This window comes from Alloprevotella rava (genome assembly GCF_014195585.1).
GTDB lineage: Bacteria > Bacteroidota > Bacteroidia > Bacteroidales > Bacteroidaceae > Alloprevotella > Alloprevotella rava.
Genome location: NZ_JACICA010000015.1, coordinates 1 through 42,403, shown reverse-complemented (window position 1 = coordinate 42,403; position 42,403 = coordinate 1). Strand labels below are relative to the sequence as shown.

Here is a 42,403-nt window from a genome sequence, read left to right as displayed (position 1 = left end):
TCAATAGTAAATATACAAAAAACAATCCTCTTTTTAGGTTTTTATTAAAACTTTTTTTGAGGAAAAAGAAGTACTGCTTATCCCGAATTGGGGTTGAGAGATTGCGAAGGTGCTTGAGAATCAACAAATCATACATTAAACGAATCGGCTTACTCGGACGACCATTGTTCTGACAATATAAAGGAAGGAAAGCCGTATCGAATTTCTCCCAATCTATTTTGTTGCCAATTTGCAGAGAGGATGTGATTGATCCAGTATGTCCGACAAGCTGTTGAATAATGAAGGTGTATTATGGGGCTTTTTGATCATAAAAATCTGCAAGTTTCTTGCCATAAAGATAATAAATCTTGTAGATTTATCAAAAGAACATGCATGTTAATTTACTGAATATCAGATATTAGCAAATTGTTTAAGGAACAATATTTAGTAATAGAAAGCGCAAAAGTAAAACGATAAAAGCAGAAGAGATACAGAAACTGCAATGACAAATAAGGATAAAGAACAAAACGGCATAAAGCTTGCTATACTTATTTAATCACATAAGACGAAAATAATATTATGACATACAAACTTTCACCAGAACTCACCCAGGTGCTCACCTTCTGCCGCAAGGCTATGAAGGAGAAAGCATTGAGCGACATCTCCACCGACTGCCTGCTGCTCGGTTTGCTCCACGATGAGATAAACCAAGCCATGCAAGTGTTGCAGTCGCTATCGTGCCCTATAGAAGAGCTGAAACAGCAAATCACAGCCCGTTTGGACGCGCTGCAAAAGTCCACCCTCCCACCCCCCGACGAGCTCATTCTGAGCCTTGAGAGTCGCCGTTTGTTGCGGCTAACGCTCCTCGAAGCGCGTCGCTATGGTGAAGAGATGGCCAACGAACTACACCTGCTCCTTGCCATCCTTCACGACTCGAGCAACGCAGCGCGCAGTCTTCTTAATACATACAACATAACCTATTCCATCGTGACAGAAAACCTCCCCCAATCTCCCCAGATAGAAGGCTCGTTCGGATTCTCCGACGACGAACCACCCCGTCCGCCCATGGACGGCGAAGAGCGTTCGCATAAGTTTGCCAATGCAACGCAAACGCCCAGCGATGGCAGTAACTCGCCTACCCCGATTATCGATAATTTCGGAACCGACCTCACGGAGAAAGCCGCTCAGTGCGCGTTAGATCCCGTTGTGGGCCGCGAGAAGGAAATCTTGCGTGTGGCACAGATTCTGTCGCGTAGAAAGAAGAACAACCCCATTATCATCGGCGAACCCGGTGTGGGCAAGAGTGCCATCGTGGAAGGCCTGTCGCAACTCATCGCCTCCCACAAAGTGCCTCGCCTGCTTCAGGACAAACGCATCATAGCCCTCGATATGGCCTCGATTGTGGCCGGCACACAATTCCGCGGACAGTTTGAAGAACGCCTCCGTCGCTTGATAAAAGAGCTCAACGCCCATCCCAAAATAGTGCTCTTTATCGACGAGATCCACACCATTATCGGTGCTGGTTCAGCCCCAGGCAGTTTGGACGCCGCCAACATCCTAAAACCCACCTTAGCGCGCGGAGAAGTGCAATGTATCGGCGCCACCACCACCAATGAGTATCGCAAAATCATCGAGAAGGACGGAGCTCTAGCCCGTCGCTTCCAATCAGTACTCCTCGAACCCACCTCCGCCGAAGAGACCCTGCAAATCCTCAACAACATAAAAGACCGCTACGAGGAGCACCACAATGTGACCTACACCACGGAGGCCCTAACAGCGTGTGTGCACCTAACGGAACGCTACATCACCGACCGCTCACTCCCCGACAAAGCCATTGATGCCCTTGACGAGGCCGGAAGTCGGAAACACCTACTTGAACTCAATGTGCCGGCAGACATCGTTGCTATGGAGCAGAAAATAGCCGAATTGAAGCAACAGAAAGATAAAGCCGCTAAGGCGCAGGACTACGAACGTGCTGCCCGCTATCGCGATGAGTCCGTACAACTCCAAACACAGCTGAACAAACGCAATCGCCAGTGGCTTGCAGAGCAAAAAACATATCGTCAGACCATCACAGAGGACGATATTGCCAACGTGGTGAGCGACATTAGCGGAGTGCCCGTACAGCGCGTGGCACAAAGCGAAGCAACGCGCCTGAAAGGTATGAAAGACGAACTGAACAGTCGCGTAGTGGCACAGGACACCGCCATAGAGAAGCTCGTGCGCGCCATCACGCGCAACCGCATGGGCTTGAGGGGGCACGACCGCCCCGTGGGAACATTCCTCTTTGTGGGCCCTACAGGCGTTGGTAAGACCTATCTGGTGAAATGCTTAGCCGAACAGATGTTTGGCCGCAAGGATTCGCTCATTCGCATTGATATGAGTGAATATGGCGAGAAATATTCCACCAGCCGACTCGTTGGCGCTCCTCCGGGATATGTGGGCTACGAAGAAGGCGGACAACTGACAGAGAAAGTGCGCCGCCACCCATATTCGGTGATTCTTCTTGATGAAATCGAAAAAGCACACTCCGACGTCTTCAACACACTTCTGCAAGTGATGGACGAAGGGCGCATGACCGACGGCAACGGTGTAACGGTGGACTTTCGCAATACGATCATCATCATGACCTCTAACACTGGCACGCGCCAAATCCGCGAATTTGGACAAGGCATCGGCTTCCATGCGGGCGAAGTGGGCAAAAACAATCACCAATATGCAGAAACAATTGTAAAGAAAGCCCTGCAACGCCAATTTTTACCAGAATTCCTCAATCGTCTGGACGACATCATTATGTTTAAGCAGTTAGAAAAGACTGATGCACAGAAGATTGCCAAGATAGAATTAGACCTCTTAAACAAGCGAATAGCCCCCATGAACCTTCATCTCGATCTGTCCACAGCCGCAATGGACTACGTGGTGGAGAAAGGCTTTGATGCACAATATGGAGTCCGCTCACTGAAACGCGCCATACGAACAAATGTGGAAGATCGCCTATGTGATTTGCTCCTCGAAAGCACCGAGAATCAGGCCGCTCGCACCATTCGCTTCGATGTGGGAGAAGGCGAGCTGAAAGTTACTATCACCGAAGATTTAGCCCACGAGGAAACGCCTCATCAGGCACGCGAAAAAGCGACCGACGAGGAAGATGTGAAAAAATAAGTAGCAGCGACACCTTAGAAATAGCAGGAAAAGTGAGGAAAAATGAGTAAAAAGTTGTAACTTTGCTCACATCTATAAACAAACACCTAATAGCGAAAATGGAACATACATCTCAACTTCTTACAGAAGCAGCTGACAACATCCGCGTGCTTGTTGCAGCCATGGTAGAGAAAGCAAAATCAGGACACCCTGGAGGTGCCATGGGTGGTGCTGACTTCATCAATGTTCTGTATTCAGAATTCCTCAAGTTCGACCCCGATTGCCCCTCTTGGGAATGTCGCGATCGTTTCTTCCTTGACCCTGGCCACATGTCGCCGATGCTCTATGCTCAGCTGATGCTTTGCGGCCGCTTCACGATGGACGAGCTCAAGCAATTCCGCCAGTGGGACTCTCCCACAGCAGGTCACCCCGAACGCTGTGTAGAACGCGGCATCGAAAACACCAGCGGCCCATTGGGACAAGGTCACACTTATGCCGTGGGTGCAGCCATTGCAGCTAAAGCCCTCTATGCGCGCACAGGCAACCCAGGTTTCAAGCGTGAAAAGATCTATGCTTTCATCTCCGACGGCGGTATCCAAGAGGAAATCTCACAGGGTGCAGGACGCATTGCAGGTCACTTGGGCTTGGATAACCTCATCATGTTCTACGACTCCAACGACATTCAGCTATCCACTCCTACGAGCGATGTCATTAGCGAAGACACAGCTTTGAAATATCAAGCGTGGAACTGGAACGTTATTGAGATTGACGGCAACGCCCCCGTACAGATTCGCGAAGCCCTGACCCAAGCCAACAAAGAAAACCAACGCCCCACCCTCATCATTGGTCATACGGTGATGGGAAAAGGTGCGAGAAAAGCCGATGGCAGTAGCTACGAAAAATGCTGCCAAACTCATGGTGCTCCCCTTGGTGGCGACAACTATCTACAGACACTCAAGAATCTATCTGCTGATGTTGAAACCCCCTTCCAGGTGAGACCAGCAGTGGAAAAAATGTATGCCGAACGCCTCGAAGAACTGCGCAAAGAGGTACGCAACCTGCGCGCAGAAGAACAGGCATGGGCAACAGAGAATCCAGCTAAAGCACAGTTGCAAGCCGACTGGTTTGCCAACCGCCTTCCTCAGTTGCCATGGGACGAAATAGAGCACAAAGCCAACTCGGCAACGCGCAATGGTTCGAAGACCATCCTCGCAATGCTCTCCGAACACGTCCCCAATATGATCGTTAGTTCTGCCGACTTGTGCAATTCCGACAAAACTGACGGCTTCTTGGCACACACCACGGAAATCTCCCGCACCAACTTTGCTGGAGGCTTCTTCCAAGCAGGCGTTAGCGAATTGTCGATGGCTTGTATCTGCATCGGTATGATGCTCCATGGCGGTATCATCACAGCAATGGGCACATTCTTCGTTTTCTCCGACTATATGAAGCCCGCCATACGCATGGCTGCCTTAATGGAAATCCCAGTGAAGTTCATTTGGTCGCACGATGCCTTCCGCGTGGGCGAAGATGGTCCCACTCACGAACCTGTGGAGCAGGAAGCACAGATCCGCCTGATGGAGAAACTGAACAACCATCACGGCAAAGACAGCGTGCGCGTTCTGCGCCCTTGCGATAATCAAGAAAACACGCAGTGCTGGAAGATGGCAATGGAAAATACAGACACGCCTACGGCTCTCATCTTTAGTCGCCAAGATGTGCGCGACCTTCCAGCAGGAACCGACTACACACAAGCTCAGAAAGGCGCCTTTGAAGCCATCAAAGAAGCCAATCCCGACGTTGTCCTTGTGGCTAGCGGTTCAGAAGTTGGCACCTTGTGTGACACTCAGCAGCTGCTCCAAAAAGAGGGCATCAAAGCCCGCGTAGTGAGCTGCCCCAGTGAAGGCCTCTTCCGTCAGCAATCTAAAGAATATCAAGAAGAACTGCTCCCCAAGAATGTGAAGACATTTGCTTTGACAGCAGGCTTGCCCGTCACAATGGAAGGTCTTGTAGGCCCAGAAGGTCGCATTCACGGACTGAGCAGCTTTGGCTTTAGTGCTCCGTACAAAGTGCTCGATGAGAAATTAGGTTTTACGCCCGAACATATTTATAAAGAAATCGTCGACTTCTTGAAACAATAAGTTAGTAGATCCATAAACACAACACAGCACATGGGACATACCTCCGACGAGGTTGTATAAAACCCATGTGCTGTGTTATTATATAAGGTTGGAGAAAATATAGTCGGAGATAAAAATCCCAGAACGCGTGAGGCGTAAATGATTATTGACACATTCCAAATTACCCTTATCTATAAACGGCTTAGCCCGTAGCAGAAGCTGCTGACGCTTATCAGAAGGCACCTCCTGCAGGTTGAGCCCTTGCATCATCCGCATACGCGTGAAGACAAGTTCCTCAAAGCGCTCCTCCTCCGTTAAGTTTTCAACCGAATGAGGGGGAAGTCCAGGTGCAGCAATATAAGCCCGCAAATCGGCGTTATTGCTGCGACGTGTACGCCCATCAAAACCATGTGCCCCTGGTCCACTGCCAATGTACGGCAAGCCTTGCCAATACCTAGAATTGTGTTGGGAATGAAAGCCCGCACGCGCAAAATTAGAAATCTCGTAGTGCTCAAAACCTTCACGTTCGGTCATTTCTATCAAGGTTTGAAACATCGAGAGTTCCATCTCTTCCTCCACCTCTTTTACCTGCCCTTTCTCCCAGAGTTTGAAGAGTGCAGTACCCTCCTCTATCATCAAGCAATAGCTCGAAAGGTGCGTAATGGGGAGCGACAAAGCCAATTGTACATTCCCTCTCCATTCCTCCAGCGTCTCATTAGGAAGCCCATAGATAAGATCAACACTGATATTCTTTATCCCCACGCTATCAATCCGCTCAACGGCCTGAATAGCCTCTTGGGCTGTATGGCGCCTATTTAAGAATTTCAAACGCTCATCATTGAATGTCTGAATCCCCAAACTAATGCGATTCACGCCCAAACGGGCAAGCTCTACGATAAACTCCTGCGTGACATCATCGGGATTAGTCTCCATCGTTATTTCAGCATCAGGCACGAGAGAGAAGTTATGATGGATCGTTTCAAAAATCTGCGATAATTGCAGGAACGTTAACTGCGAGGGAGTGCCACCACCCAAGTAGATAGTAGAAAGCTCCTCACCACGATAGAGTTTCAATTCCCGACAAAGCGCATCCGTGTACTGCTGGCGCAAATCCCTTCCTAAAGTAGTGGAATAGAAGTCACAATAAATGCAACGCTTACTGCAAAAAGGAACGTGTATATATAGTCCTGACATGGATAAAATTTTCGTCTAAATTACTGCTTTTTTTAGGTAAAAAGAAAAAAACAGCTAAATTCGCATAAAAGACTTGTGTTATGTATCTAACAGTGAATAATGCCTCTGCTGGCTCTGGAAAGACATTTACATTGGCAGCAGAATATGTAGCCGACTTGGTAGCTGAACTTCATGCAACTATTGGAGCCTACCATATCCCTTCTTACGCTATCAATGCCCATCGTCGCATCTTGGCTATAACCTTTACAAACAAAGCAACAGCAGAAATGAAAGAACGCATACTGCAATATCTGTATGCGCTCTCTCAACAGCAGGATGATGCCTTCCTCGAAAAAGTAAAGGAAAAACTTACTTCGTTCTCTGTTAGCGTATCAGACCAACAAATTGCAGCCTTTACACGAAAAGCACTTATAGACATCTTACACGACTATAACCAGTTCCATGTAATTACTATTGACTCCTTCTTCCAAAAACTGCTTTCTTCGTTAGCTCGAGAACTCAACCTACCAGCTAATTTGAAGGTGGATATCAACAACAACGAGGCAATAGAAGAAGCTGTAGACTTACTACTGCGCGATCCTGAGCCTTCAGAACTTGGCTGGCTAAAAAATTATATCAACCAGCGTAATGCAGACGCACAGAACTGGAACATAGCAGAAGAAATAAAGAAGTTTTCCTATAAAAACCTCTTATTGGAGGACTATCAGCTACTCCCCGACACAGAGAAGGCTTTTATTGCTGACAATGCAAAGATGAATGATTTCATCAAGAGTCTGCGAAAAATCCTTAGAGACATAGGCGAGCAGTTCAATAATACTCTGCAGCAAATTAAAGATGAATTTGAAGCCTCTCTTGAAGAACATAGCAACTCACGTAGCATAAAGCCATATTTTAAGAATATGCCTAAAGCACCGAAAGAGGGCATGGAAAAAATTCTAAATGGCGATGCAAGACTTTTATTGAAGAAAGCTCAAGACAATGCTGAACTATGCTCATTAGAAACAAACTTTATTGAGCAACTAAATGAATTAGAAAAAGCTCGAAAGGAATATGAGGAGCTATCTAGTACAATTGCTCTTATGTTGAAAAACCTAAGTCCTCTACGCCTATTAAATGCCATAGAGAAAAAGCTTGATATTGTCAATCAAGAGCACAATCGTTTCTTGCTAACAAAGACGAAACTCCTATTCCATACCTTTATTGACGACCAAGATGCTCCTTTTATCTTTGAGAAAACAGGAAACTTATATAAGCACATCTTGATCGATGAATTCCAAGATACCGCTAAAACGCAATGGAACAATATTTGCCATTTGCTTCTTAATTCCATGTCAGAAGGAAATACCAACTTAATTGTAGGAGATATTAAGCAAAGCATATACCGTTGGAATGGCGGAGATTGGAGACTACTTATGAATATGAGTAAAGACCCCAAACTAGCTTTACTAGGAGAGATAAAAACAGAAACGCTGAATGACAATTACAGAAGTAAGAGTAATATCGTACACTTCAACAATAAATTCTTTATTGAAGCAGCAAAGCAGCTCGATGAAGAGTCTAACACCACCCTCCTAAGAGAAATTTACACAAAAGAGACTACTCACCAAATACCGAAAAAAGGAAAAGGTGGATATGTATATGCGTGTATTTCAGAAGAAAAAGAAACTCCAGCATTCTCTGATGAAGAATTCTCTCTTTCGGCTCAAATGCACAAACTCCACCAAGCAGGCGTTGCTTGGAAGGACATGTGCATTCTCATTAGAAAGAGAAACGATGCAGCAAAGATTATAGAAAACATCACTGATATCGAGTTTGTTTCTGACGAAGCCTTTGCACTCGGTAGCTCCTTAGGCGTACAGCTCATCATTCATCTTCTGCGTATCTTGGACAATGAGGAAGATACAGCCGCTATATACTTTGTTATAAAGGCCTATGAGGAGTATATTCTTCAGGCTGAACCATCGCACAGCAACAAGCTAGAAGACCTCCCCAAAGACTTCTCTTCTGACATTGACTACTTAAGAAAGATGCCTCTCTATGAGCTTATACTTCGCCTCATAGAGATATTCCAACTTGATAAACTTAAAGAGGGGTCCACCTACCTCCTTTCATTCCTTGATCAAACATTAGATTATATCAGCACTAATCCCCATACCATCAACAGCTTCTTACGAAAATGGGAGAATGCACTTCAGAGTAAATCCATCCCTTCATCTAAAGTGGATGCAGTTAGAATTCTGACAATTCATAAATCGAAGGGGCTTGAATTCCATTCTGTCTTTATTCCAGATTGCACTTGGGAATTAGGTACAACAAACAGCGACCACCGCTCCTTTCTTTGGTGGGATAATCCCTTTATCAGAAAAGAGAATATGCCACATATCCCCATTACTCCAAGCTCTCAAGCTAAAAATTCAAAATTCAAAACACAATACGAAGAAGAAATGAACCAACGCCACGTTGATAATCTCAATTTGGCCTATGTTGCTTTCACTAGACCGAGGTACAATCTTTTTCTATGGGCTAATACAAAAGGCAAAAAAACAAACGATGATATGGGACTCTTGCTAGCTTCCACACTCAAAGCCTTATATGACACAGATTCAATAGAGCTTCAAAATGAAGAAGCCCCCTTAACGCACGAGCAAATAGAGTCCCTATCTATCTATGAAATAGGAACCCCCGAAGTTCCCAAAATGAAGGCAACACAAAAAGTAGAGAAGAGCGACAACCCTTTTGTTTATACGCCCGAAGAGAAAAGCATTTTCTTTAAGACCTTCCCTGCCCGCCTATCCTTCCGTCAATCAAATGACTCTCTAGAGTTTATGACTGAACTACAGGGAGAAGACACCTCCAAATTTAAGATAATGGATCGTGGAAAGATTTTCCATAGAATCATGCAAAATATAAAAGTTGCCGAAGATATGCCAAAGTCTATCAAGCACTTATCCCAACTCGGCATTATTTCTGAAGGTGAAATAGAAAAGCTTCAAAACCAATTCACGGAGTATTTGTCCGCGCATCCAGAATGGTTCGATGGATCGTGGAACGTATTTACAGAAACAACACTTCTTAAGAGTGGCAATGCTGAACATCGCGCAGACAGAATCATGACAAGGGGCAATGAAACTATTATTATAGACTTCAAGTTCGCTCAAAAGGAAGAAAAAAAACACATCCTACAGGTGCAAGGATACATGAAACTACTAAAGGAAATTCGTCCACAAGTAAAAGGCTATCTTTGGTATGTAGACAAAGGTTTGACTATTCCCGTAGAATTGTAGCTCCCACACTTCTCTCATTCTATTAAAACAAAATCTAATGAAATACTTCCTTGAACTAGTTGCTCAAGATATAATATCTAAAGCACAGTATTCTAATGATTTATCACAACTTGTTTTAGTCTTCCCAAACAAGCGTGCTAGCTTATTTTTTAATCGCCACCTAGAAAGTCTACTCAAAGGGAATGCTATTTGGGCGCCACAATATATGACTATCAGTGAGCTTTTCAAATCGTTTTCCCATAAAACTCTAGCCGACGATATTGAAGTTGTTTGTCGCCTATACAATATATATGTGAGCCAAACACATTCAAAAGAAAGCCTAGATCATTTTTATAGTTGGGGGGAACGCCTCTTGGCCGACTTTGATGACATTGACAAGAACCTCTCGCTAGAGCATGACGTACAGAAAGTTTTTTGCAATATCAGCGATCTAAAAAAGCTAGAGGACGATGGCTATATCACGCCTGAGCAACGCGCTGAATTATATGCTTTCTTTCATAAGCACATTAAAGGAGACTCAGGTATTCACGACAATTTTTTTGAACTTTGGGACCATTTATATGATATCTATAAAGCACTCAACGATGAACTTTCGGCTAAAGGTGAAGCCTATGAAGGAGCACTCTATCGGGACGTAGTGAAAAACCTTAAGCAGGGTACGCTCATATGCCCTAAAGAAGTGAAACAATATGTTTTTGTAGGTCTCAATGTCCTCGATTATGTAGAACACGAATTACTGACATGGCTTAATCAACAACAAAAAGCACGCTTCTATTGGGACTATGATAATTTCTACGTATCCGAACACAATGAATACGAAGCAGGTATTTTCATTAGAGAAGATCTTCGTGAATTCCCCAATGAGTTACCAGCAGAACATTTCAACAACCTATCCCAACCGAAGGAAGAATTTGAAATCGTACAAGCACCAGGCGAAAATGTGCAAGCCTTTTCTCTTGCCGATTGGCTACAACTCTCACGCGGGCATCTCGACTTACAGAATCAGCCTCGCACAGCTATCATCCTCTGCAATGAAGAATTAACTGAACCTGTCCTTCATGCACTCCCAGCAATTGTTAGTGAGACTAAAGACGGGACAGATACAGCAGAACTAAAGGTGAATATCACCAAAGGTTTCCAACTGACGCATACGCCTGTCTATACCCTCATCGACCAACTCCTAAGTACTGCTGAACATTCACAACGTAAACGTTCGCACGAACACCTGCTTCAGCTCATTCAATTTATTATTGAACGAGCAGCACGTAATTCATTGCAAAACAATAATCAAGAGAACACAGAGGATAGTACCAAGCATCAATTTATCTCACTTCTTTATACAGAAGCCTATTACAAAGTTCACACTACGCTTGAACGCTTCATTGCTTTACTTTGTAATAAGACGCTACAAGTCACAACCTTCACGCTCCACCGCCTCATCAAACAGGTTTTAAGCAAGCTCTCTATTCCTTTCCATGGCGATCCTATTGATGGCATCCAGGTAATGGGACTTTTAGAGTCACGTAATCTCGACTTTGACAACGTCCTTCTACTATCGGCCAATGAAGGAAAAATTCCGAAGCTTGAATCAGAAAACTCCTTCATTCCTTACACTCTGCGCAAAGCATTCAATCTGACTTGCTCGGAGAAGAAAAATGCCGTATATGCATACTATTTCTATCGCCTCCTTCAGAGACCTAGCAAAGTGCGCATACTCTACAATTCTACAACAGACATTGCCACTGCCGAGCCTTCACGTTTTCTCCAACAGATAGTAGTTTCTAAAATCTACGATAATATCCACCACGAAACGTTGGTGGATATTCCCCAAAGAGAGGCATTAAGCGAAGATCCTATTCAAAAGCCCGACAATCTCTTTGATATCCTCAATCCATTGGGAAGAAACGGAGAACGCAGAATGCTCTCCCCTTCTTCCTTGAACGCTTATATCGAATGTCCTCTCAAGTTCTATTACCAAAAGGTAAAAAAACTAAGAATTCCTGCTCCCGACGAGATAAAAGCCAATAGTTTTGGTAATATTTTTCATACTTCTGCCGAGCTGCTCTATAAGGAAATTTGCGGATACAATAAGGAAAAAAACAAATACAATACTCCTATTATTTCAAAGTCGGATTTAGAATCTTGGCTCTCCCCATCAAAGGAGATAAAACTCCGTCAATTCATCTTTCAGGCATATAAAAAAGAAGGATTATTGCCCAATGCGCTCGTAACAGAAATTGTGCTCACCTATTTGCACAATCTCCTCAAGTTTGACAGTAAATTTGAGTTTCTAAAAATCTTGACACTCGAAGAACCCCATGGGACAAAGATCGAGGTGATGGTCAATGGAGTGAAACGCGAGTTTGCTATCGGAGGTTTCGTAGACCGCCTTGATATTGCTACCCTTCCCAAGGAGAATCCCACAGTAAGAATTGTCGATTACAAAACAGGCTCAAAGAAGCAAGTCGCAAAAGATGTGGAGGATCTCTTCAATACAGACGGCAAAGCACACCCCGGATATCTGTTCCAAACATTGCTTTACGCCTTATCGGTGAAGGAGAAAATCACGGAAGTGGATCAGTATTCCGCTGCTCTCTTCTATCCGCACTTCTCCACACAAGAAGATTATGACCCGAGAATAATCATTGGAGAGGGTAATGACAAAAATATTCAAGATCAAGTCTTTAAGGACTTTAAAGAGAATCTAAAACATCTCATTGAAGACCTCTTAGACGCATCTGTTCCATTCATTGCAACCCCCTCTAAAGATAGCTGCAAATACTGCGACTTCTATCGTCTTTGCGGACAATCCATAAAAGAAGACATATGATACTCCCCATTATAAGCCCAGAGATTTCAAGCATTGCAAACAATTATCGCGTTGGAATTATTGAAGCAATTGCAAGCAATCAAGCCACATCCTCCCAGCTCTTAGAGGAAATAAGATCTTGCTCATCTTGGCTTCAAGAGAACTTCACGACAGATTTCATCAAAGAGCGTTCCAGCATTGCTGCAACACGAGCTGCCTATAAAGCAGCAGGAAAAGATCCTAGCAGATATCGTCCATCGTGCGAACAATTGGCCCGAAGAGTGTTACAAGGTAAAGAACTCTATTCCATCAGTATGTTGGTTGACCTTGGCAACCTTATTTCGCTTCAGAGCGGCTACAGTGTCGCAGTACTTGATGCTGCCCACATCAAAGGGAATACTATCACCTTTAGCATTGGTCGTGAGGGCGAAGACTATGAGGGCATTGGCCGGGGACCGCTCAACATTGCCCACTTGCCTGTTTGGCGAGATGAAATAGGAAGCTTTGCTACACCAACGAGTGATAGTGTGCGAACGCAGTGTGAGCCAACAACAGAGAAGATTCTCATCATCATCAATGGTTTTGATGGAGATGTAAAACATCTTACAGAAACGATGGTCTACACAGAAAAACTGCTCTTACGCTTCTGTGAAGCTGAAGAAATACATTCGGCTATATATCCCTAAAACAGCGCAAGCAACAATTCAAAACATATTGTTCAACCTAACAACGTCTCAATTCAGAATGATACCCAATCTAAAAGAAGTTGTATTTCATGATACTCCCTTTGCAGAGCTCATGCACAAACGTATCTACAACGTCCTTCTGATAGCAACAAAATATGATGCTTTTATGCTGGAAGATGATGGACGCGTGGACGAACAAATATTCAATGAGTACAACTCTTTGGGCTTACGCTACCCACCTCGCTTCACACAAGTAACGTCTGAAGAGGAAGCTCTCATAGAGTTAGCCGATCGACATTTCGAACTCGTCATTGTCATGCCGAATATGGACAACCGGGATACTTTCGCCTCGGCAAAAGACATTAAGCGGCAGTATCCCGATATTACCATTGCTGTGCTAACTCCTTTCTCAAAAGAGGTGACACGGAGAATGGCCAAAGAAGACCTCTCAACGGTCGACTATGTCTTCTCGTGGCTGGGAAATGCGGATCTCCTTCTTGCCATTATCAAACTCATAGAGGATAAATGGAACGCAGAACATGATACGCGTGAGGCTTCCGTGCAGAACATTCTTCTTGTAGAAGACAGTGTGCGATTCTATTCGTCAGCTCTCCCACTGCTCTATCATTTTGTGCTCGAGCAGAGTTTGGAATTCTCTAAAGAAGCTCTTAACGACCAGCTAAAGACCATGAGAATGCGCGGTAGACCTAAGATTCTATTAGCGCGCTCATACGAAGAGGCAAAAGAACTTTTGGAAAAATTCAACGACAACATTCTCGGAGTTATCTCTGACATGAGCTTTATGCGCAATGGGAAGAAAGATCCTATTGCAGGAGCACACCTTGGTGAATACATAAAGAATCAAGATCGCCACATACCATTGATATTAGAATCGAGTGAGGATAGCAACATACAATATGCTCACAAACTCGGGGCTTCCTTTATCAGTAAAAACTCTAAAAGCTACCCTCAAGACCTCCGCTCTGAGATAACAAAACATTTTGGCTTTGGTGATTTTATTATTATAGACCCAGACACGCAGCAGCCCATACATCGCATCAAATCACTCCATGATTTGCAACTTTATATCTGGAAAATTCCTGAGAAATCTCTACGCTACCATCTAAGCCACAACCATTTTAGCCGCTTCTTCTTTAGCCGTGCTATGTTCCCGCCAGCAGTGGTACTAAAACACATAGATGTGGAGGAATACACACATATGGATGAAGCCCGCCAGCTTATCTTCGATTTGATTGTAGAATACCGACACATGAAGAACGAAGGAGTGGTTGCTATTTTCCAAAAAGATCGCTTCGACGAATATGCTTCCTTTGCACGTATTGGTCATGGCTCATTGGGCGGTAAAGGACGCGGTCTAGCATTTATGTCGGCAATGGTGCATCGCTATCCTCGATTGTCCACACAAACATTTACCGTAAACATTCCTAAGACCGTTGTTGTTTGTACGGACATTTTCGATGCGTTTATGGAAGAAAACAAACTCTACTCTCTTGCACTAAGCAATGCCAACGATGAGGAAATACTAGCTGCTTTTGAGCAGGCTACACTACCCAACCAAGTATTGGAGGACTTGCTCTCTTTACTAGATGTTGTACATGGCCCCATAGCTGTTAGATCTTCTTCGTTATTGGAAGACTCCCACTACCAGCCCTTTGCTGGCATCTACTCCACATACATGATACCGCATACCGAGAATAGAAAAGAAATGATGCGGCTCTTGAGAGGAGCTATTAAGGCTGTGTATGCAAGTGTTTTCTATCGTGCTAGTAAAAGCTACCTCACAGCTACTCAGAATCTCATAGACCAAGAAAAGATGGCCATTGTCATCCAAGAAGTAGTTGGTACAAAGAACAATAAGCTCTTCTACCCTACAATGAGTGGTGTGGCTCGCTCTCTCAACTTCTATCCTCTCGGACGTGAGCAAGCAGAAGATGGCATTGCAAACATTGCCTTTGGCTTAGGGAAGTATATTGTCGATGGTGGGCAAACACTTCGCTTTTCCCCCAAACACACAAACCATATACTTCAACTATCTACACCTGAATTGGCACTAAAAGAAACGCAAACTCATTTCTTTGCGCTCGACTTGGAGAATCTAGCTCCAGAATTCAGTACCAGTGAAGCTTTCAATCTGCTCAACCTCAATGTTACTGACGCACAAGATAATGTGAGCCTGCAACAAGTAGCGTCAACTTATAATTTCAATGACCACCGAATTATTCCTGGAGCTCAAAAAACAGGACGTCGTCTCATAACCTTCGACAGATTACTCCACTATTCTCCTTTTCCTATTGCCAAGACCATAGAAAGCCTGCTCAACATTGGGCGCAACGAGATGGGCCGACACGTAGAAATAGAATTTGCTCTTGATGTCTCTAATTACGAAATGGCACATTTCTATCTTCTCCAAATTCGCCCCATTGTAGATAATCGAGAAGACGTTGGAGAAGACATAGTCATAAAGGACGACGAAGCCCTATTGTTGTATTCTGAGAATGTCCTAGGAAATGGTATTGTTTCAGACGTACAAGACATCGTTTATGTTCCATCAGCCAATTTTGATGCAGCAAAAAACAAAGAAACAGCACAACAAATTGCAGAAATCAACGAACGCTTAGCTGCTGATGCTAAAGAATACGTTCTCATTGGTCCGGGACGCTGGGGATCTTCTGACCCTTGGTTGGGTATTCCCGTACAATTTTCACAAATCAGTGCATCCAGAGTCATTGTTGAGTGCGGCCTTCCCACCTATCGAGTCGATCCCTCCCAAGGCACACACTTCTTCCAAAATCTCACGAGCCTAGGTATTGGATATTTCACCATCACTCCTTCCATTGGAGACGGCTCTTTTGATGAAGCATGGCTCAACCAACATCCCGCCCAACTTGAAACATCTTTAGTACGCCATGTCCATTTGTCTGCACCTTTAACAATCAAAATGGACGGCCGCCACAGCAAAGGAGTTATTTTGAAAGGAGAAGATTAAATTAGTATCTTCCCGAACACCTCAAAATAGATTCTCAAAATTCAATAATTAGATTATTATATTAAAGTTTACTTCTATCACGCCTACTTAGTTGCGTTTTTGTCAACCAATCAACTTGTGGATTTCTTAAAATTATTCATAAATTACTATTTTCTCTGCAGTTTTTTAGCAGTCAAAAACTTCTTTCTGTATTTTTGCGATACATAGAAGTTCAGATACTACATGAAGAAGTCTACCATTTGGGCTATTGCCTCTGTTATGGGAATTTCATTCCTTTCCCTTCTTTATCTTCAAACACGGTATATGCAGGAGGTTATAGACATACGCCGCGAACAAATTGAGGCTGTTGTCACTCGCTCTATGGCACAAGCAGCACGTGATATCGAAATCGATGAGACGCAGGAAAGACTCCGAAAACAAAGTGAAGTTCCCAAAGATTCTGCCCACACACAATCGCTTGATGATGTAGAGAAGAAATTTGCTAATTTCCACACGTCCTCAGGTATTCCAAAGGCTTTTCTTCCAGAAAATTTCAACGATAGCTCAACCAACGAATTTAAAGTAAAAATTCGCGAAGCATACTTGTATAAAAAAGGCTTGCTTGACGAGGTGGCCTATGCTGCATTATATAAATCTAGCGACCAACCTCTAGCCAGACGTGTAGTAAATATTGATTCAAAGTTAAAACAAGCTTTTATCAATAATGGCCTTCGACTAAGTGACGATTTCACATACCATTATGTGATTCTTAATGCCAACGGGGACACGATTGTGCAATGCTCCGACTATGACCCGCAAGGCTCTGATAACAGTTTTCGGCAAGAGCTCTTTGAACACGACCCACGGCCAAAGATGGGAGTTCTATATGTGCACTTCCCCAATATGCAGAAATACATATTTCTGAGTGTGCGCTTCATCATTCCAGCCATTCTCTTCACGTTAGTATTGCTATGTATGTTTGTATTTACAATCTACACCATCTTCCGACAGAAGAAGCTGACAGAAATTAAGAATGATTTCATAAACAATATGACGCATGAATTCAAGACGCCTATTTCAACTATCTCCCTTGCTGCACAAATGCTCCAAGACCCATCAGTCACAAAGGGCGAAGATATGTTAAAGCATCTCTCAGGCATTATCAATGATGAAACAAAGCGTCTGCGCTTTCAAGTCGAGAAGGTTCTTCAAATGTCAATGTTCGACGAAAAAGGAGGTACATTCAAGCGAAAGGAAGTTGACCTCAATAACCTCTTGAAGGATGTAACAGATACATTCCGACTGAAAGTAGAAACTAATGGAGGTAATCTCAGTGCCCATTTAGATGCAGCAGATACCATTGCTTTTGTAGACCAGATGCACATGACAAATGTTATCTTTAATTTGCTTGACAACGCAATCAAATACAAATCTGCAGACAGAAAGATTGAATTAACGATACAATCGTATAATAAAGGAGACAAGATTTATATAAGTATTCAAGACAATGGAATCGGGGTAAAAAAAGAAGATTTAAAGAAAATTTTTGAGAAGTTCTATCGTTCACATACAGGCAATCGACACGATGTTAAAGGATTTGGCCTAGGACTGGCTTATGTAAAAAAAGTGATAGACTATCATAAAGGGAATATCCACGCAGAAAGTGACTACGGGAGAGGAACCAAATTTATAATAAGCCTCCCTATCATCAAGAAATCATAAATCAATAAAATATAAACCCGCCGGCCTAATTTAGGCAAGCACAAAAAATAAAAAATTATGGACGAGAAAAACAGAATCAGAATTCTCCTCTGCGAAGACGAAGAAAATCTTGGACCGCTGCTCCGCGAGTATCTACAAGCTAAAGGCTTTGACACAGAACTAGCAGTGGACGGAGAAGAAGGCTACAAGACCTTTATGGCTGAAAAATTCGATCTGTGCATTTTAGATGTTATGATGCCTAAAAAAGATGGGTTTACACTTGCTAAAGAAATTAGATCCGTCAACGAATTTATTCCTATCATTTTTTTAACGGCTAAAACGCTGAAAGAAGACATCCAAACAGGTTTTAAGATTGGTGCTGACGACTATGTCACCAAGCCTTTCTCTATGGAAGAACTTCGCCTCAGAATTGAAGCCGTAATGCGCCGCGTCAGCAACAAACAGAACCGTGCACTCTCTTTCTATAAGATTGGTTCATATGAATTTGACACGAAGAAGCAAACACTCTCACGTGGTGGTAAAATTCAAGATCTGACAACAAAAGAAAGTGAACTTCTCAACCTCTTGTGCGCACATGCTAATGACGTCCTCCTGCGCGATGATGCATTGAAAGCAATCTGGTTAGATAACAACTATTTCAATGCTCGCTCTATGGACGTGTATATCACACGTCTCCGCAAGCATTTACAAGAAGATGAGAACGTGCGTATCATCAATGTTCACGGCAAAGGTTATCGCTTGATTATGCCCGATGGAGAATAATTCCTAAGACAAAATCAATAAGTATTGGATTTAACGATTTGTTTTGGAATTATATTCCATATAATAGAAAAAATCGTTAAATCCATCTTTTTTAAATGATTTCAAACTACCTTTGTACACAAAACAACTGAATATGAGACAAAGAATATATGGCATTTTGCTTGTAATTATAGCAATGATCAACGTCTTCCAATCTTGTAGCGACAATGACTCGTATGCAGAAAAACGAGAAAAAGAGAAAAAGCAAATCCAAGCCTTCCTAAAAACAGGGGCCTTGGTAGTGGACAAAGATTCGGGCGACTCGTTAATATATGTTCCGCCCATTAAGACAATCACAGAAAGCCAATTCTACGCCAACGATTCAACAACCAATGTTTCTAAGAACGAGTATGTGCTTTTCGCAAATACAGGCGTATATATGCAAATCGAACGTAAAGGAACAGGAAAGAAACTTGAATCGGGAGAGACCGCAACGGTCATCTGTCGTTATACAGAATTCAATATTGCCACAGATAGTATTCAGACTTCCAATAATGTTCTTACTTACGAAGGTCATCCAGATATCATGATAGCACAGAACACTTACGGAACACTGACTGGTACTTTTGCAAGTGGTGTTATGAAAACATTCTATGGTAGTTCTGTGCCTTCTAGTTGGCTTGTCCCTTTACAATTCATCAATCTAGGACGTCAGGCTTCTGATACATCAGAAATTGCTAAAGTACGATTGATTGTTCCGAGTACGCAAGGACAATCTAATGCAGCACTTTACACCAATATTTATCCATGCTATTACGAAATTACTTATCAGCGTGGCCGATAAATTGCACTAAAACAAATTAAAAGGATTGCAAAATCATGAAATCACGCATTTCTGATTTTGCAATCCTTTTCTTTAAAGAACAACACTAAGTTTTGTGGTAGAAAAGAAATAGATGCGATGCGAAAAATAGAATTACTTGCCCCTGCTAAAAATGCAGAAATCGGAATTGAAGCCATACGGCACGGAGCAGATGCCGTTTATATAGGGCCGCCAGCTTTTGGTGCTCGCGCTGCCGCAGGAAATAGCATTGAAGACATAAAGCGTTTATGTGACTTTGCGCACCTATTTGGCGCAGCTGTTTACATAACTTTCAACACGATCTTATACGACAACGAATTAGTTGAAGCTGAAAGAATGATTCAACAGCTTTACGAAGTGGGAGTTGATGCCCTGATCGTACAAGATCTCTCACTGCTAAAGATGGCTCTCCCCCCCATTGCTCTACATTCCTCAACACAAATGGATATGACAAATGTAGAGAAAGCCCTATTCATAGAAAAGATGGGATTCTCTCAGATTGTTTTAGCACGCGAGTCGTCAATAGATGAAATCAGAAAGTTTTATGACGCAGTAAATATTCCGCTTGAGGGCTTTATTCATGGAGCATTATGCGTAAGCTATTCAGGACGCTGCTACGTGTCTGAAGCATGCTTTGGAAGAAGTGCAAATCGCGGACGTTGTGCACAATTCTGCAGATTGTCCTTCGATCTCATTGATGCCACAGGTCGTATTATTGAAAAAGATAAGCACCTTTTGTCCTTACAAGATATGAACAGAAGTGCATCTATCGAAGAAATGATGGATGCAGGTATATCTTCTTTCAAAATCGAAGGACGCCTTAAAGATCTTAACTATGTAAAAAATGTGACTGCATTCTATCGTCAGGCAATTGACAAGGTAATTGATAAACGCCAAAATGATTATTGTCGCACTTCTTGCGGTGTTTCCACCTACAACTTTACGCCCAATTTGAGTAAAAGCTTCAATCGAGGATTTACAGAATACTTTCTTCATGGACGCTCTAAAGTACACAATTTTTCAACTCCTAAAGCGCGAGGAGAATTTGTGGGCACTGTCGAAAGATCCAATAGAGATGCTTTCTATCTAGAAGAAGATGTAAACATTGCAGCGGGTGATGGACTTTGCTTCTTGAATAGTTTTGGAAAACTAGAAGGCTTCCGTGTCAATAAAATTGTGAATGGTGCAATTTTCCCTGGTCGCTCTGTACGCATCCCTCGAGGAGCTAAAATTTTCAGAAATCTCGATATAAAATTTGATGCTATGCTGCAGAAGAACTCTGCAGAACGCAAAATTCAAATAGAGATCACATTCAACGAAACCTCAGAAGGATTTTCCATAACTATTGCAGATGAGCAAGGACACAAGATAGCGAAAGATTTTGCCCTAGAAAAGACAATTGCAAATACTCCGCAACGCGAAAATATCATCAAGCAATTATCTAAATGGGGCAACACTATTTTCTCAGTTAAAACATTCCGCTTTAATACGGAAGAATACTTCATCCCCTCCTCTATTCTCTCAACTTGGCGACGTGAAATGGAACAGTTGCTAATTGAAGAACACCAAATAAAGTATCAACGGCCGCAGCGAAGACAAACAGCAAAAGATTCCACCTATTACACACAAGAGTTGGACTACACAGCCAACGTGTCCAACCACCTTGCTAAAGAATTCTATGCAGAACATGGTGTCAATCATATCGCTCCTGCTTTTGAACTCAAACCTCCACAATCGCCCACATTAATGACCTGTCGACATTGTATCCGATATGCGCTAGGACATTGCCCTCAGCGGTATAGTTCGCCCCTTTCGTGGAAAGAACCATTATATTTACAATCATCTGACGGTAAACGTTTTCGCTTAAAGTTCGATTGTGCAAAATGTGAAATGCAAGTCCTTCAATCATAAGAATATAAGTCTGTATAAATATCCTTATTGCATTGCAAAATACAATAAGGATGCCAGCTGATATCCTTATTGCGCCAGCCGACGCGCTTATTCTATTTTTGAAGCACCTACTAAATAGGTTTCACTGATTAGGAACCTATCTACTGCCCAACCGAGTAGCAATATATAAGTACACTGCTTTTAATACAGCAGTTAGTACATTAAATCTTGATAGATATTTGGGTGGTTATATAAAATACTGTTACTTTGTTGCAGTAAAAATATAACCCTAAAATGTAAAGCCATCATCGGTATAATATATACTTATTTTTAGATTTAGATAGATCGGATGCGACAGATTTTTCTCCCTTTTTTCTTTCTCCTAGTAGCATCAATATTGTCCAGCTGTTACTATTCTCATCCAAATAAGTTGGATCATTGGGTCTCCACAGGTGCCCAATATGTAGATTCTGTAAACTTCATGATAGCTCATCACTATTGGGAGGGATACAACTTAGAGACAACAGACTCTTTTCAACTTACTCAGACACTACCAGAAAGTTTCGAAGCGCAAGAGATTTCTCATCTCATGATAAAAGCAAAGGAACATCTCGTTGTTGCAGACATTCGATATGTTCCAACAGATTCTGTTGATTCCGTGTGGGTGAAAGTGGCAAGTGAACAATTTACACAAGGATGGGTACGCGAAAAAACCTTATTAAGCAAAGCCACTCCTAGCGATCCCATTTCTAAATTTATTAACAACTTCAGCAATAGCCGAACGCTTATCTTTATAAGCCTCTTAGGATTATTCATCTTGCTTGTTGTAATCCAAATGATATGGAAAAACAAAAGGCCACAAAGCTTTTCTAGACTTTTCTATCATTCAACAGGATTGTTAGCTCCTGGAGGATGGAACGGAGCTTTTAGAAGCATATATCCTACGCTGCTCTGCTTAACAATCTCTGGATCTGCGACACTATACGGAAGTATTCAAAAATTTGTTCCAATTACATGGGTAGAATTTTATTTCCACCCCACAGTCAATCCGTTCTCACCAGAACTCCCGCTCGTCTTGGCCCTTTTCATCGCCAGCGTTTGGTTGTTCCTTATTATATGGTGCACAGTAGTTATAGATTTGCTGCATCATGAATTGTTTCAACAAGTGGTAGTTCATTCTATGGGACTTGCTTGTATCTGTATAATCCTGTATCTGGTATTTACCCTTTCAGTTCAAATTTATATTGGTTTTCCTCTACTCTTAGTCTATTGGATATATGCCATTTGGCGGTATCGCAAGCAACACTATGTAAAGCTACATTGTGGCAACTGCAGGGCAGAAATCTCTCAACTCGGAACCTGTCCATATTGCGGCGCAATCAACAAATAGTTGTACACTCTCAATAACATCATCAAGTAATGACAAATATATTTATATGAGGAATTGGCAGAATATATTTTATTTTCTTGTTTCAATCTGAAAGAATACATAACTTTGACCTCAGAATTTTGAATATATATGTTCATGACTCAGAAAAGCAGTTTAGTATCCATTGCTCATCTCGCAAAGTCTGATTTGACTTACTTATTAGAGATGGGAAAGGAATTTGAGAAACATCCTAATCGCAAAATTCTGGATGGAAGAATAGTTGCTACTTTATTTTTCGAACCTAGCACACGCACTAGGCTCTCTTTTGAGACTGCGGCCAACCGACTTGGTGCAAAGGTAATAGGATTCTCAGATCCAAAAGTTTCGAGTTCTACAAAAGGAGAAACATTAAAGGACACAATTATGATGGTGGCCAACTACTCCGATACGATTGTGATGCGCCATCACCTAGAAGGCGCGGCACTAAGAGCTAGCGAAGTTTCTCCTGTTCCTATTGTAAATGCAGGTGATGGGAGTCATCAACATCCCTCTCAAACATTGCTTGACCTTTATTCCATTCAACAAACACAAGGTTCTCTGGAAAATCTCAATATATTCTTGGTGGGCGACCTAAAATATGGACGTACAGTTCACTCCCTAATTATGGCTATGCGCCATTTCAATCCCACTTTTCATTTCATTGCTCCGAAAAGTTTAGAGATGCCAGCTGAATACAAATACTTCTGTCAAAAGTATGGCATACGGTTTACTGAAACTGAAGAATTTAATGAAGATATCATCTCAAAGGCCGACATCCTTTATATGACAAGAGTCCAAAAGGAACGCTTTACAGATCTCATGGAGTATGAGAGAGTCAAAGACACTTACATACTACAACGTCGGATGCTTTGCAAAGCAAAAGATAATATGAAAATTCTTCATCCACTCCCTCGTGTGAATGAAATCTCACAGGACATTGATGACGATCCACATGCATACTATTTCCAACAAGCCAAAAATGGGCTTTATATGCGTGAAGCAATACTCTGCCATGTGCAAGGAATAACATTAAACGATATTAAGTCTGACAAAACGATTCTTGATATTTAACTATGAAAAAGGAACTACAGGTTGCAGCGTTAGATAATGGGACTGTTATTGACCATATTCCTAACAACAAACTTTTTGAAGTTGTCCGCATACTACATCTAGAGAAATGTCCAGAATCTAGCATTATTGTTGGTTTTAATCTTGATAGTAAAAAGATGGGACATAAGAGTCTTATCAAAGTAAGAAACCACTTCTTTACTGATGCTGAGCTAAACCAACTCAGTATCGTTTCTCCCAATTTTACACTTTGCATTATCAAAAACTACGAAGTTGTGGAGAAAAAGACGATAGAATTGCCAGAGGTTGTAAAGAACATCGTAAAATGTCCTAACCCCAAATGCATCACGAATAATGAACCGATGCCAACACTATTTACAACATCAGATCAGAGCAAAGGCATTCTGCAATGCCACTATTGTGAGAAGGAAATCAATGTAGAAGATGTAAAGTTTACGTAAGGAGAATACATATAATAAAAGACCATCAAAATAAGACCTAACTTTTAATAACTAAAAACATGCTTAGAGACAACGAAATCTTTAACTTAATTGAAGAAGAGCACCTACGTCAGATGAGAGGAATTGAGCTGATTGCCTCTGAAAATTTTGTCAGTGACGAAGTAATGAGAGCTATGGGCTCTTGTCTCACAAACAAGTACGCTGAAGGTTATCCTGGGCACCGCTACTACGGAGGTTGCCAAATTGTTGACAAGACGGAAACGATAGCCATTGAACGTCTAAAAAAACTCTTCGGAGCTGAATACGCCAATGTTCAGCCCCATTCAGGAGCACAAGCTAACGCTGCAGTTTTGCTCACAGTTCTCAAACCAGGAGATACATTCCTCGGATTGAATCTCGACCACGGCGGCCATCTTTCCCATGGGTCTGCAGTAAATACCTCTGGTATTCTTTATCATCCAGTGGGTTATAATCTCTGCAAAGAAACAGGCCGCGTTGACTACGACGAAATGGAGAAATTGGCACACCAGCATAAACCTAAACTTATCATTGGTGGTGGCTCTGCTTATAGCCGCGAATGGGACTATGCTCGTATGCGCAAAATTGCAGACGAAGTAGGAGCACTTCTTATGATAGATATGGCACATCCTGCAGGCCTTATCGCGGCAGGGGTTCTCGACAATCCCGTGAAATATGCTCATATCGTAACTTCCACTACCCACAAGACGTTGCGTGGACCGCGTGGAGGTATCATCCTTATGGGAAAAGATTTTGAAAATCCTTGGGGACTTACAACAAAGAAAGGAGAAGTTCGCATGATGTCAAGTCTGCTTAATTCTGCAGTATTCCCTGGCCAACAAGGCGGCCCACTAGAACACGTCATTGCTGCTAAGGCTGTGGCTTTCGGAGAAGCTCTACAACCCGAATTTAAGGCGTATCAAACTCAAGTAAAACTAAATGCAGCAGCATTGGCAAAAGAGCTATCAAAGAGAGGCTTTGAGATTGTCAGTGGTGGTACAGACAATCATTCCATGCTGGTTGACCTTCGTAGCAAATATCCAGATCTCACTGGTAAGGTAGCTGAGAATGCACTTGTTGCATCCGATATCACCGTCAATAAGAATATGGTTCCGTTTGATACTCGTTCTGCATTCCAAACTTCTGGTATCCGTTTAGGAACTCCAGCTATAACTACGCGTGGAGCAAAAGAAGACTTTATGGCAGAAATTGCTGAAATGATTGAAACAGTACTCAACGCACCAGAAGATCAAGAGGTAATTGCAAAAGTACGGGCAAGAGTCAATGCTACAATGGCTCACTACCCCATCTTTGCTTGGTAAATAGTATGATTTCATAAGAAAGTGACGAGTTCGCGGTATTCACGGACTCGTCACTTCAACTAATCAGGATTTTTTGTAATGAATCACAAGAAACTGTATATTCTTTTAAGTTCTCTCATTGGTCTTTCCCTCTTAGTGTTTTGGATGTTTTTTGCCAATTACACTTTGAAGAAAGACACCTATTTATATATTGATAGGGACGATACGCTTGACTCTATCTACACAAAATTGGATAAAGAAGCAGCCCTGGGGCATTATGCAGCATTCCGCTTCCTTGCCTCTCTTTCTAACTACCCCCAACACGTACATCGTGGTCGCTATAAATTGAGCAATGTCTCGCCGCTTAATTTGCTTCGCAATATGCGGAATGGAAAACAATGGCCAGTAACGCTCACTATTCCCATTCTCCGCACTACAGACGATTTGGCTGAATTCTTAGGTAAAAACTTCGAGCCCTCTGCCGAAGAATTCAAAGCAGCTTTTGAGAGTAAAGAAGTGTGTGAAGAATTTGGAGAAACACCTGCCACTATCATTTGCTTGTTCTTACCAAACACGTATGAGATTTATTGGAATACGACTCCGAAAAACTTGCTAAGCAGAATGCAAAAAGAGAGTGACGACTTTTGGACTTCTTCACGCAAACAACAAGCCTTCGAAGCAGGTCTGACTCCTCAACAAGTCATCACTATAGCCTCAATCGTTGAACAAGAAACTGCTAACAACGATGAGAAACCTATGATTGCAGGAATGTATATCAATAGATTTCGCCAAGGAATGAAACTTCAAGCAGATCCCACGGTTAAATTTGCAACAAAACAATTCTTGCTTAAACGAATCAGTGGAAGTATTTTGCAAACAGATAGTCCTTATAATACTTATAAGTATGCAGGTCTCCCCCCTGGCCCGATTTGTGTCCCATCACTGGCTAGCATAAAAGCCGTGTTTAATTATGTGCACCACGACTACTTTTATATGTGTGCAAAGGAGGATTTTAGCGGAACTCATAATTTTGCAAAAACTTATGCCGAACATCAAGCAAATGCAAAACGCTATACAGATGCCCTAGATAAACGCAACATTAAGTGATAGATGCTCTAGATTTTTACTATCAATTATTATTGTCTCTCTTGCTTTTAACCCCAATTCGGTTTAAGAAACGCTCTTTCATGAGTTTCTTAAACCGCACACGCATCCTTTCGGCCTTGACCTAAAACCGAAGTATAATTGTTTCACGCAAATTATAGGTTAGAATAACGTGAGCTGTTTTACACTCTGCTTTACATCCCTATCAAACTCCATGTTGATGGAAGGCTTTGTGTCGTAGAAAGTATATGCAGCTATACCTGCCAAAAGGTTAACGATGAAATTAGCGATACTTCTATGGCGTGTGTGAACTATCTGTGCAACGTTCTTCAACATATCATTGATAGTCTCTATGATACTTCTCTTGCGAAGCATGATTTTATCATGCACATCCATTAAGCGGTTCTTCATATTAGTCCGTATTCCTGTTACGATGTGTACACCTCTATCAAAGAGTGAAGCAAAAAGTGATTGAGAAATATAACCTTTATCGGCATATAATTTTCCAAACAGATCCTTCGTCAAATCGTTGAATACTTTTGGGTTACGGTCGTCTACATTGGCTCGGGTTAGAGCAAAATTGAGTAGTTCGCCTCGTTCATTACACAAAAGATGAAGTTTGAATCCATAGTACCATCCCATCGTACTTTTCCCCTTTTGGGCATAACCTTTGAATACGCGATTACGGGATTGTCTCTTGTTGTCGCACACGGGAATACGTGTAGAATCGATAAAGGTTATCCCTGTGCATTCTCCCATTAATCCCAGTTTGAGAAAGAGCAAAAGGGGTATTGCAACACGAGGCATACGCTCAACAAAGAGTGTATAGGAGAGTAGATTGGGAAACTCTTTTTTTAGTTCTCGGCAAACATAAAAGAGATAGAAATGTTTGAAATTCCGAAATGTATTGCTGTGGAACAATATAAGAATTGTGATCATTTCAGCATCACTCATTCGCCCTCTTCTCTTGCGATGTTTTGGACTATTGGCAGAGGGATTTGAGAGCGAAAGAGAGGTTTTGTTCAATTCTAAATGATATTCTTTGCAGAAATCATCTGCAATACAATAGATTTCCGTAACTTTGCTGACAAGTTTCATGAGGATTGTTATTTTGTTATATGATTGATTATCAACAGTAAATATACAAAAAACAATCCTCTTTTTAGGCTTTTATTGAAACTTTTTTGAGGAAAAAGAAGTACTGCTTATCCCGAATTGGGGGTTTTAGCATAACTACAAATACAATAAGCGCTTCGGCTGATAGCCTTATTCTATGAACTGGTATCCTTATTGTATTTGAAAATACAATAAGGATATTAGTTATTGTCAGAAATATCTTTATCGGGACGAACGATAACGGTACCTTTCGTAAATCGATTTGGTTTCCTAGTTATATTATGATAATCAGAAGGAGCCATTATTGGAGAACCAAGGTCTTCTCGCCCACCATATCCTCGCCATCTTGCAATAATATCTTCCACATATTTACTAGTTTGTGAACCAATCATGTAGCCATATTTTACTACATCATCTGTATAATACTTATACGTGGACAATGCTTGCACAAAAAATAAAACATCACTCCACGAATCTGGATTTTTCCCATACTTTCTAGCCAACGCCTGTGCATCCTTAATGTGCCCAGGTCCTGCATTATAGGCGGCAAGAATAAAGCGGATTCGTTCACTTCCATCTCTTATGCCAGAAAATGAACGTTGCAAAACTTTTATATAGCGCGCAGCAGCTTGAATATTTTCTTTGGGAGCATAAACATCTGTTAGTCCAACGCTTGCTGCCGTTGCAGGCATCAACTGCATCAGCCCTTGTGCACCTGCTCCACTTCGAGCATTTGGATCGAAACCACTTTCTTGATAACATTGAGCAGCAATAAGGCGCCAATCCCATCCTGTTGTTCGAGCTGCATCTCGGAAATAATCATCGTAAACAGAAATAATTCCTTTTTCTCGAGAAAGATACGGAGATCTTACGTGTCGATGCACTACGAATCGTTGCTCTATTCGTTGTCGTTCATCTTTCTGTACTTTATCCTCAAGCCCCTTCTGATACCAATGCTTCAAGGCATCAGCCAAGTCTTCATTCTGAGAAGCAACAGCCCAACTTGTACCAGCTTTCACATCAGATACTCCAGCAGCAGTAAGTTTGCTCTGAGTTATCTCTTTCTTTTTCAATGGATATACAGCAATATCTATATCTCCTTTTGATAGCAGTTGGCAAAGCTCCTGCGTGCTTTTTGCTAATTCAACTCTAATATGCAATCCGTTCTCTTGAGCAAAATTTTGCGCTAAGGCAAACTGTAACCCCATTGGAGCTCCGTTATAATCAAAATAAGTATCAGGTCCAGAGATCGTACCAATGATCAGTTCCCCAGACTCTTGTATGCGCTCCCAGTCATAGCCAGTCGCATTTGTTGTATTTGTTTTAGAGAAGAGTGTAGACTTTTCATCCTTTGCCGCTTTCTTACAAGAAGAAAAACAGCAGAAAATCAACAGAAATACTATAAGGTTCCTCCACATTTCTTTAATTTTGCAACAAAATTAGTAATTTTTTATTGTTCATGTATAGACACATCGTTTTGTTCAAGTTCCGTGACGATATAGCCCCCCTAAATCGTGAGAAAGCCTTTCTTTCTTTCAAAGAAGGTATTGAAGCTTTGCCAGCAATTATCCCTACAATAAAAGAAATTGAGGTAGGAGAAAATAAGAATGAGAGCGAAGTGTGGGATATCTGCTTGAATAGCTTGTTTGAAAGTCTTGAAGACATTAAGGCTTATGGCCTACATCCTGCGCATCAAGAGATAGCAGCAATACTAAAACCTTTGCTAACCTCGCGCTCTTGTGTTGATTATAAAACTTCGATAGATTAAGGTAAGCAGTGAATCTTTGACGAACTATTTAACTCCTCAGAGATTCCCTCCTTACCTTTTCTTTTGCAAAAAACTTCAGGATTGAGGAGATCGTTACGGGCTTTCCTCCTTGTTTTGTTTTGAAGTTCCTTGGCATTATTGTATTTTCGCATAAAATTAAATAATTCTATTTCACACAGCATGGAAACAAAGTACATCTTCGTGACGGGCGGTGTTGCCAGTTCATTAGGTAAAGGCATTATTGCGGCCTCCATTGGCAAGTTGCTTCAGGCACGTGGTTTTAACATTACTATCCAGAAGTTTGACCCCTATATCAATGTCGATCCTGGAACTTTAAATCCATACGAGCATGGCGAGTGCTATGTGACAGATGACGGCCGCGAGACCGATTTAGACCTCGGTCACTACGAACGCTTCACTGGAATTCGAACAAGTGCAGCCAATAATGTAACAACAGGTAGAATATACCAAAACGTTATAGAAAAAGAGCGCCGCGGAGATTATTTGGGAAAAACAGTGCAAGTGGTCCCCCATATCACCGATGAGATTAAGCGCGCAATGCTCTTAAATGGAAAAAAATATCACTTCGATTTTGTAATCACTGAAGTAGGCGGAACAGTTGGCGATATTGAGAGTCTTCCTTTCTTAGAAGCTATCCGCGAACTCAAGTGGGAGTTAGGACAAAACGCATTATGTATACATTTAACGTTTGTTCCCTATTTGGCTGCTGCAAAGGAATTGAAGACAAAACCAACGCAGCATAGCGTAAAAGAGCTGCAAAGCCTAGGTATTCAGCCAGACATCTTGGTTCTCCGCACAGAGCACTCTCTCAGCGAAAGCCTCAAGAAAAAAGTTGCCAACTTCTGCAACGTAAGTCCTGATGCAGTCGTACAAAGCCTTGACCAACCCACCATTTACGAAGTCCCATTACGCATGCAAGAGCAACATCTTGATGCAACTATAATGAAGAAGATGGGAATGCCTGTAGGTGAAACTCCGGGACTTGGCCCTTGGCGCTCTTTTTTAGAACGTCGTCACAAAGCAACAGAAGTAGTCAATATAGGTCTTATAGGTAAATATGATTTACAAGATGCGTATAAGAGTATTCTCGAAAGCCTCTCGCAAGCAGGCACTTATAATGACTATAAGGTTAAGACCACTTTTATCAACTCTGAAAAGATTACAGATGCCACCGTCGAAAATATGCTGAAAGGTATGCATGGCTTGGTAATCTGTCCAGGTTTTGGACAACGCGGTATTGAAGGAAAAATCATTGCGGCTCGCTATAGTCGCGAACATGATATCCCAACCTTTGGTATCTGCCTCGGTATGCAAATGATGTGTATCGAATTTGCCAGAAATGTTCTTGGGTATGAGGATGCAAACTCTATTGAGATGGATCAGCAAACCAAACATGGCGTGATTGACCTTATGGAAGAACAAAAGAATATTACAAATATGGGCGGCACTATGCGCCTAGGCGGCTATGAGTGTCTACTGCGTGAAGGAAGCCGAGCTAGAGAAATCTACCAGAAGGAAGAAATCCGCGAACGCCACCGCCATCGCTATGAATTCAATAGTTCATATCGCGAAGTATTCGAAAATGCAGGAATGAAGTGTACGGGAACTAATCCCGAAAGCGACTTAGTAGAAATTGTAGAAATTCCAGAGAAGCAATGGTATATCGGCGTTCAATTCCATCCTGAATACACTAGCACCGTACTGCACCCACACCCTCTTTTCCTCAATTTTATTAAAGCAGCAATAGTAGCAAGCAAGAAAGAAAGAAAAAAATAAATGGATAAAAATACTCTCACTGGATTATTCCTTATAGCATTAGTACTGATAGGATATAGTTATTTTGCAAAGCCTCAAGATGCTCAACCACAAAGCACAGAACAGACACAGGCTACACAAACGACTCCTTCAACAGAAATAAAGAACCAACAACCCATTCAGCCTCAAACGGTTGATAGCAGCGATGTTTTCTATACAGCTTTGACAGATAGTCAGGCTGCACTTCCCGTTGTTCTTCGTAATGAGAAAGTAGCTGTTACTATCTCTCCGAAAGGTGGTAGCGTGAGCGAAGTTCACCTGCTCAAGTTCAAGTCATATAAAGACTTCCATGAGCAGACTAAAAAAGATCTAACACTATTTGATGCAAAAACAGCACAAATGGAGTTCCAAATGGAAACAACAAAAGGTCTTTACAATCTCCATGGCTACATCTTCCAAACTATAGCAAAAACGGACTCTTCTTTAACACTTGCACTTGGAGCCACAACTGGCGATACGCTCTATATTGATTACACTCTACTCTCTAACACCTACATGGTAAATGTAGCTTTCCGTTCAAAGGGACGTTTATTTATAAACAAACCTCTTCAGATTGCATGGAACGACAAAGTGCGTCAACAAGAAAAAGGTCTCTACTTTGAGAATATGTACTCCACCTTGACATACAAAACGAAAGATGGTAATACAGAAAAACTCAATGAATACAAATCTGCAGAAGAAAAGCTCGAAGGAGCAGTTTCGTGGATAGCATTTAAAAACCAATACTTTAGTGCTGTGATCATTGCAGGAAAAGAAGCTTTCAGTAATACTGCATTAAAGAGCGATACCTGCGGTGAAAATAGTGGTTTTGTAAAAGACTATAGTGCACAACTTGCCATACCGTTCGATCCGTCAGGAAAGAATCCCACACAAATACAGTTCTACTTTGGTCCTAACCAATATCGGTACCTTCAAAGTATGGAAAAATACCGCATTAGCCAGCAAGAATTAGGACTGCAAGATTTAGTGTATCTCGGCTGGCCTATCATCCGTTGGATCAACAGATTCTTTACCATCTACGTCTTTGACTTCTTTACAGGCTTTGGAATGAATATGGGTATTGTTCTACTCATCATTACACTCCTTCTCCGTGTTCTTGTCTACCCTACAACGCGAAAGAGTTACATGAGCAGTGCCAAGATGCGCGTCCTCAAGCCTAAAGTAGACGAATTGCAAAAGAAGTACCCCAACAAGGAAGACGCCATGAAGCGCCAGCAAGAAATGATGACGCTCTACAGTCAATATGGGGTAAGTCCTATGGGGGGCTGTTTACCAATGCTCATTCAGATGCCCGTGTGGATCGCGATGTTCAACTTCATCCCCAACGCCTTTGAATTGCGTCAGCAGTCTTTCCTTTGGGCCGATGACCTCTCTACCTATGATGACCTTATCAGCTGGGGCAGCGACATTTGGCTTTTAGGTGACCATCTTAGTCTATTTTGTATCCTTTTCTGCGGTACAAACCTTTTGTATTCTTGGCTTATGATGCGCCAGCAACAAGAGAGTATGAGTGGCGAACAGGCACAGCAGATGAAACTTATGCAGTGGATGATGTTCCTCATGCCTGTATTCTTCTTCTTCATGTTTAACAAGTACTCCAGCGGTTTGAACTACTACTATTTCATTTCTCTGCTTACAAGTGCTTTAACAATGTGGTATCTTCGTCGTACCACAGACGATGCACGACTTTTAGCTAAATTGGAAGAAAATTTCAAAAACAACAAGAACAATCCCAATAAGAAGGTGGGTGGTTTTGCAGCACGCTTACAAGCTCTTCAAGAGCAACAGGAAGAATTACGCAAGAAACAAGAAGCTTTACGTAATCGCACTAACAAATAAATTCACAACCAGCTGATACGTTCTCTTTGAAAAAATTAAAGAGGCGTATCAGCCTTTTTAATACTAAGCACAGATGATAAAGTCTATTGTAATTGCAACGGCTCTTGCCGCCACGACAGCTAGTGCTGACGGGTTTATTGGAAAAGTAAGTCCTAAACTTTCTTCGGACATTATGACTCCCGAAGTTTTGTGGCAAATGGGACGTCTCGGAAGTGTTAACCTCGCGCCCAATGGAAAGACTGCAGTCTACTCTGTTAGCTACTATAGTAAGGAGCAAAACAAGAGTCACAGCGTCCTCTATCTTTTGGATATGAAAAGCAAGGCAACACAGCAACTCACAACAAGTGAAAACAGCGAACGTGGCGCTATCTATATAAATAATGGGCAGAACATAGCCTATCTCTTTGGAGGACAAGTGTGGATGATGAATGCAGATGGTAACAATCGTGTACAAATCTCCCATGAGAAAGATGAGATTAGCGACTTCCTCTTTTCGCCCGACAGCAAGAGAGTTATTCTCATAAAGACCGTTCCACAAAATACAAGCATTCAGCAGAATGATGCAGACTTGGATAAGGCTAGCGGCATGGTTATAAATGATCTCATGTATAAACATTGGGATCATTATGTAACAACAGCCCCTCATCCTTTTGTCGCCACTTTCAATGGCAACTCTATTACTGACGCCGAAGATATCATGAAGGGCGAACCTTACGAATGTCCCATGGAACCATTCGGAGGAGTAGAACAGTTGGCGTGGAGTCCCGATGGAAGTCAGATTGCATATACTTGTCGCAAAAAAGCAGGATTGAAATATGCCATCTCCACCGATAGTGACATCTATCTTTACAATCTTGCCAACAAGACTACACGCAATCTCTGCAAACCTGAAGGGTATGTAGCTCCAGAAGTGAAAGTTACAGAGAGTTTAGAACGACAAGCCATTAACTCTCCTCATTCTACAGTCGATTGCAATATGGGATATGATCAAAATCCTCAGTTCTCACCAGATGGAAAATATGTTGCATGGAGCAGTATGATGCGTGATGGATACGAAAGTGATCGTAGCCGCCTCTGTGTTTACGAACTAGCTACAGGGAAAAAGACTTACGTTACAGAATCCTTTGAAAGTGGCGTCAACGAGTTCCTATGGCAGCCCGATAGCAAGAGTTTCTATTTTAGAGGCTGCTGGCATGGCAAGACAAACATCTATGCTACCAACCTTCAAGGGTGCGTAAAACAGCTGACAAATGAAACGGCTGACTACGTTTTAGTATCTCTCAATGCAACGGGTAAAGGGGTCTTGGCAAAACGCCATAGTATGTCCCATCCAGATGAACTCTTTGAGATTATTCCTCAAGGTAAATCTGTTTCCATCCAGCAACTAACGAACGAAAATAAGCCCATTTTCGATCAACTCACGATGGGAGAAGTAAAAGAGAGATGGGTAAAGACAATTGATGGAAAGGAAGAGCTCGTTTGGGTTATTTATCCGCCTCACTTTGATGCGAACAAAAAATATCCCGCCCTACTCTTCTGCGAAGGTGGACCACAGAGTCCTGTATCTCAGTTTTGGAGCTATCGTTGGAACTTTCAGATGATGGTAGCCAATGGATATATCGTTGTTGCTCCTAACCGTCGAGGACTTCCAGGCTTTGGCATGGAATGGCTTGAGGAGATTAGTGGTGACTACACAGGCCTTTGTATGCAGGACTACTTAAGTGCAATCGATGATGTGGCTAAAGAACCCTATGTTGATAAAGAACGCCTTGGTGCTGTAGGTGCAAGTTTTGGTGGCTTCAGTGTTTACTGGTTGGCAGGTCATCACGAAGGTCGCTTCAAAGCTTTGATAGCACATGACGGTATTTACAATACGCAACAGCAATATGTGGAAACTGAAGAAATGTGGTTTCCCAATTGGGATCTTGGAGGTGCTCCTTGGGAACGCCAAAATGGAGAAATTCGCAAAGCCTATGCTGAAAGCCCTCATCTCTATGTTGATAAATGGACGGCTCCTATACTTTGCATTCACGGACAGCGCGACTTCCGTATTGAATACACACAAGCCGAAAGTGCCTTTGCAGCAGCTCGACTGCGCGGAATTCCTGCACAAATGTTACTCTTCCCAGATGAGAATCATTGGGTTCTCCAGCCTCAAAACGGAATTCTTTGGCAACGTACCTTCTTCCGTTGGCTTGACCGTTGGTTGAAAAAATAAGAGCCATCCACACATAAAAAAGAAATAATTATATATATTATGACAGAAAAAATCCAAACTACTCTGAGAGATTCAGCAGGAATGCGCTGGACCGCTCTTCTCCTGTTGGCCTTGGCCATGTTCTGTGCCTACATATTTGTAGATATTCTCTCCCCTATCAAAGAATTGATGCAGGAGCAAAGAGGATGGGACTCTACTGCTTTCGGAACTATGCAAGGTTCGGAAACATTCTTGAATGTCTTTATCTTCTTCCTCATCTTTGCAGGTATCATTCTCGACAAGATGGGCGTACGTTTCACTGCTATACTCTCTGGAGCTGTTATGCTAGCAGGCGCACTCATTAAGTATTACGCCATCAGCGATAGTTTTGTAGGAAGTGCGATCGACGTTTGGTTTACGAATAACCTCAATCACATCCCCGTCTTTGAACAATTGGGCGTTTCCCCCTTCTATGAAGGTATGCCCGCCTCCGCCAAAGTGGCAGCCTGCGGTTTCATGATTTTTGGCTGCGGTGTAGAAATGGCAGGTATCACAGTTTCTCGTGGTATTGTAAAATGGTTTAAGGGACGTGAAATGGCTTTGGCAATGGGCTCAGAAATGGCACTTGCACGCCTTGGCGTTGCCACTTGCATGATTTTCTCTCCGTTCTTTGCCAAGTTGGGCAACCAAGTAAATGTTTCTCGTTCAGTAGCATTTGGTGTTGTGCTCATCTGCATTGCTTTGATCATGTTCATCGTCTATTTCTTTATGGACAAAAAACTCGACTCTCAAACTGGCGAAGCAGAAGAAAAAGACGAACCCTTCAAGATTAGCGACTTGGGTAAGATTCTCACAAGTATGGGGTTCTGGCTCGTTGCTCTGCTCTGCGTTTTATATTACTCTGCCATCTTCCCCTTCCAGAAGTATGCCGTAAATATGCTTCAGTGCAATCTTTCATTCACAGAACTGCCTAAAAGCTCTTTCTGGGCGTCTTCAAGTGTAACAATCGTCCAGTATGCTATCATGCTATTAGTTGCAGCTTCTGCCTTCATGTTCAACTTCATGAAGAAAAAAGCACTTAAATACACCATGCTGACCATCTCTATCTTTAGCCTTGTCGTTTATTGCTATATGGGCTATATGCGTCAGTCTGCAGAATCAATCTTTGCTGTATTCCCACTCTTGGCTGTTGGTATCACTCCGATACTTGGTAGCTATGTCGACCACAAAGGAAAAGCAGCATCTATGCTTGTTTTAGGTTCACTGCTCTTGATTTTCTGTCATCTCACCTTTGCTTTTGTTCTTCCTGAGTTCAAAGAAAGCCAAGTTGGAGGTGTTATTGTGGCATACGTAACAATTCTTGTTCTCGGGGCGTCTTTCTCTTTAGTTCCTGCCTCACTTTGGCCCAGTGTTCCCAAATTGGTCGATGCAAAAATCATTGGATCTGCCTATGCCCTTATCTTCTGGATTCAAAATATCGGGCTTTGGCTGTTCCCCTTGCTCATTGGAAAAGTGCTTGATAAGACAAATATTGGTGTGACCGATCCCACGCAACTCAACTATACAGCTCCGCTGATTATGCTTGCAGGGCTTGGTGCAATTGCTCTTGTTATTGGCCTTATCTTAAAGATTGTTGATAAGAAGAAGCACCTTGGTTTGGAAGAACCGAACATTAAGGAATAGTCAATAAATCTAGATAGTAATAGGCAGAAAAATCTTACGGATTTTTCTGCCTATTACTATCTAGATTTCCCACCATACAAAGAATCAGCTCTTGCCGGTTTTCTCTTTCTTTAATTCCAGAAAATATTACATGGGGAATAACCCATAAAGTTTTGAATCAATCATATCTGTAATTTTTTCAAAATCTTCTGGATTACTTTCAAATTTAGTAGTGTCACCATCTACTATAATAAGATGATGATTATAGGTTTTAATCCAATCCTCGTAGAGCTTATTTAGACCTTCCAAATAATCTATGCGGATGGACTTCTCATACTCACGACCGCGCTTTGCAATCTGCGAAACCAGATTAGGAACAGTCGAACGAATATAAATCATTAAGTCGGGTAACTTTACCAGCGACATCATCAAATCAAATAAGTCCGTATAGTTTTGAAAGTCTCTATTGCTCATCATCCCCATTTCATGCAAGTTTGGTGCAAAGATACGGGCATCTTCAAAAATAGTACGATCTTGTATAATTACATCATTGCTCTTCGAAATTTCCACAACATCTTTGAAACGTTTGTTGAGAAAATAGATTTGCAAATTAAACGACCAGCGCGACATATCACCATAAAAGTCGTCTAGATATGGATTATTGTCCACAGGTTCGAAATGTGGCATCCAGTTGTAGCGTTTAGCTAGCATCTTTGTCAGAGTTGTCTTTCCGCTACCAATGTTTCCAGCAATTGCTATATGCATAATAAATATATGTTTTCAGGCTCAAGCCATTAGAATAAACCATAGAGTTTTACATCTATCTTATCAACGATAGAGCTAAAATCCTCAGGGTGTAAGAGAAAATCAAGATTATCGACATCTATAACGAGCGTCTCACCTTGATAGCTATTGAATATAAAATCTTCATAGCGTTTATTGAGGTTTTCGAGATATTGAAGAGGTATAGCCTGCTCATATTCCCGCCCACGCTTCTGAATATTAGCCACAAGATGAGGAACAGAGGAGCGAAGATAAATGAGTAGTCGAGGATAATTTACTACGGAAACCATACAGTTAAAAAGCTCCATATAAGTTTCATAGTCACGATCCGACAAATGTCCCATATCTTTGTTGTTAGCCGTAAAAACATAGACTCCCTCAAAGATTGAACGATCTTGAATGATAGGAACTTGGCTATGGGATATTTCTAATAAGTTTCGAAAGCGTTCTTTCAAGAAAAACACCTCTAGATTAAACGACCATCGGGGGACATCCTTGTAATAATCATTGAGATAAGGATTATTATCTACGGCTTCAAAATGGGGTTTCCATTTGTAATGCTTAGACAAAAGGGTAGTCAGCGTGGTCTTCCCACTGCCTATATTTCCTGCGATTGCAATGTACACAGTATTTAAAGTTGTTGAATTTGTTTGTGCAAAGGTAACTCATTCAGAAGGATACATCAAACGAAAATGAAATAATATTGTCAAACATAATAAACACCAATGCCTAAAATTAAAGTATACCTTCGGTTTTTGCAGAATACGAAAACGATAGAAGAGAAAAACAAGGCTAGGTGACTGACACACGGACTGCTGATTATTAAACATTTCCAGAAAAGTCTTGATGCGCACAGCTTTGGAGCGAGAGCAACTTAATAATTTATAAAAAAAAGATGCAATAAGAAATAAATTTGTACTTTTGCTCTCTAAAGTGTTTCAACGTATATGCGCAAGGCCCTACTCTATATTTTCATTTTCTCACTTTTTTTGACGGGATGTAATGAAACAAACAATCTTTTGAAGTCATCTGATTATGACTACAAGTATGAAGCAGCCAAACATCTTTATGCCGAAGGACATTACAATAGTGCTTCTTATCTATTGCAGAATGTATTAACGGCCATGAAAGGCTCTAGCAAGGGAGAAGAATGTCTTTATTTACTTGGGCTAACCTCTTTAAAGTCCAAGAACTATGATGCTGCTTCTACCTACTTCAAGAAATATAATGAAACCTACCCTAAAGGAATTTATGCAGAAGAGGCTAAATTTAATACAGGTATGGCTCTATATTTAGGTACCCCAGAACCTAAATTAGATCAAACAGCTACGTATCAAGCGGTTAATCAATTTCAGCATTTTTTAGATGCTTATCCTGGTAGTCATCTTAGAGAAAATGCACAACAATGTATTTTCGAATTACAAGACAAACTTGTAGAGAAGCAATACCTCAATGCTAAACTGTATTACGACTTAGGTTCTTATATTGGCAATGGTGTGAATGGTAACTATGAAGCATGTATTATAACTGCTGAAAATGCCATTAAAGATTTCCCGTATACAAAACGCCGCGAGGATTTAGCATATCTTGTCCTGAAAGCCAAGTTTGATTATGCACATAATAGTGTTGCTCAAAAGCAAGAAGAGCGTTTCAACGATGCAATAGATGAATATTATGGTTTCTTGAATGAATATCCCGAATCTAAATATCTCAAGGATGCCAAGGATTATTACGACAAAACGCCTATAGCATATAAACGCAGTACAAATAATTAAGACAAATCTTTTCTGCTTTAGCCTCTCGCCTACTAGATACTTTCAAAAGAATACAATAAAGAATAATGAATATGGATTACAAAAACAGCAAAGCACCCACAAACACAATTACACACAACATTATGGACTTTGCCCGTAGTACAGGAAACGTCTATGAAAGCGTTGTTATTATGTCGAAGCGCGCTAATCAAATTGCTGCTCAGATGAAAGAAGATTTGAGCAAGAAGCTGAAAGAGTTTGCTCAATCCAACGACAATTTAGAAGAAACTTTTGAGAATCGCGAACAAATCGAAATTTCTCGTTACTATGAAAAGCTTCCTAAACCGACGTTGATTGCAATTGACGACTTCCTCCACGATAAAATTTACTATCGCAATCCGGCGAAGGAAAAAGACATGTTGGACTAAACCTTTTTCTAGTATGCTACAACGCATTCAAAGCGTATATCTTTTACTGGCCGGATTGATTCCGGCCATAGCCTTATTCGCACCTTTAGGATTTTTCTCTAAAGAAAATGGCTCATATATTATGATGGCAACAGGCTTTATAGCAGCTGAAATAGCTCCATACTCTGGCAGTTATCAAATCCCATGGGGTATCGACACCTTTACAGTGCTGACCATTATCCTTTCATTACTCAACATTATCAAATACAAAAACCGACCACTACAAATAAAACTATGCAACTGGACGGTTTTAAGTATTGTATTGTTCTATGTGGCTTATATTGCATATAGCATTACATTCAGTCAAAACACTGCAACAGATTTTACACCTGCTCTCTGCGGTGGTGCTCCGGCTCTCTCTCTCATCTTTGTTATCTTAGCAAAGACTGCGATCAAACGTGATGAAGCACTCGTCAGAGCGGCCGACAGAATAAGATAAAATAAAACAAAGCTAAAGTAGGCTTGATATCAATAGTCCAAACCTACTTTAGCTTTCTCCCCTATAACAGAAAGAACCATGAGTCTCAACAAAGCTATGCTCATCGGCAATGTTGGAAAAGAGCCCAACATCCGATATATAGACAACGGCGTTTGTACAGCCGCATTCCCTTTAGCCACAACTACTCCTGGTTACATCCTGCCTAATGGAACACAAGTGCCAGAGCGTACGGAATGGCACAATATTATGCTTTGGCGAAAATTAGCTGAAGTGGCAGAAAAATATGTACATAAAGGAGATAAACTCTACATTGAAGGAGAAATTAGGACGAGGAGTTATCAAGACAAAAAAGGCACAACTCGATATATCACAGAAATTTGGGGAAAAGACATGCAGATGCTTTCACCCAAGCCTCAAGTTGCGCCAGCTCCTATCAATACTGAAACAGACAAGCGAGAAGAGAATGCCACGACTTCTGACAAACCCTCACTTCCTTTTTGATGCTCCAGACATCTTGTTTTGGCATGCTACCGAAACTGTTGAGGAACTTCTTTCTTTACTCCCACCAAAGCAACGATATAATGAGGAAATAGAACTATTTGGAGCTTTATCGCGAAAAAAGGAAAGGCTGGCAACTCGAGTACTCCTACACGAAGCTTTAGGAACAGAGGCTAACATCGACTATCTCCTCTCACACCGCCCAGTCCTTACATTTCCCAATAAAGAAATCAGCATTAGCCATTCGCATAGCTATATTGCTTTATCAACTGCAAGCTTTCGCCACGGAATTGACATTGAAGTTTATGGTTCTAGAGCTTTGAAACTTCACAAAGCATTCTTAAATGAATCAGAAGTTGAACTCTTAACAAAAAGAGAGCCAGAACAATTGGCCACTATGTTATGGAGCGCGAAAGAAGCAGTCTATAAATTCTTTGACATACAAGAAATAGATTTCTCCAAAGATATTCTTTTTACAAACTACACAGTCAACACGCTGCATACATATCTTCCTCGATTCAAGAAAGAATGTATTGTACATTATTTTTTTCTACAAGATTTTGTCCTTACTTATGCCATACAAGGCTATAAGTAACGTGAGTTCGACGAATTCAGAACAGAGCAAGCTGTGTATCAATTGTCCTTTGTACATTGACACACGGCTTCTTTGGGAACAGACAATAGGCTGCAATAGCGCCTAATAAATCGCCGATGAAATTGTCAAAGCATCTATGTCTGGAGTGCTCTACCTGCGCAATATTCTTAAGCTCGTCATTCACAATTTCTATAATGGCTCTTTTTCTGAGTAAGAGTCTGTCAGAAACGCTCATCAAAGCTCCTTTCATGTTACTTTTCAATTTGGTAATAACCCCAATTTGGTTTAAGGAAGTCTTTCTATTTTGGTGTTAATAGTGTACAGTTCCTCCTTTCGATCTTTATTCTCGACCGAAAGAAAAGTGTTTCACAAGAAGTTTTTAGAATAGAGTCAACAGCTTCACTTTCTCTGTTTCTCCCATCTCAAACTCCATATTGATGGAAGGCTTTGTGTCGTAGAAAGTATATGCAGCAATACCTGACAAAAGGTTAACGATGAAATTAGAAAGGTTCATCCCCGAATTGCGTTGGTATTATTTTTTTATAAAATAAAAGCTGTCTATTCATTATCTTTGTGGTTACCCAACCTCATTAGAAATGAACGACAGCTTATTATATCAGGCATATGGTGTTAAGAACTACTCATATGCTCGTACTGAGTACAAAGGTAAAGCCA

30 protein-coding genes and 3 pseudogenes are annotated in these 42,403 nt (G+C 41.6%); 25 read left to right on the top strand and 8 right to left on the bottom strand.

Annotation, left to right across the window (positions count from 1 at the left end; translation table 11 throughout):
• Positions 1–94: 94 nt before the first annotated feature.
• Positions 95–309 (bottom strand): annotated as a pseudogene (locus tag FHS60_RS09595) (transposase); the annotation flags it as partial.
• A gap of 249 nt (positions 310–558) precedes the next feature.
• On the opposite strand from FHS60_RS09595, the gene FHS60_RS09590 reads away from it, so the two are divergent.
• Both FHS60_RS09590 and FHS60_RS09585 read left to right on the top strand, forming a co-directional pair.
• Entirely contained in the window at positions 559–3,141 is a 2,583-nt protein-coding gene (locus FHS60_RS09590; RefSeq protein WP_183697974.1) for an ATP-dependent Clp protease ATP-binding subunit, read from the top strand.
• A gap of 98 nt (positions 3,142–3,239) precedes the next feature.
• Complete coding sequence (locus FHS60_RS09585) at positions 3,240–5,261, top strand: transketolase family protein (RefSeq protein ID WP_009346508.1); 2,022 nt, start codon at positions 3,240–3,242, stop codon at positions 5,259–5,261.
• Between the two features lie 78 nt (positions 5,262–5,339).
• Here FHS60_RS09585 and hemW read toward each other — a convergent pair whose 3' ends face one another.
• On the bottom strand, positions 5,340–6,434 hold the full coding sequence (gene hemW, locus FHS60_RS09580; RefSeq protein ID WP_183697971.1) for a radical SAM family heme chaperone HemW: 1,095 nt from the start codon (positions 6,432–6,434) through the stop codon (positions 5,340–5,342).
• Positions 6,435–6,514: 80 nt separating this feature from the next.
• Here hemW and FHS60_RS09575 point away from each other — a divergent pair, with 80 nt between their 5' ends.
• From FHS60_RS09575 to mltG, 13 genes are all read left to right on the top strand, one after another.
• Positions 6,515–9,718, top strand: coding sequence for a UvrD-helicase domain-containing protein (locus FHS60_RS09575; protein ID WP_183697969.1), 3,204 nt, complete (start codon positions 6,515–6,517; stop codon positions 9,716–9,718).
• A 37-nt stretch (positions 9,719–9,755) separates the two neighbouring features.
• Positions 9,756–12,548, top strand: coding sequence for a PD-(D/E)XK nuclease family protein (locus FHS60_RS09570; protein ID WP_221189668.1), 2,793 nt, complete (start codon positions 9,756–9,758; stop codon positions 12,546–12,548).
• Entirely contained in the window at positions 12,545–13,213 is a 669-nt protein-coding gene (locus tag FHS60_RS09565; protein WP_183697965.1) for a B3/B4 domain-containing protein, read from the top strand. The genes FHS60_RS09570 and FHS60_RS09565 overlap by 4 nt, the downstream gene beginning before the upstream one ends.
• Positions 13,214–13,271: 58 nt before the next feature.
• Positions 13,272–16,220, top strand: coding sequence for a PEP/pyruvate-binding domain-containing protein (locus FHS60_RS09560; protein ID WP_183697963.1), 2,949 nt, complete (start codon positions 13,272–13,274; stop codon positions 16,218–16,220).
• Between the two features lie 222 nt (positions 16,221–16,442).
• Complete coding sequence (locus FHS60_RS09555) at positions 16,443–17,921, top strand: sensor histidine kinase (RefSeq protein WP_183697961.1); 1,479 nt, start codon at positions 16,443–16,445, stop codon at positions 17,919–17,921.
• Positions 17,922–17,978: 57 nt separating this feature from the next.
• Complete coding sequence (gene rprY / locus FHS60_RS09550) at positions 17,979–18,683, top strand: response regulator transcription factor RprY (protein ID WP_009346500.1); 705 nt, start codon at positions 17,979–17,981, stop codon at positions 18,681–18,683.
• Between the two features lie 133 nt (positions 18,684–18,816).
• Complete coding sequence (locus FHS60_RS09545; protein WP_183697959.1) at positions 18,817–19,506, top strand: BamK family beta-barrel-assembly machinery protein; 690 nt, start codon at positions 18,817–18,819, stop codon at positions 19,504–19,506.
• A gap of 108 nt (positions 19,507–19,614) precedes the next feature.
• Positions 19,615–21,435, top strand: a complete 1,821-nt coding sequence (locus tag FHS60_RS09540; RefSeq protein WP_183697976.1) for a U32 family peptidase — start codon at positions 19,615–19,617, stop codon at positions 21,433–21,435.
• Between the two features lie 460 nt (positions 21,436–21,895).
• Positions 21,896–22,804 carry a zinc ribbon domain-containing protein gene (locus FHS60_RS09535; protein ID WP_183697957.1) on the top strand — a complete coding sequence of 303 codons (909 nt, stop codon included), beginning with the start codon at positions 21,896–21,898 and terminating at the stop codon, positions 22,802–22,804.
• 135 nt (positions 22,805–22,939) lie between these two features.
• Positions 22,940–23,893 carry an aspartate carbamoyltransferase gene (gene pyrB, locus FHS60_RS09530; protein ID WP_183697955.1) on the top strand — a complete coding sequence of 318 codons (954 nt, stop codon included), beginning with the start codon at positions 22,940–22,942 and terminating at the stop codon, positions 23,891–23,893.
• Between the two features lie 2 nt (positions 23,894–23,895).
• Positions 23,896–24,351 carry an aspartate carbamoyltransferase regulatory subunit gene (pyrI, locus tag FHS60_RS09525; protein ID WP_009346495.1) on the top strand — a complete coding sequence of 152 codons (456 nt, stop codon included), beginning with the start codon at positions 23,896–23,898 and terminating at the stop codon, positions 24,349–24,351.
• Positions 24,352–24,410: 59 nt separating this feature from the next.
• Positions 24,411–25,691, top strand: coding sequence for a serine hydroxymethyltransferase (gene glyA, locus FHS60_RS09520; protein ID WP_183697953.1), 1,281 nt, complete (start codon positions 24,411–24,413; stop codon positions 25,689–25,691).
• A 78-nt stretch (positions 25,692–25,769) separates the two neighbouring features.
• Positions 25,770–26,777 (top strand): endolytic transglycosylase MltG, encoded by a 1,008-nt coding sequence (gene mltG, locus FHS60_RS09515; RefSeq protein WP_009346493.1) that lies wholly within the window; start codon positions 25,770–25,772, stop codon positions 26,775–26,777.
• Positions 26,778–26,936: 159 nt separating this feature from the next.
• Here mltG and FHS60_RS09510 read toward each other — a convergent pair whose 3' ends face one another.
• Positions 26,937–27,872: an IS982 family transposase gene (locus tag FHS60_RS09510; protein ID WP_183697951.1), complete on the bottom strand. Its 936-nt coding sequence runs from the start codon at positions 27,870–27,872 to the stop codon at positions 26,937–26,939.
• Positions 27,873–28,090: 218 nt separating this feature from the next.
• Entirely contained in the window at positions 28,091–29,308 is a 1,218-nt protein-coding gene (locus FHS60_RS09505; RefSeq protein ID WP_183697949.1) for an MltF family protein, read from the bottom strand.
• A 41-nt stretch (positions 29,309–29,349) separates the two neighbouring features.
• Between FHS60_RS09505 and FHS60_RS09500 the strand changes: the two genes are divergently transcribed.
• From FHS60_RS09500 to FHS60_RS09480, 5 genes are all read left to right on the top strand, one after another.
• A complete protein-coding gene (locus FHS60_RS09500) occupies positions 29,350–29,658 on the top strand; it encodes a Dabb family protein (RefSeq protein WP_183697947.1) in 309 nt (102 codons plus the stop codon).
• Positions 29,659–29,838: 180 nt separating this feature from the next.
• On the top strand, positions 29,839–31,455 hold the full coding sequence (locus FHS60_RS09495; RefSeq protein ID WP_183697945.1) for a CTP synthase: 1,617 nt from the start codon (positions 29,839–29,841) through the stop codon (positions 31,453–31,455).
• Entirely contained in the window at positions 31,456–33,333 is a 1,878-nt protein-coding gene (gene yidC, locus FHS60_RS09490) for a membrane protein insertase YidC (RefSeq protein WP_183697943.1), read from the top strand.
• A gap of 73 nt (positions 33,334–33,406) precedes the next feature.
• Positions 33,407–35,551, top strand: coding sequence for a dipeptidyl-peptidase Dpp5 (gene dpp5 / locus FHS60_RS09485; RefSeq protein WP_183697941.1), 2,145 nt, complete (start codon positions 33,407–33,409; stop codon positions 35,549–35,551).
• A gap of 39 nt (positions 35,552–35,590) precedes the next feature.
• Entirely contained in the window at positions 35,591–37,213 is a 1,623-nt protein-coding gene (locus tag FHS60_RS09480) for an MFS transporter (protein WP_009346487.1), read from the top strand.
• Between the two features lie 126 nt (positions 37,214–37,339).
• Here FHS60_RS09480 and FHS60_RS09475 read toward each other — a convergent pair whose 3' ends face one another.
• Positions 37,340–37,957, bottom strand: a complete 618-nt coding sequence (locus FHS60_RS09475; protein WP_009346486.1) for a deoxynucleoside kinase — start codon at positions 37,955–37,957, stop codon at positions 37,340–37,342.
• A gap of 29 nt (positions 37,958–37,986) precedes the next feature.
• Positions 37,987–38,601 carry a deoxynucleoside kinase gene (locus FHS60_RS09470; RefSeq protein WP_009346485.1) on the bottom strand — a complete coding sequence of 205 codons (615 nt, stop codon included), beginning with the start codon at positions 38,599–38,601 and terminating at the stop codon, positions 37,987–37,989.
• Between the two features lie 321 nt (positions 38,602–38,922).
• Here FHS60_RS09470 and FHS60_RS09465 point away from each other — a divergent pair, with 321 nt between their 5' ends.
• From FHS60_RS09465 to FHS60_RS09445, 5 genes are all read left to right on the top strand, one after another.
• Positions 38,923–39,750 (top strand): outer membrane protein assembly factor BamD, encoded by an 828-nt coding sequence (locus tag FHS60_RS09465; protein ID WP_183697939.1) that lies wholly within the window; start codon positions 38,923–38,925, stop codon positions 39,748–39,750.
• Between the two features lie 71 nt (positions 39,751–39,821).
• Positions 39,822–40,157: a DNA-directed RNA polymerase subunit omega gene (locus FHS60_RS09460; RefSeq protein ID WP_183697937.1), complete on the top strand. Its 336-nt coding sequence runs from the start codon at positions 39,822–39,824 to the stop codon at positions 40,155–40,157.
• 13 nt (positions 40,158–40,170) lie between these two features.
• Positions 40,171–40,635: a DUF4293 domain-containing protein gene (locus FHS60_RS09455; RefSeq protein WP_183697935.1), complete on the top strand. Its 465-nt coding sequence runs from the start codon at positions 40,171–40,173 to the stop codon at positions 40,633–40,635.
• Positions 40,636–40,713: 78 nt separating this feature from the next.
• Positions 40,714–41,136, top strand: coding sequence for a single-stranded DNA-binding protein (locus FHS60_RS09450; RefSeq protein WP_009346481.1), 423 nt, complete (start codon positions 40,714–40,716; stop codon positions 41,134–41,136).
• Positions 41,099–41,728 carry a 4'-phosphopantetheinyl transferase family protein gene (locus FHS60_RS09445; RefSeq protein ID WP_009346480.1) on the top strand — a complete coding sequence of 210 codons (630 nt, stop codon included), beginning with the start codon at positions 41,099–41,101 and terminating at the stop codon, positions 41,726–41,728. The genes FHS60_RS09450 and FHS60_RS09445 overlap by 38 nt, the downstream gene beginning before the upstream one ends.
• Positions 41,729–41,744: 16 nt before the next feature.
• Here the strand turns inward: FHS60_RS09445 and FHS60_RS09440 are convergent.
• Together FHS60_RS09440 and FHS60_RS10445 are read right to left on the bottom strand one after the other, a co-directional pair.
• Positions 41,745–42,008: pseudogene (locus FHS60_RS09440) on the bottom strand (transposase); the annotation flags it as partial.
• A gap of 99 nt (positions 42,009–42,107) precedes the next feature.
• Positions 42,108–42,239 (bottom strand): annotated as a pseudogene (locus tag FHS60_RS10445) (IS982 family transposase); the annotation flags it as partial.
• Positions 42,240–42,403: the final 164 nt, after the last annotated feature.

Excerpts from the sequence above, each read along its gene's own strand:
- FHS60_RS09590 (WP_183697974.1), top strand. The coding sequence starts at position 559 with ATGACATACAAACTTTCACCAGAACTCACCCAGGTGCTCACCTTCTGC.
- FHS60_RS09585 (WP_009346508.1), top strand. The coding sequence starts at position 3,240 with ATGGAACATACATCTCAACTTCTTACAGAAGCAGCTGACAACATCCGC.
- hemW (WP_183697971.1), bottom strand. The coding sequence starts at position 6,434 with ATGTCAGGACTATATATACACGTTCCTTTTTGCAGTAAGCGTTGCATT.
- FHS60_RS09575 (WP_183697969.1), top strand. The coding sequence starts at position 6,515 with ATGTATCTAACAGTGAATAATGCCTCTGCTGGCTCTGGAAAGACATTT.
- FHS60_RS09570 (WP_221189668.1), top strand. The coding sequence starts at position 9,756 with ATGAAATACTTCCTTGAACTAGTTGCTCAAGATATAATATCTAAAGCA.
- FHS60_RS09565 (WP_183697965.1), top strand. The coding sequence starts at position 12,545 with ATGATACTCCCCATTATAAGCCCAGAGATTTCAAGCATTGCAAACAAT.
- FHS60_RS09560 (WP_183697963.1), top strand. The coding sequence starts at position 13,272 with ATGATACCCAATCTAAAAGAAGTTGTATTTCATGATACTCCCTTTGCA.
- FHS60_RS09555 (WP_183697961.1), top strand. The coding sequence starts at position 16,443 with ATGAAGAAGTCTACCATTTGGGCTATTGCCTCTGTTATGGGAATTTCA.
- rprY (WP_009346500.1), top strand. The coding sequence starts at position 17,979 with ATGGACGAGAAAAACAGAATCAGAATTCTCCTCTGCGAAGACGAAGAA.
- FHS60_RS09545 (WP_183697959.1), top strand. The coding sequence starts at position 18,817 with ATGAGACAAAGAATATATGGCATTTTGCTTGTAATTATAGCAATGATC.
- FHS60_RS09535 (WP_183697957.1), top strand. The coding sequence starts at position 21,896 with ATGATAGCTCATCACTATTGGGAGGGATACAACTTAGAGACAACAGAC.
- pyrB (WP_183697955.1), top strand. The coding sequence starts at position 22,940 with ATGACTCAGAAAAGCAGTTTAGTATCCATTGCTCATCTCGCAAAGTCT.
- pyrI (WP_009346495.1), top strand. The coding sequence starts at position 23,896 with ATGAAAAAGGAACTACAGGTTGCAGCGTTAGATAATGGGACTGTTATT.
- glyA (WP_183697953.1), top strand. The coding sequence starts at position 24,411 with ATGCTTAGAGACAACGAAATCTTTAACTTAATTGAAGAAGAGCACCTA.
- mltG (WP_009346493.1), top strand. The coding sequence starts at position 25,770 with ATGAATCACAAGAAACTGTATATTCTTTTAAGTTCTCTCATTGGTCTT.
- FHS60_RS09510 (WP_183697951.1), bottom strand. The coding sequence starts at position 27,872 with ATGAAACTTGTCAGCAAAGTTACGGAAATCTATTGTATTGCAGATGAT.
- FHS60_RS09505 (WP_183697949.1), bottom strand. The coding sequence starts at position 29,308 with ATGTGGAGGAACCTTATAGTATTTCTGTTGATTTTCTGCTGTTTTTCT.
- FHS60_RS09500 (WP_183697947.1), top strand. The coding sequence starts at position 29,350 with ATGTATAGACACATCGTTTTGTTCAAGTTCCGTGACGATATAGCCCCC.
- FHS60_RS09495 (WP_183697945.1), top strand. The coding sequence starts at position 29,839 with ATGGAAACAAAGTACATCTTCGTGACGGGCGGTGTTGCCAGTTCATTA.
- yidC (WP_183697943.1), top strand. The coding sequence starts at position 31,456 with ATGGATAAAAATACTCTCACTGGATTATTCCTTATAGCATTAGTACTG.
- dpp5 (WP_183697941.1), top strand. The coding sequence starts at position 33,407 with ATGATAAAGTCTATTGTAATTGCAACGGCTCTTGCCGCCACGACAGCT.
- FHS60_RS09480 (WP_009346487.1), top strand. The coding sequence starts at position 35,591 with ATGACAGAAAAAATCCAAACTACTCTGAGAGATTCAGCAGGAATGCGC.
- FHS60_RS09475 (WP_009346486.1), bottom strand. The coding sequence starts at position 37,957 with ATGCATATAGCAATTGCTGGAAACATTGGTAGCGGAAAGACAACTCTG.
- FHS60_RS09465 (WP_183697939.1), top strand. The coding sequence starts at position 38,923 with ATGCGCAAGGCCCTACTCTATATTTTCATTTTCTCACTTTTTTTGACG.
- FHS60_RS09460 (WP_183697937.1), top strand. The coding sequence starts at position 39,822 with ATGGATTACAAAAACAGCAAAGCACCCACAAACACAATTACACACAAC.
- FHS60_RS09455 (WP_183697935.1), top strand. The coding sequence starts at position 40,171 with ATGCTACAACGCATTCAAAGCGTATATCTTTTACTGGCCGGATTGATT.
- FHS60_RS09450 (WP_009346481.1), top strand. The coding sequence starts at position 40,714 with ATGAGTCTCAACAAAGCTATGCTCATCGGCAATGTTGGAAAAGAGCCC.
- FHS60_RS09445 (WP_009346480.1), top strand. The coding sequence starts at position 41,099 with ATGCCACGACTTCTGACAAACCCTCACTTCCTTTTTGATGCTCCAGAC.